This window comes from Pseudomonas caricapapayae, from assembly GCF_001400735.1.
GTDB lineage: Bacteria > Pseudomonadota > Gammaproteobacteria > Pseudomonadales > Pseudomonadaceae > Aquipseudomonas > Aquipseudomonas caricapapayae.
Window position 1 is genome coordinate 1 of the sequence record NZ_LJPW01000069.1, and the last position, 57032, is coordinate 57032.

The 57032-nt window shown below is 57.9% G+C and carries 50 protein-coding genes, 4 tRNA genes and 2 pseudogenes (1 of these 56 running past the window's edge); 29 read left to right on the plus strand and 27 right to left on the minus strand.

Annotated features, from left to right (window positions below; translation table 11 throughout):
- From ALO80_RS10905 to ALO80_RS10930, 6 genes are all read left to right on the plus strand, one after another.
- Positions 1–1213, plus strand: a 1213-nt coding sequence (locus ALO80_RS10905) for an alanine--tRNA ligase-related protein (protein WP_235812470.1), incomplete at its 5' end; no start/stop codon positions are given.
- Between the two features lie 91 nt (positions 1214–1304).
- Positions 1305–2537, plus strand: coding sequence for an aspartate kinase (locus tag ALO80_RS10910; RefSeq protein ID WP_005731386.1), 1233 nt, complete (start codon positions 1305–1307; stop codon positions 2535–2537).
- A 174-nt stretch (positions 2538–2711) separates the two neighbouring features.
- Positions 2712–2900, plus strand: coding sequence for a carbon storage regulator CsrA (gene csrA, locus ALO80_RS10915; protein WP_002554426.1), 189 nt, complete (start codon positions 2712–2714; stop codon positions 2898–2900).
- A 62-nt stretch (positions 2901–2962) separates the two neighbouring features.
- Positions 2963–3053, plus strand: a tRNA-Ser gene (locus ALO80_RS10920).
- Positions 3054–3162: 109 nt separating this feature from the next.
- Positions 3163–3239 (plus strand) — tRNA-Arg (locus ALO80_RS10925).
- Positions 3240–3326: 87 nt separating this feature from the next.
- A tRNA-Arg gene (locus ALO80_RS10930) sits at positions 3327–3403 on the plus strand.
- Between the two features lie 43 nt (positions 3404–3446).
- On the opposite strand, the gene bamE is transcribed toward ALO80_RS10930, so the two are convergent.
- Entirely contained in the window at positions 3447–3935 is a 489-nt protein-coding gene (bamE, locus tag ALO80_RS10935; RefSeq protein ID WP_055009018.1) for an outer membrane protein assembly factor BamE domain-containing protein, read from the minus strand.
- Between the two features lie 323 nt (positions 3936–4258).
- Between bamE and mgtE the strand changes: the two genes are divergently transcribed.
- On the plus strand, positions 4259–5701 hold the full coding sequence (mgtE, locus tag ALO80_RS10940) for a magnesium transporter (RefSeq protein WP_054984333.1): 1443 nt from the start codon (positions 4259–4261) through the stop codon (positions 5699–5701).
- Between the two features lie 176 nt (positions 5702–5877).
- Here mgtE and ALO80_RS10945 read toward each other — a convergent pair whose 3' ends face one another.
- The 3 genes from ALO80_RS10945 to ALO80_RS31400 all read right to left on the minus strand — a co-directional run bounded on the left by ALO80_RS10945 (position 5878) and on the right by ALO80_RS31400 (position 7085).
- Complete coding sequence (locus ALO80_RS10945; protein WP_002554423.1) at positions 5878–6204, minus strand: Arc family DNA-binding protein; 327 nt, start codon at positions 6202–6204, stop codon at positions 5878–5880.
- A 419-nt stretch (positions 6205–6623) separates the two neighbouring features.
- A complete protein-coding gene (locus ALO80_RS10950) occupies positions 6624–6809 on the minus strand; it encodes a PA3371 family protein (protein ID WP_055009019.1) in 186 nt (61 codons plus the stop codon).
- Positions 6810–6845: 36 nt separating this feature from the next.
- Positions 6846–7085: a hypothetical protein gene (locus ALO80_RS31400; RefSeq protein ID WP_055009020.1), complete on the minus strand. Its 240-nt coding sequence runs from the start codon at positions 7083–7085 to the stop codon at positions 6846–6848.
- 316 nt (positions 7086–7401) lie between these two features.
- Here ALO80_RS31400 and ALO80_RS10960 point away from each other — a divergent pair.
- A tRNA-Arg gene (locus ALO80_RS10960) sits at positions 7402–7478 on the plus strand.
- Positions 7479–7486: 8 nt separating this feature from the next.
- Here ALO80_RS10960 and ALO80_RS10965 read toward each other — a convergent pair.
- Positions 7487–9895, minus strand: coding sequence for a DUF3772 domain-containing protein (locus ALO80_RS10965; protein WP_055009021.1), 2409 nt, complete (start codon positions 9893–9895; stop codon positions 7487–7489).
- A gap of 283 nt (positions 9896–10178) precedes the next feature.
- Here ALO80_RS10965 and ALO80_RS10970 point away from each other — a divergent pair, with 283 nt between their 5' ends.
- From ALO80_RS10970 to ALO80_RS10980, 3 genes are all read left to right on the plus strand, one after another.
- Entirely contained in the window at positions 10179–10880 is a 702-nt protein-coding gene (locus ALO80_RS10970; protein ID WP_055009022.1) for a glutathione S-transferase family protein, read from the plus strand.
- A 227-nt stretch (positions 10881–11107) separates the two neighbouring features.
- Complete coding sequence (locus ALO80_RS10975) at positions 11108–11701, plus strand: TetR/AcrR family transcriptional regulator (protein ID WP_055009023.1); 594 nt, start codon at positions 11108–11110, stop codon at positions 11699–11701.
- A 222-nt stretch (positions 11702–11923) separates the two neighbouring features.
- Complete coding sequence (locus ALO80_RS10980) at positions 11924–13942, plus strand: DUF262 domain-containing protein (RefSeq protein WP_055009024.1); 2019 nt, start codon at positions 11924–11926, stop codon at positions 13940–13942.
- Between the two features lie 332 nt (positions 13943–14274).
- On the opposite strand, the gene ALO80_RS10985 is transcribed toward ALO80_RS10980, so the two are convergent.
- From ALO80_RS10985 to ALO80_RS11020, 8 genes and pseudogenes are all read right to left on the minus strand, one after another.
- Positions 14275–15768: a hypothetical protein gene (locus ALO80_RS10985; protein WP_144434215.1), complete on the minus strand. Its 1494-nt coding sequence runs from the start codon at positions 15766–15768 to the stop codon at positions 14275–14277.
- A 330-nt stretch (positions 15769–16098) separates the two neighbouring features.
- Positions 16099–16488 carry an OST-HTH/LOTUS domain-containing protein gene (locus tag ALO80_RS10995; RefSeq protein ID WP_235812471.1) on the minus strand — a complete coding sequence of 130 codons (390 nt, stop codon included), beginning with the start codon at positions 16486–16488 and terminating at the stop codon, positions 16099–16101.
- Positions 16433–16618, minus strand: a complete 186-nt coding sequence (locus ALO80_RS31985) for an NYN domain-containing protein (RefSeq protein ID WP_235812474.1) — start codon at positions 16616–16618, stop codon at positions 16433–16435. Before ALO80_RS31985 ends, ALO80_RS10995 begins: the two co-directional genes overlap by 56 nt.
- A 338-nt stretch (positions 16619–16956) precedes the next feature.
- A pseudogene (locus ALO80_RS11000) lies at positions 16957–17769 on the minus strand (oxidoreductase).
- A 95-nt stretch (positions 17770–17864) separates the two neighbouring features.
- Complete coding sequence (locus ALO80_RS11005; protein WP_055009027.1) at positions 17865–18866, minus strand: NADP-dependent oxidoreductase; 1002 nt, start codon at positions 18864–18866, stop codon at positions 17865–17867.
- Positions 18867–19031: 165 nt separating this feature from the next.
- Positions 19032–19820, minus strand: a complete 789-nt coding sequence (locus ALO80_RS11010) for an SDR family NAD(P)-dependent oxidoreductase (protein ID WP_054987766.1) — start codon at positions 19818–19820, stop codon at positions 19032–19034.
- Between the two features lie 44 nt (positions 19821–19864).
- A complete protein-coding gene (locus ALO80_RS11015) occupies positions 19865–20947 on the minus strand; it encodes an alkene reductase (RefSeq protein WP_055009028.1) in 1083 nt (360 codons plus the stop codon).
- 179 nt (positions 20948–21126) lie between these two features.
- On the minus strand, positions 21127–21726 hold the full coding sequence (locus ALO80_RS11020; RefSeq protein ID WP_055009029.1) for a TetR/AcrR family transcriptional regulator: 600 nt from the start codon (positions 21724–21726) through the stop codon (positions 21127–21129).
- Positions 21727–21844: 118 nt separating this feature from the next.
- Between ALO80_RS11020 and ALO80_RS11025 the strand changes: the two genes are divergently transcribed.
- The 3 genes from ALO80_RS11025 (at position 21845) to ALO80_RS32300 (ending at position 24521) form a co-directional block, all read left to right on the plus strand.
- A complete protein-coding gene (locus tag ALO80_RS11025; RefSeq protein ID WP_055009030.1) occupies positions 21845–22735 on the plus strand; it encodes an alpha/beta hydrolase in 891 nt (296 codons plus the stop codon).
- Between the two features lie 109 nt (positions 22736–22844).
- Positions 22845–23204: a hypothetical protein gene (locus tag ALO80_RS11030; protein ID WP_235812472.1), complete on the plus strand. Its 360-nt coding sequence runs from the start codon at positions 22845–22847 to the stop codon at positions 23202–23204.
- A 285-nt stretch (positions 23205–23489) separates the two neighbouring features.
- On the plus strand, positions 23490–24521 hold the full coding sequence (locus ALO80_RS32300) for a methyl-accepting chemotaxis protein (protein ID WP_055009031.1): 1032 nt from the start codon (positions 23490–23492) through the stop codon (positions 24519–24521).
- A 55-nt stretch (positions 24522–24576) separates the two neighbouring features.
- On the opposite strand, the gene ALO80_RS32520 is transcribed toward ALO80_RS32300, so the two are convergent.
- The 5 genes and pseudogenes from ALO80_RS32520 to ALO80_RS11055 all read right to left on the minus strand — a co-directional run bounded on the left by ALO80_RS32520 (position 24577) and on the right by ALO80_RS11055 (position 30794).
- Complete coding sequence (locus tag ALO80_RS32520; protein WP_408003283.1) at positions 24577–25416, minus strand: methyl-accepting chemotaxis protein; 840 nt, start codon at positions 25414–25416, stop codon at positions 24577–24579.
- Positions 25417–25431: 15 nt separating this feature from the next.
- Positions 25432–26472: pseudogene (locus tag ALO80_RS32525) on the minus strand (HAMP domain-containing protein); the annotation flags it as partial.
- Between the two features lie 137 nt (positions 26473–26609).
- Complete coding sequence (locus tag ALO80_RS11045; RefSeq protein WP_055009059.1) at positions 26610–26933, minus strand: hypothetical protein; 324 nt, start codon at positions 26931–26933, stop codon at positions 26610–26612.
- Between the two features lies 1 nt (position 26934).
- Positions 26935–29010 (minus strand): hybrid sensor histidine kinase/response regulator, encoded by a 2076-nt coding sequence (locus ALO80_RS11050; protein WP_055009033.1) that lies wholly within the window; start codon positions 29008–29010, stop codon positions 26935–26937.
- Positions 29011–29342: 332 nt separating this feature from the next.
- Entirely contained in the window at positions 29343–30794 is a 1452-nt protein-coding gene (locus ALO80_RS11055) for an NCS1 family nucleobase:cation symporter-1 (protein ID WP_055009034.1), read from the minus strand.
- 345 nt (positions 30795–31139) lie between these two features.
- On the opposite strand from ALO80_RS11055, the gene ALO80_RS11065 reads away from it, so the two are divergent.
- Together ALO80_RS11065 and ALO80_RS11070 are read left to right on the plus strand one after the other, a co-directional pair.
- On the plus strand, positions 31140–31859 hold the full coding sequence (locus ALO80_RS11065; protein ID WP_055009036.1) for a GntR family transcriptional regulator: 720 nt from the start codon (positions 31140–31142) through the stop codon (positions 31857–31859).
- A gap of 10 nt (positions 31860–31869) precedes the next feature.
- On the plus strand, positions 31870–32601 hold the full coding sequence (locus tag ALO80_RS11070; protein ID WP_055009037.1) for an aspartate/glutamate racemase family protein: 732 nt from the start codon (positions 31870–31872) through the stop codon (positions 32599–32601).
- A gap of 236 nt (positions 32602–32837) precedes the next feature.
- Here ALO80_RS11070 and ALO80_RS11075 read toward each other — a convergent pair whose 3' ends face one another.
- A complete protein-coding gene (locus ALO80_RS11075) occupies positions 32838–34073 on the minus strand; it encodes a zinc-dependent alcohol dehydrogenase (protein WP_055009038.1) in 1236 nt (411 codons plus the stop codon).
- A 101-nt stretch (positions 34074–34174) separates the two neighbouring features.
- Complete coding sequence (locus tag ALO80_RS11080; RefSeq protein WP_055009039.1) at positions 34175–35080, minus strand: LysR family transcriptional regulator; 906 nt, start codon at positions 35078–35080, stop codon at positions 34175–34177.
- Positions 35081–35253: 173 nt separating this feature from the next.
- On the opposite strand from ALO80_RS11080, the gene ALO80_RS11085 reads away from it, so the two are divergent.
- From ALO80_RS11085 to ALO80_RS11095, 3 genes are read left to right on the plus strand one after another with little or no spacing between them, the layout of a single operon-like run.
- Complete coding sequence (locus ALO80_RS11085) at positions 35254–36144, plus strand: NAD(P)-dependent oxidoreductase (RefSeq protein ID WP_055009040.1); 891 nt, start codon at positions 35254–35256, stop codon at positions 36142–36144.
- 3 nt (positions 36145–36147) lie between these two features.
- Complete coding sequence (locus tag ALO80_RS11090) at positions 36148–37665, plus strand: aldehyde dehydrogenase family protein (RefSeq protein ID WP_055009041.1); 1518 nt, start codon at positions 36148–36150, stop codon at positions 37663–37665.
- A gap of 4 nt (positions 37666–37669) precedes the next feature.
- On the plus strand, positions 37670–38827 hold the full coding sequence (locus tag ALO80_RS11095) for a M20 aminoacylase family protein (protein ID WP_055009042.1): 1158 nt from the start codon (positions 37670–37672) through the stop codon (positions 38825–38827).
- A gap of 185 nt (positions 38828–39012) precedes the next feature.
- Here the strand turns inward: ALO80_RS11095 and ALO80_RS11100 are convergent, their stop codons facing one another.
- Positions 39013–39939 (minus strand): LysR substrate-binding domain-containing protein, encoded by a 927-nt coding sequence (locus tag ALO80_RS11100; protein WP_055009060.1) that lies wholly within the window; start codon positions 39937–39939, stop codon positions 39013–39015.
- Between the two features lie 150 nt (positions 39940–40089).
- Here ALO80_RS11100 and ALO80_RS11105 point away from each other — a divergent pair, with 150 nt between their 5' ends.
- Positions 40090–40872 carry a YqcI/YcgG family protein gene (locus tag ALO80_RS11105; RefSeq protein WP_055009043.1) on the plus strand — a complete coding sequence of 261 codons (783 nt, stop codon included), beginning with the start codon at positions 40090–40092 and terminating at the stop codon, positions 40870–40872.
- Between the two features lie 6 nt (positions 40873–40878).
- Entirely contained in the window at positions 40879–41514 is a 636-nt protein-coding gene (locus ALO80_RS11110; RefSeq protein ID WP_055009044.1) for a LysE family translocator, read from the plus strand.
- 30 nt (positions 41515–41544) lie between these two features.
- On the opposite strand, the gene ALO80_RS11115 is transcribed toward ALO80_RS11110, so the two are convergent.
- Entirely contained in the window at positions 41545–42921 is a 1377-nt protein-coding gene (locus ALO80_RS11115; RefSeq protein ID WP_054987784.1) for an L-serine ammonia-lyase, read from the minus strand.
- Between the two features lie 128 nt (positions 42922–43049).
- On the opposite strand from ALO80_RS11115, the gene ALO80_RS11120 reads away from it, so the two are divergent.
- A complete protein-coding gene (locus ALO80_RS11120) occupies positions 43050–43961 on the plus strand; it encodes a LysR substrate-binding domain-containing protein (RefSeq protein ID WP_054987785.1) in 912 nt (303 codons plus the stop codon).
- Between the two features lie 12 nt (positions 43962–43973).
- Here the strand turns inward: ALO80_RS11120 and ALO80_RS11125 are convergent, their stop codons facing one another.
- The 3 genes from ALO80_RS11125 to ALO80_RS11135 all read right to left on the minus strand — a co-directional run bounded on the left by ALO80_RS11125 (position 43974) and on the right by ALO80_RS11135 (position 48457).
- Positions 43974–45302 carry a DUF3100 domain-containing protein gene (locus ALO80_RS11125; protein ID WP_055009045.1) on the minus strand — a complete coding sequence of 443 codons (1329 nt, stop codon included), beginning with the start codon at positions 45300–45302 and terminating at the stop codon, positions 43974–43976.
- Positions 45303–45797: 495 nt separating this feature from the next.
- Positions 45798–47186 carry a 2-oxoadipate dioxygenase/decarboxylase HglS gene (gene hglS, locus ALO80_RS11130; protein ID WP_055009046.1) on the minus strand — a complete coding sequence of 463 codons (1389 nt, stop codon included), beginning with the start codon at positions 47184–47186 and terminating at the stop codon, positions 45798–45800.
- Between the two features lie 23 nt (positions 47187–47209).
- Positions 47210–48457 carry a 2-aminoadipate transaminase gene (locus tag ALO80_RS11135; protein WP_055009047.1) on the minus strand — a complete coding sequence of 416 codons (1248 nt, stop codon included), beginning with the start codon at positions 48455–48457 and terminating at the stop codon, positions 47210–47212.
- 252 nt (positions 48458–48709) lie between these two features.
- Between ALO80_RS11135 and amaB the strand changes: the two genes are divergently transcribed.
- Positions 48710–50200 carry an L-piperidine-6-carboxylate dehydrogenase gene (gene amaB, locus ALO80_RS11140; RefSeq protein ID WP_054987789.1) on the plus strand — a complete coding sequence of 497 codons (1491 nt, stop codon included), beginning with the start codon at positions 48710–48712 and terminating at the stop codon, positions 50198–50200.
- A 45-nt stretch (positions 50201–50245) separates the two neighbouring features.
- Positions 50246–51532: an L-pipecolate oxidase gene (gene amaA, locus ALO80_RS11145; protein WP_055009048.1), complete on the plus strand. Its 1287-nt coding sequence runs from the start codon at positions 50246–50248 to the stop codon at positions 51530–51532.
- 12 nt (positions 51533–51544) lie between these two features.
- Here the strand turns inward: amaA and ALO80_RS11150 are convergent, their stop codons facing one another.
- Complete coding sequence (locus ALO80_RS11150; RefSeq protein ID WP_055009049.1) at positions 51545–52918, minus strand: sensor histidine kinase; 1374 nt, start codon at positions 52916–52918, stop codon at positions 51545–51547.
- Positions 52915–53577: a response regulator gene (locus ALO80_RS11155; protein WP_055009050.1), complete on the minus strand. Its 663-nt coding sequence runs from the start codon at positions 53575–53577 to the stop codon at positions 52915–52917. Before ALO80_RS11155 ends, ALO80_RS11150 begins: the two co-directional genes overlap by 4 nt.
- A gap of 168 nt (positions 53578–53745) precedes the next feature.
- Between ALO80_RS11155 and ALO80_RS11160 the strand changes: the two genes are divergently transcribed.
- The 5 genes in view from ALO80_RS11160 to ALO80_RS11180 are tightly spaced (at most 37 nt apart) and all read left to right on the plus strand, a layout consistent with a single transcriptional unit that may run on beyond the window.
- Positions 53746–54009: a PepSY domain-containing protein gene (locus ALO80_RS11160; protein ID WP_003381463.1), complete on the plus strand. Its 264-nt coding sequence runs from the start codon at positions 53746–53748 to the stop codon at positions 54007–54009.
- Positions 54009–54554 carry a cytochrome b/b6 domain-containing protein gene (locus tag ALO80_RS11165; protein ID WP_055009051.1) on the plus strand — a complete coding sequence of 182 codons (546 nt, stop codon included), beginning with the start codon at positions 54009–54011 and terminating at the stop codon, positions 54552–54554. The genes ALO80_RS11160 and ALO80_RS11165 overlap by 1 nt, the downstream gene beginning before the upstream one ends.
- Positions 54555–54591: 37 nt before the next feature.
- Positions 54592–55890 (plus strand): sialidase family protein, encoded by a 1299-nt coding sequence (locus ALO80_RS11170; protein ID WP_055009052.1) that lies wholly within the window; start codon positions 54592–54594, stop codon positions 55888–55890.
- Positions 55887–56507, plus strand: coding sequence for a hypothetical protein (locus ALO80_RS11175; protein ID WP_055009053.1), 621 nt, complete (start codon positions 55887–55889; stop codon positions 56505–56507). The genes ALO80_RS11170 and ALO80_RS11175 overlap by 4 nt, the downstream gene beginning before the upstream one ends.
- 10 nt (positions 56508–56517) lie before the next feature.
- Positions 56518–57032: the beginning of an LTA synthase family protein gene (locus tag ALO80_RS11180; RefSeq protein WP_055009054.1), read on the plus strand. Its footprint extends 1519 nt past the window's final position; 515 of the gene's 2034 nt are visible here — the first part of the coding sequence; it begins with the start codon at positions 56518–56520; the stop codon falls past the right edge of the window.

Consider the following 57032-nt stretch of genomic DNA (forward strand, 5'->3'; position numbering starts at 1 on the left):
GTACAAGGAAGGTCAGGCGGTCACCCACCTGAATGAAGGCGAAGAGGGCGTGGTGATTCTCGATATCACCCCGTTCTACGCCGAGTCGGGCGGTCAGATTGGTGACAGTGGTTTCCTGCAGGCCGGTGATGTACGTTTCGATGTCAGTGATACCACCAAGACCGGCGGCGCTTTTCTGCACCACGGTGTGGTGGCTGCCGGCAGCCTGAGCATCGGCGCACAGGTTGAAACACAAGTGTCCGATGAGGTTCGCGATGCAACCGCATTGAACCATTCGGCCACTCACTTGTTGCACGCCGCATTGCGCCAGGTGCTGGGTGAGCACGTACAACAGAAAGGCTCGTTGGTCGACAGCCAGCGTCTGCGCTTCGACTTCAGCCATTTCGAGTCGATCAAGCCCGAGCAACTGCGTGCGCTGGAAGATATAGTCAACGCCGAGATTCGCAGAAACACACCGGTGGTGACGGAAGAAACCGATATCGACACGGCGAAGAAGAAAGGTGCAATGGCGCTGTTCGGCGAGAAGTACGGCGACAGCGTTCGGGTGCTGAGCATGGGGGGCGAGTTCTCCGTCGAGCTGTGCGGTGGCATCCACGCCAAGCGTACCGGTGACATCTCGCTGTTCAAGATCGTCAGTGAAGGCGGTGTCGCTGCTGGCGTGCGCCGTATCGAAGCGGTCACCGGTGCTGCTGCGCTGGCCTGGCTGAATTCGGCCGAGGATCAACTCAAGGAAGTCGCGACGCTGATCAAAGGCAATCGCGACAACCTGCTGGACAAGTTGACGGCTGTGCTTGAGCGCAACCGTCTGCTGGAAAAACAACTGGAACAACTGCAAGCCAAGGCTGCCAGTGCGGCCGGTGACGACCTGTCGTCTGCCGCGCTGGACGTCAAAGGGGTCAAGGTTCTGGCCACGCGCCTGGATGGTCAGGACGGCAAGGCGTTGTTGGCGCTTGTCGACCAGTTGAAGAACAAGCTCGGCCGCGCAGTGATCCTGCTCGGCAGTGTCCATGAAGACAAGGTTGTCTTGGTCGCAGGCGTGACCAAGGACCTGACTGGCCAACTCAAAGCCGGTGATTTGATGAAGCAGGCGGCCGCCGCTGTCGGTGGCAAAGGCGGTGGTCGTCCTGATATGGCTCAAGGCGGCGGTGTCGATGCAGGTGCGCTGGACTCAGCGCTGGCACTGGCCGTTCCTTTTGTAGAGCAGGGTATCTGAGTCAGATCTGCAGGCCTGTCGTTTGCTGGCAGGCCTTGCAAGGATTTGAATGTTAATGGGTGCTCTTAACGGGTTCTGAGGCGGCTTTGAGATGGCTTTAATCGTACAAAAATTTGGCGGCACCTCCGTGGGCTCCGTAGAGCGCATCGAGCAGGTGGCCGACAAGGTCAAGAAATTCCGTGAGGCGGGTGACGACCTGGTGGTCGTACTGTCGGCCATGAGCGGTGAAACCAACCGTCTGATCGAGCTGGCCAGGCAGATCAGTGATCAGCCGGTTCCTCGTGAACTGGACGTCATCGTCTCCACGGGCGAGCAGGTCACCATTGCGCTGTTGGCAATGGCGCTGATGAAGCGCGGCGTGCCTGCGGTGTCCTACACCGGCAATCAGGTGCGTATCCTTACCGACAGCGCGCACAACAAGGCGCGCATCCTGCAGATCGATGACCAGAAGATCCGCTCCGACCTGAAAGCAGGTCGTGTGGTGGTGGTCGCCGGTTTCCAGGGTGTCGATGAGCACGGCAACATCACGACCCTGGGCCGTGGTGGTTCGGACACCACGGGTGTCGCGCTGGCCGCAGCCCTGAAAGCTGACGAGTGCCAGATCTACACCGACGTCGATGGTGTGTACACCACAGACCCGCGTGTCGTGTCGCAAGCTCAGCGCCTCGACAAGATCACCTTCGAGGAGATGCTGGAAATGGCCAGCCTCGGCTCCAAGGTGCTGCAGATCCGTGCGGTCGAGTTCGCCGGCAAATACAATGTCCCGCTGCGCGTTCTGCACAGCTTCAAAGAGGGGCCGGGCACCCTTATTACAATCGATGAAGAGGAATCCATGGAACAGCCGATCATTTCCGGCATCGCCTTCAACCGCGATGAAGCCAAGCTGACCATCCGTGGTGTGCCAGACACCCCCGGCGTAGCGTTCAAGATTCTCGGCCCGATCAGCGCGGCCAATATCGAAGTGGACATGATCGTGCAGAATGTCTCGCACGATAACACCACCGATTTCACCTTCACGATCCATCGCAATGACTATCAGGCGGCCTTGCAGGTGCTTGAGACTACAGCGCGTGAAATCAGCGCTCGTGAAGTGTCCGGCGACACCAAGATCGCCAAGGTGTCCATTGTCGGTGTCGGCATGCGCTCGCACGCAGGCGTGGCCAGCCGCATGTTTGAAGCATTGGCCAAGGAGAGTATCAATATACAGATGATCTCCACGTCGGAAATCAAGGTTTCCGTGGTCATCGAAGAGAAGTATCTGGAGTTGGCTGTGCGCGCGTTGCACACGGCCTTTGAGCTGGATGCTCCGCGGCAGGGTGAGTGACCCTGTCGTCGAAAGGCGCGGCGTGATCGCGCCTTTCGGGTGCTGCGCAGAAAGGCTGTGGTTTTCTTTGCGTTAGTCGATATACAGGTAACGGCTATGGCATTGCGCCATGGTTCTATGCCTGCCGGTTTGCAGACTGTTGTCCCTGAATAAAAAAGGCGTAAGGAGAAAAGTATGCTGATTCTGACTCGTCGGTGCGCGGAAAGCCTGATCATTGGTGACGGTGAGATTACCGTGACCGTGCTCGGAGTGAAGGGTAATCAGGTGCGTATTGGGGTCAATGCGCCCAAGGAAGTCGCTGTCCACCGTGAAGAGATTTACCTTCGCATCAAGAAAGAGAAGGACGAAGAACCAAGCCATTAATTTTTATTGAATTTTTGGTTTGCAAACGGGGAAAAGGGTGGTTATTATACGCCCCGTGTTGCGGAGAGCTGGCCGAGTGGCCGAAGGCGCTCCCCTGCTAAGGGAGTACACCTCAAAAGGGTGTCGGGGGTTCGAATCCCCCGTTCTCCGCCATTATTTATGTAGTGCGTAAGATTGGGCTTGATCGGTAAGTTGTTGAATTTACTAGAAAAAGTGCTTGACTAAACAATTTTACGACCTATAATGCGCGGCACCAACACATGCACTCGTAGCTCAGCTGGATAGAGTACTCGGCTACGAACCGAGCGGTCACAGGTTCGAATCCTGTCGAGTGCACCATTTAAAGTTGTCTGAAGTTTTGTAAGTAATTACAAGGTTTCCGATAACTGGCTTCAACCAGAGGTGATCTGGTCTAAAAACACCAATGCACTCGTAGCTCAGCTGGATAGAGTACTCGGCTACGAACCGAGCGGTCACAGGTTCGAATCCTGTCGAGTGCACCATACAACGAAAAGCCCACATCGAAAGATGTGGGCTTTTTGCTTTCTAGCGTTTTCCTTTAACGCATCCGTTTTCGTCAAATGTCACATTATTGCTGCGACCCTTTTTCTGGTGGTACACGTAATGCAGCTCGCCATTACGGTTGGTGACTTTGTCCGGGCGGCCCAGCAGGCTTTCGACATCACGTTGAGTCATGCCGGGAGGTGTGCGCTGGTTGATAATCGCTGCCCTGCGCTGTTCGGCGCTCAAGCGGTTGCCGCAGCCATCATCGCGTGTGCCAACCACCACCACTTCCTGGCTTGAGAGTTTTTGGCGCGGTGGTGAACTGTTTCCGGGCGGGAGTAAATCAATCCTGGTTCCCGGTGATGCATTGAAGGCTCTCTGTAGGCGCGTGCTGTAGCCTTCGGGGCATCCCAGGGTAGTGAACATGATCTTTCCGGACGCGTCCTCGCAACGGTGAACGCTGCTGGCGGTTGCAGGTTCCGGAAGGCAGAGCAGGGTGCTCCACAGTAATAGATGGGCGGCTACGCGCATGTTCGGGTCCTCCATGACGGGTGTCGTGAAAGCCTAACTGCGGCCTCTGGACAGGGCGAGCGTGTTTTTTTGGCTGAATGTGACGTCGAACCCTGGCTGGCTTACAGAGTTGTGCAGGTTTGCGCTGCAAACGGTTGTTATAAGCTGAATTTCTCGCATGCGCTTCGCTCAAAGCGGTGTATCATTGCGCCCGTCAGCTCCGCCGGGGCTTGTGGAACACCTCCATGGACTTACCCAGTCGTTACTCAATAATGTTTTTCAACAATCATGAATTAACTGATTGATCTCCCGGCGTGCTCCGCTGCTGGGAGTGGAGTTCGCCTATGACCGAAAGAGAAGTAAAAAAAACGCAGGAAAGCTTGCAGGATCGCCTGGCTCAGGTTGTCGATCTGCTGCAGCGCCAGCGTATTGTTGAAGACCTGACCCATCGTCAGGAAGGTCAGCATCAGGACCGTGTAGAAAACCTGGTTCACCGGCAGAACCTCGTCGAGTTGCAACGCAAGCTCGAAGACCTTCACTCTGCCGACGTCGCCTATATCCTCGAAGCGCTGCCTCTGGAAGACCGTCTGACCGTATGGCAGCTGGTCAAGGCCGAGCGCGACGGCGACATTCTTCTTGAAGTATCCGATTCCGTTCGTGAAACCCTGATCGCCGACATGGACGATCACGAGTTGCTCGCGGCGGCACGGGACATGGACGCCGACGAACTGGCCGACCTCGCTCCCGAGTTGCCCCGCGACGTTGTTCACGAACTGATGGAAGCGCTGGATTCACAGCAGCGCGAACGTGTCCGCTCGGCTTTGTCCTATGACGAGGATCAGGTCGGTGCGCTGATGGACTTCGAGATGGTGACGATCCGTGAGGACGTCAGCCTTGAAGTTGTACTGCGCTACTTGCGCAGACTGAAAGAGCTGCCGGGTCACACCGACAAATTGTTCGTGGTCGATTCCGAAGGCGTGCTCAAGGGCGTGCTACCGATCAAGCGTCTGCTGGTCAATGACCCGGAGAAGCAGGTTGGCGAAGTCATGGCCAACGATCCGGTCAGCTTTCACCCGGAAGACGATGCTTACGATGCCGCCCAGGCGTTCGAGCGTTACGACCTTATCTCCACGCCGGTTGTGGACAAGAACGGCAAGCTCATTGGCCGACTGACCATTGATGAAATGGTCGACCTGATTCGTGAGGAGAGCGAGAGCGAAGTCCTCAACATGGCGGGTCTGCGCGAAGAGGAAGATATCTTCGCCTCCGTATGGCGCTCCCTGCGCAACCGTTGGGCCTGGCTGGCCGTCAATCTGGTGACGGCCTTCCTGGCCTCGCGCGTTATCGGCCTGTTCGAAGGCTCCATCGAGAAACTGGTGGCGCTCGCTGCGCTGATGCCAATTGTGGCTGGTATTGGTGGCAACTCCGGCAATCAGACCATCACCATGATTGTGCGGGCGATGGCGCTGGATCAGGTGAATACCGGTAATACGGCTCGATTGCTGCGCAAGGAGCTGGCTGTAGGCCTGATCAACGGTCTGATCTGGGGTGGGGTGATCGGGGTGGTCGCCTACATGCTGTATGGCAGTTGGTCGCTGGGTGTGGTCATGACTGCAGCCATGACGCTCAATCTTTTGCTCGCAGCATTGATGGGCGTCTCCATCCCTATGGCGCTTGCACGTTTGGGGCGAGACCCGGCGATGGGCGCAAGCGTCATGATTACGGCGATGACCGACAGTGGAGGTTTCTTCATCTTCCTCGGGCTGGCGACGATCTTTCTGCTCTAGAACTGCGGTTTCAGCCGCGACCGTGAAACTAAAAAACCGCCATGATCAGGCGGTTTTTTTTAGTGGCGACGCATCTCACGGTGTCACATAACTGCACTAACGCCCACGACTAATAACGAAAATGGCTACAACGAAAAAGGCCAGCTTGCGCTGGCCTTTGTCTGTTACGCCAAATCTCAGGACTCTTCGGAAGCGAGTTCCGTGTCATGAGCAATCAGCGAAACAAGTGCGTTCTGTTGACGATGTGAAAGCTGACGAAAACGTTGCAGCAGCTCGCGTTCGTGCAAGGACAGCTCAGGACTGTCAAGACGCAGGCTTGGTTCATCACCAAGAGCACCTTCCTGAATCAGACTTTGTTCGAGGCGAGCAATGATTTCCGAGTTCATGCTGCGGTGATGATTCTTGGCTACCTCTTGCACGCGATTACGCATGCCGTCTGGTAGGCGAACGACGAACTTGTCAGCCGTGCGGCTGGAATAAGTAGCCTGTTTCATAGGGCTCATATATTTAACCGGTTAGTTCAGGGGAAGCGGTTCTAGCAAGTGGCCGCAAGATTGTCATCGTGAGACAGTCATTTTGGCCAAATGTTCAACCGGGGTTCCAAGGGGCCGACATCATGCCGTAATACGTCGAATCCTTGGCGTCAATTCTGTGACAAATATTGACTCAGGTGGCGGCGTTTGGCCAGCACCAATTATCAGAAATGCGAGCAAATTTGCAAAGTCGCTGCATTTGCCCCTGACTAAACAGGCACATCACCGAGCTTCTTTTTGCCATCATGGCTATTTGACTCTGGGAGCTGGTCGGAATTCAGCGCAAAAGAAATGAGCCGACCAAGGGTTGGCCAGCGTAGATGAGGGGAAGTATCTGGGCGCGAGGCGTGACGCTCGCCGCAAGAACGGGTTGCCGTGAAGCGCAGGTATCAGCGAAGAACCGGGTCGAACTTGAAGCGACGGCCCAAAAACAGCGCGACCACAAAAAGGCTGGCGAACACACCGGCAGCGGCATTCGCAGCGATACTCATGCCTTTCGCGTTAGCAGGAAGCAACAGATCAACGACCACAGCCATGATCGCAAGAACCAAAAATGATAACGCGGATTTTGACATGGCTACTCTCTCTCAGGATGGCGGATTCAAGCGTTCTCAGAAGATCCAGCGCTGTTCAGCACGTGGCATCTGAAGTGACTCATCATCGTCATTGGCCAGCATAGCTGCGCTGGCGACGCGGTCAGTCATGATTGCCAACTGGGGCGCATGGCTGATCTGATGGTGAACAGGGGCAGGTGCAGTAACCTGCGTATCCTTGGCACCGGAATCCTGGAAGTGAAATGCCACCAGAGCCACCAGAGCTGCCGCATTCAACGCTGAGAGAGTCTTGTTCATTTTCCAGTACCTGTGCCCGACCGTTTGGGATGAGATGTGTTCACTGATACTGATAATGCAGTCTGCATGCCAACCGGAAATTGATAAAAAATCCTTAAAAATCAGATGTTTATAAATTTTAAAAAAGTGATGTGCAGTGCATTTTGCAATGATGGCTTTTTGGGGGATTGCAAATTGCATGATCGGTTTATTCAGCCGTATTTCAGCGCGACATCGGCTACAGCGTCGATGGGCAATGACGACATGACAAAAGCGGCACATGCCGCTAAGATGCACGCCGTCCTCGCTGGCACCGATCGGTGTGTCGGCACGCAGTGTCTCAGTAGCTCAATTGGATAGAGCATCCCCCTCCTAAGGGGAAGGTTGCAGGTTCGAACCCCGCCTGGGACACCATATAAGTGTTATTGATTCTCCTCTGGCGCCTCTTTTCCAGCCCCCTCATTGATCAACACCATGCTTTGTGGCGCAGACAGCGCTACACCCAGCTCCCTCAGACGCCCCAGAACGGTAAACAACAGATCACTCCGTGCGCCACCCACCGAGCGCGGGCTGTTCACGTAGCCGCTGGCGCTGATAATCAAGCCGGTATTGGTCAGGTCTTTGAAGGTCACTGAAGGCGCGGGCGCGTCGAGTATTGCTTCATGCTCGGTAAAGGCCTGCAACAGCAGTTCGCGTATCTGCAGAACGTCTGTTTCCAGAGGCAGGGTAAGGGTGATTCCGACCACCCCCAATGCGTTGCCCATGGTGACGTTGCGTACGTTTTGCGTGATGAACTGCGAGTTCGGCACGATCACCGTCGAGCGGTCGCCCATCTGGATTTCGGTCGCGCGCACGTTGATCCGGCGAATATCGCCTTCGACCCCTGCCAGGCTCACCCAGTCGCCGACTTTGACCGGACGCTCGGTCAGCAGAATCAGGCCGGAGATGAAGTTCTGCACGATGGCCTGCAGGCCGAAACCTATCCCCACCGACAGGGCACTGACCACCCAGGTCAGGTTGGTCAGGCTGATCTTGAGCGTGGACATCACCACGGCCACGACCAATACAAAGCCGATGTAACCGATCAAGGTCACCAGCGAGGCCTGCATTCCTGCGTCCATGTTGGTCTCTGGCAGGAGGCGCTCTCCAAACCATTCCTTGAGCACACGCACGCCCAGCAGGCCAACAACCAGGCAAATCAACGCCATCAGAATATCGCTGGGCACGATGTTCAGGTTGCCGAGGGATTTGGACGTGACATCCAGCTGAGTAAAACTTGCGAGCAGATCGCCCGGACTCGAGCCTGAAGGCAGGAAAGCCAGCAGCACTGCGGTCAGCAGCAGCAAGGTGCGGCCTATACCCGCCAGCAGGGTACTTGCCTGGGCCTGATGGCGTGCGGACAAGCCCAACGCCGAACCCAGTGCCATGCCGCCGGGCTGTCTGGGCGACAAGAGGGTTTCGCAGATGTCACCGAAGCAGGCGATCAACAGGTACGCAGTGGACGCTACCACGCTTACCCAAAGCAGTTTTACCGCGAGAAAGTAAGCCAGTGTCAGGTAGCCGCTCAACAATGCCAGCAAACTCAGTCCGACCCACACCGCAACGACAAAAGGAATCAGCCCGGCAAATCCGCCAAGGCGTTCCAGCTGAAAGCGTCGCCGGGTTCGGCGGTAGCGCACCAAGGCATAGAAAAACACCAGGGACACCGCCAGTGCTGTCAGGCCATTGACCGCTACGGTCAGCGCCAGGCTACTGGCTATAACACTGTTGATTCGCTCTTGCGTGCCGATAATCATGAGTGCCAGCGCCAACGCGGGCGGGAAGCGGCCCATCGCCGTGGCGATTTCGTCAGGAATTTGCGGCAGGCGCCACGAGGCGTGCGGCAACATCAGCAGTGCTCGCCCCAGACCGACAATGAAAGCGCAAAAGGTGATCAGCGTCTGCACCTGATCAAGCAGGTTGACCACGTCATTGCTGAGCACCGCATTGCGCACTATTCCCCAGCGCAGCAGTGAAGTGGCAACGGTGATGGTGAGAATGGTCGAAAGCCCTACGGCCAGCGCCAGAGCGCTGCGGCGCAGGCGGCCTTCCGGTAGCCAGCGAATCATCGACCAGATCAGCAAGCGTTCCAGCAAGCGTCGTACCACCACCCATATGAACAACGCGCCCATCACCACGCTGACGAGCTGCACACGATTTTCCGGTGCAATCGCGCTATTGAGCACTTGACGGACATCGACCAGAAGTCTGTTCAAGCGTCCCAGGTCGTCATCGGTAGGGCGAATCAGCGTGGACCAGAACGCCGAGCTAAGCGGACTCGCCGTCCGCGTGCTGATCTGCGAATCGAAGAGGCTGCGACGCAGGTTGAATATCTGCGTAGCCAGATCCCGGGCTGACTGGCTTAGCGCATTGGTCTGGCGCTCGTCATTGACCAATGCGTTTTTTTGAGCGGTCAGCGTCTTGCGCTGGCTGGTCAGACTTTGCGCTTCGTCCGGTTGCATTGGCCCGAGAATGTTGAGCTGGTCATCCAGGTGCTCGATGTCGACAGCTTGCCGGGCAATCAGATTGTCGGCTTGTTTCTGAACCTGTAAAGCCGCCTGTCGCAGGCTTGAAAGCAGGTCATCGTTGGCGTTGCCCGTCACTTTCTGACGGATCTGATCAAGCTGCTCGCTCAGGTCGTCCAGGCTCGGGGCATCGACTACAGGCGGTGCACTGCTGGCGCTATCGGCTTGGGGCGCGGGGATATTCTGGGCAAAGGCTGGCAAGGCCATGCAGAGCAAAAGCAAGGCGAGCAGCCCAATACGAAAACGGTTCAGCGAAGCGTGCTGCATTCTTTTCCCTTCTTGGCACTGTGCGACCTGGCAAGGCCTGTGTATTTCAGGCTTTGGTCTAGTCTGTCTTTGAGCTGCACTCACGAGTCATTTGAGTACAGCGGGTAGAATATCAAGGCCCTAGTGTTTGAGCGCTGGAAATACAGCTCAACGAGAGATGAGGCGTCACGGTGATTTACCTAACGAATGTTAGGTAGGGCATTGACGGGGCGCGGTCATGTGCTATGGTTTAGCTACCTAGCGGTAGTTAGGTAGGTCTCCTCCCCATTTCACAGGCCCTTCCATGACTTCTAAATTGCGGCTTTTCACATCCCCTTCAGCTTTTCCGAATCCTCAGCGCTTGCGCCTGTTTATCCACGAGAAAGGCATTGCCGATCAGTTCGACGAAACTATTTATGACATGACACCTGGCGGAGAGCAGCGTGGCTGGCGTCATCTCAATATGAACCCGTGGGGGGAAACGCCGACCCTCGAACTGGCAGACGGCAGCTTCATTTCCGAAACGGCAGCCATCGCCCGCTATCTGGATCAGTCTTATCCGGGCCGCAAGATCATGGGCGAGGGAGCTTTGGAGCAGGGCCTCGATAACATGTGGGATAACCGGATCTGGGTGCATATCCTCTATCGGATCGTTACAGCTTTTCATGTCCTGCACACCGGGCTCGGCTTCAAACTTGAACTGACCAAAAACGAAGCATGGGGCGAGCACTGCCGTAAGGAGGCGCTGACACACGCAGCATTGGTAAACCGTCATCTTGCCGACGGCCGTGAGTGGCTGTTGGGCGGTGATGCGCCTACTTTCGCGGACATCACGCTTGCAACCGCCATTGCCTTTTCCAAGTTTCCAGTCAACGCCACACCGCTGGATGAGCGTTTCGAGTTTCTGGACTCATACTGGAAACGCTGGCAGAAACGCCCGGGTTTTCAGGCGGCCTATGCTGATCGCAGCAGCGGTATTCCTGAGTTGGACTCGCCAGCCGAGTGATTGACCTGTCGGGCGCGCACCTTATCGTCGGGAACGTTGTGCATAACGTTCCCGACGGCAGTATTTCAAGGTAGGGAGAAATCAATAGTGAACTGCTCAGCCGATCGCTTCATTGGCAGCGGATGCCTTGCGCGCATGCCTCTCCACCGTTCTACCTGACAACCGCCAGGTTTTTGAATTAGCATGTGTCCGTCCCCAGAAACGCGTCTGCAGTACAAGGCACTACGATGACCATCAATGCCCGAGAGGCGATTCTGCTAGCCGCGAGAAACATCGCGCAGTCACAGGGGTACAACGGCCTGAACTTTCGCGATCTGGCAGCCCAGGTCGGAATCAAGCCGGCCAGTATTTACTACCACTTCCCCAGCAAGGCTGATCTGGGCGTCGAGGTTGCCAGACGATACTGGGAGGACGGTGCTGCTGCACTTGAGACCATCTCTGAAGAAACACCTGACCCCATCGAAGCGTTGCACCGTTTCCCGGAAATTTTCCGGCGCTCGCTGGAGGCTGAAAACCGCCTTTGCCTGGGCAGTTTTGTAGGTGCGGAAACCGACAATTTACCGCCCGAAATGATTCAGGAAATCCAGCTTTTTGCCCAGGTCAATATTGCCTGGCTGAGCAAGCTTCTGGTAACGGCTAACGTCTGCACGCCGTCGGACAGCATGGTGCGGGCGCAGGCGATTTTTTCAGCAGTAGCGGGCGCTCAACTCATTGCGAGAAGCCAGTCGGACATTGCCCTTTTTGACACATTGATCGACACCTACCGTCTCTGTGGACCGCTGCCGGCCAAAGAGGCCGGATCAGTGCTGCCAGCGGCCTGACGTTCGACGCCAACCGGTTCTGCGAAGCCGCGGCGTGTCCATTGAATCGCCATGTTCACTCTCGTCATCACAGAGTATCCGGTTCCGCAATTGTCCGGAGCATCCCTCCGTACTTCAGCCGCACTTAGGGCTTGCAAAGTATGTCGTTCAAGATATTGAATTCCCCTCTCGCGGTTCCTGCTTTTTACCGATAACCAAACACCTCATTTCCAAGGACGGCCCATGCCACCCAGCGATGCAATGCTTCGTCATATTGGTGAAGTTCTCGATCACTACAGTTTTTTGATTCCCGACTACCAACGGGGATACTCCTGGAGCGAAAGCCAATGGCAGGCGCTTTGGCGAGACATCCGCAATGTAGCGGGCAGCGGGGTTGAGCAGCACTTTATTGGCATGATGCTGGTGCGTAACTGCCCTCAGAAGAAAGAGAGGCCAAGTGTCGAGGTCGTCGATGGTCAGCAGCGGCTGATGACAGTGATGATCCTCGCCAATGTACTGCGCGCTCGCCTTGGCGAACCATCGCAACGCTACGCTGTAGACTTTCAAGACAATCAGGAACTGCAAAATTATTTTAATTTCTATGTGCTGAACGACCCTATCTTCGAAGCCAGTCTGTCGCGCGAGCCGTCAAGCTATGCCTTGAATCTGAAAGCCGCCTCCGAGTTTTATGCCGACCTGGTACACGCACTGCCTGATGAGGTGGTTCGGCAATCGCTGGACCTGATGCTTGATCGGTTTTGTTTGTTCTTGCTGGCAGTGTCTCCCACGTTGGATATCCACGTCGCGTTTGAAACGTTGAATAATCGCGGGCGGCCTTTATCAAAAATGGAGCTGTTGAAAAACAGGCTCATTTATCTTTCTACTTTCGCTGCGCGACCGGGTGAGGATACAGCGGCTCTGCGTGACCATGTTCACAGCGCATGGAAGGGTATCTACCGGGCGTTGGGGCACAGCGAAAAAACGCAACATCAGGACGATGAGTTTTTGTTGGCGCACGCGACGGCCTACTTCAAGCGCAAGCGCGAGGCGGACTGGCTGGAAAATACGTTGTTCAATCAGGTGTTCGCGGTGGGTGTTGAGCAGACCACGTTCGCGTTCATCCGGGACTATATTCAAAGTCTGGAAGCCGCTGCCGTCTGGTGGTCGCATATCCACTCTCCTGCGCTTATGCCGCCGGGCCACCAAAAACAACTGAACCGTTTAGAGCATGCCGGTTTTGCTTTTTTCAAGCCCCTTATTCTTTCGGCCTATTTGCGCGCCTCAAGCGACATCCGTGGTGCGATGAACACCCCGCGTGAACACGCGCGTGCCTTGGCATGTGTCGAAGCGCTATTGGTCGAGATCGAGCGGTTCATTGTGGTCGTTTTGAGACTCTCAGGAATTAGAGGAACGGCGGGCAGGGCCGATATGGAATCGGCTGCCTATACGTTGTTGAAACCCGGCAGGGACGGCTTCCTCGCTGAAGACCACGGGATCGGAAAGCTCGACAGTAAGGGCGCCGTTCAACTCGTTTCGCGCCTGGTCAGGGCTTATGCAAGCAATACCGAATATGACGATGGACGCTACGACGATAACGATTTTAAGTGGCCCGGGTTGTTCTTCCCGTTCCAGCTGCAAACGCATATCGAACGTCGATTTCAAAATGGCGATGGTTTCTATAAATGGGACTTTACCCGTTTGGCCCTTTACGAGTACGAGGCCAGTTTCCACAAGGATGGCAACAACCCCGTGAAGATTGCATGGTCGGACTTTCATTTCGATGAAACGGTCGAGCATATTTTCCCCCAGAATCCCTCCGGGCATGGCAAAGCCTACTGGGATGAAAAGATTCCGGTGGACGGTCGCTCAAACCGCAACCTACGCATTACCAAAGCACTGCAAAACTCGCTCGGTAATCTGTTGTTCCTGTCTCGCAGCAGCAACGCAGCAGCCTCGAATGATGCCTACAGCATCAAGCAGGGACGAACCGAGACGGGTAAGCGTGCTCGCTACGAAAACGCAAGTTATTCTGCGACTGAAGTCGCTCAGGAATTTCGCGATTGGAGTGCACAGAGCATTGCCGTGCGCGGTGTTGCGTTACTCAAGTTCATCGAGCGGCGCTGGGACATTAAACTGACGAACACGCCCGACGATTTGAAAAGTTATTTGCCGCTGTGCTTTGGCCAGCAAGAGCACGCCATCAAGGAGGGAAAGGCCGGAAAATTTTCTACGCGGGGCCTGAAGCAAGCTCTGAGTAAGTGACGTTTGATTGCAAGGGCGGTTTGGGTGAGCCAGATCAGCGAAAAAGTGTCTGCCTTGATGGGCAGGCACCTTGTGATTGTCAAAGTCGGGTCGCGCGGGTCTGGGGTAGGCAACTGCCACTTCCCAGCTGCACACCTTGGCAACGCTGCGGGCAAGTGAAATCGGCCAACTGCTGCCGAATAAACGGCAGCCGGCTTAGTCTCGCGAGGCATGATGCCCTGACGCTTGGCGCAGTGGACGCGAGCGACAGATTGTTGAACGGTAAGTACTCGAAAGATCCCCATAAACCGTCCTGTAAACCTGCCCCTGGATTTCACTGACCGGTGTATGAATCAATGCAACGCCAGGCAAAGGCATGCAGGAAGATGCCAGGGGCCAGGCGTTTTATAGCTGGCCAGTGCAAACCAACGGTTTCGTCTTTTGCCGACACCACAGTGGCAATCCAATCGAGAGTCAGTCCGGGAGATCTTCCAGCCCAAGGCCAATGCTTCGGTGATCGTGTCATTCGACGGTATTGTAGAGTAGCAGCCATCATGAGTTGAGAAGACCATGTAGCGGTATGTGCCTGCGTCCACGTCGGGTGCCGGGATCGAATGTGGGGTTACTCGACCGCCGTGATGAGGCGCGACTATACCCCCAAGGTTTTGCTTGAATGCTGCGGAAATAGAGGTGTAATCAGCATCCCCACAGAGCAGTACGCGTCTGAAGTAGTAGCTTTGCGGGTTTTCCACCAACATGCCCAAGGCTTCGTTATTGCGAAGGTACTGGGTGTCATGCGCACCGGCAATGGGGTTGCAAGTGAACACGGTACATGCTCCCCATTGAAAGTGCGTTTGAGCGGGAGGCCAAAACTTCAGTGCGCGGCTTCCATCATTCAGCACCTGATTCTGCAACGCGTACATTAAATGCGCATGGCTGGCACCCAGTTTTAGTCTGCCCGAAGGTCGACGCATAACCCATGCACGCTGTAGTGCGCCTGCTCGATAGGTCACCTTCGTTTTCCAGAAGCCACGCGTATCCTTGGTAGGGCGGCCGGATTCGTAAGCGTACCCCCAATGATCCCAATCCAGGTGTGAAAGAAAAACCGGAGCGGGGTGAACGGGGTCGTCACGTTCGAGCGGATCGAAGTTTTGGCAACCCGGCAGTGATCGGCGATAGAAACCAATGGGCCAGCCGAAATCAAAGAACGCTTTGGGTTGGTAATTGTTATCGAGGATGGCACACATATTAGCCTGACCGACATCATAGACTGCGACGTAAACGCCATTGCCCGGTGGGTCACCCTGGTATTCACTCGGTGCACTGTGATGGTGGCGACACTCGATGACCCGTTTTAAGGCGTGCAGGTCTTTTGCATCAGGTACGGAGGGATTGATTCTCACGTAAAGAATCGTAGGAGCAGGCTGCTCCTCGCTTCCAGAAAACTCAAGCGCGGTGGCGCTAAGAAAGCCTTGTTGCATTACAGGGTTTTCTGAAACGGTAATCGAGCACCAGCCACCCACTCTTACCGTCTGTTCGAAAAGAGGGATGGGGATCACTGCTTCCATGAGCAGAAAGCTCAATGCGTTATCTGAATCGTTGATGATGTCCTGGGATTTCGCTCGCCGCAAAAAGGGCAGGATCTTCATAGGTATTGCGTCAAAGGTCACTCTACAGTAACCAGCCTGCGCGAGATCTTCATCGTCGTCGTGGACATCTACAGCACTAAGGTATTCCACATTTTCGAAGTGATCGGGCAACTCATTTTGCTTATTCAGGCTTCTGGGTTTGATCAAGACGAGCAATCCTTTACTTGATAAAAAACGATGAGAAACGAAAAATACCACTGAAGGATCATCACGAAAACTCGAGGCTGGATAATCGTGTTGGCACAACGCGATGTTTCAAGCTAAGTGAATTTATCAGTGGGCTTCGTTTCACACGGGATGACCGGAAAGACTACTGCGGTCGTCAAGGCGGCTATCTGTGGCGAGGCAACGATCAGATTCGGAGCCTCATTCATTGTCTGGGCGAGTGCGTAAGCGTGTTCGACGCCTTTTGTGAGGGAAGCGGTCGCGTATTCAGCGTCGTTTCCCCAGCGTCTACAGCCCTTTGTTTGCTTCGACACGGTCTTGCCGGGAGTGGAAGAAACCTGGCTTTCAAGCAATGCCATAGGATCATGCGTTGCTCAGCCGAACGTGAATATGAGTAATCTCTCCATCCGGTATTTCTTTGATTACGATAGTGTTCTGGGCACGAACCAAAGGCCCCAGTTTTGTGAACCCATAGTTTCTTGCATCGAATGAAGCGTGGTTTTTGGAAATATAGGCACCGACCCCACCCAGTGCTGCCCAGCCGTGGTCACGAGCCTTTTCCTCGATAGCCAAGGTCAGGATTTCTCTCTGGTCCGGTAGGTTAGCGATGGCCACAGGCGCGGTGTTCCGGGTTGGCTTTTTCAATACCTCAAAGAAAATAAATTTGTCGCAGGCTCCAATGAACGTGTCAGGTATTTTACGTTCGCCCAGACCATAAACCCTTTTGCCTGCCTCCCTCAGGCGGGTCGCCAATCAGCTGAATGGCATGTTTATGCAGGTGATTTTTCCAGCCTGTCAGGTGTTGGGTCGTCCAGTCGCCGTATGCGCGCTTTACCGTTGCGTTACCGTATTTAGCAACTTCCTCTAAAAGCTCTTTAGCCACTGAAGAACTGGCGTTGTCAGCGTCAATGAGTACTGCGAGGCGGAGCGTGTCAGGTAAGGCCAAGGCGATATCCTTTTCGAGTGCTGGCGTGTGGCTTTTATTCTAGTCATTGCACAGTAAAGCGCCTGGGGCTCCGCCCCCTGCATGCCCTGCAGCGCTAAAATGCCTGAATCACCAGACAGTCAGATAGGGAACTGATTTTTCTAAGCCTTGAAGTTCGCAGCTAAAAAAACGGAACGCCCTTACCACTCTTGAACAGCGAGCCTGAAACGATTGTCTTTTCATGCCTCTCGATCAATGCATATCAGACGCTCACGCCGCCATCACATACCCTGGATTCAAACCGGCAAACGAAATTGCTTGCGCAGGCTCTTGTCAAATACGCCAGCAGGCGCAAAGCGACGCAGTATGCTGATTTGGCGCGCTGTCTTGCCGGCCGCGTATCGATGCCTGGGACGTGAATCCTCAGCGGCTTTCAGCACGACAGCCGCCACAACGTCGGGCAAATCGGCTTTCGGCATCACGTCGGCCAGCAGTGACCTGACGCCCGCTCTGGCCTGATCGTATTCTTTCAACAGCGAGTCCGGCTCGATGCTGTTTTGATCGAAGACGGTTCGTACAAATGCTGGCTCGATGACCGAGACCCGAATATTGAAGGCTCGTACCTCGTGATCGAGGGACTACGAATAGCCTTCGAGCGCGTGCTTGACCGCCGAATAATGAGAAGAGTAGGGCGCGGGGATCAACCCCAGGATCGATCCGATATTGATAATGCGTCCCTGGCCCTGTTTGCGCATCGACGGTAATACTGCATTGGTCATGCGAATGATGCCGAACAGATTGACATCGAACAGTGCCTGCACCTGGGGGATGGAGAATTCTTCAGCGCCACCCAACAGGCCTATACCCGCGCTGTTGACCAACAGGTCGATTCGCCCGGTCTGTGCGAGCACGTTGGAAACGAGAGCGCTGACAGCGTCATCGCTGGTCACGTCGCACGTGAGCATGGACACCTCGGCCGAACTGTCGCCAATCTTGCGGCTTGTGCCAAATACGGTATAACCCGATTGCGCCAGTGCCTCGGCTGTCGCGCGACCAATTCCGGATGATGCGCCGGTGACAATGGCCGTTTTTTTGGACGATGTACTCATTTAATACCTCCAATGCTTAAAAGGCTGGATGCAGATAGCGTGGCCATGCTGATAGTTGAATGGGTCGGTCACGGACAGAGGAAAGTTCGCTTTATTCACCTGATCTTTACAACGACTTTGCCTTTGGCGCGACCCAGGGCCAGGTATTCAAGTCCGGTGTGTGCTTGTTCAAGCGAAACGACCCGGTCAATGACCGGTTTGATTTGCCCACTTTCAAGTAACTCGGCAATGTTCTCCAGTTGAGCACCGTCCGGGCGCATGAACAAAAACGAGTAGGAGACCTTGTGTTTTCTGGCACGTCGCCTGATCGAGTGGCTCATCAGCCCGAAGATAAACGTGAATAAGGCATTCATCCGGCGGGTTTTGGCGAATGCTTTATCCAGTGGACCAATGAGGGATACGATCCTGCCTCCGGGTTTGAGGATGCCGACAGCTTTTTTAAGGGTGTCTCCTCGGGTGGTGCCCAGTACCAGGTCGTAACCGTGCAGTATGTTTTCGAAGGCCTGCTCTTTGTAGTTCACGACGTTATCTGCGCCCAGGCTGCTGACCAGCGCTACATTCACGTTGCTGGTGGTCGTAGCCACGTTGGCGCCCAAGTGTTTTGCCAGCTGGATGGCGAAAGTACCGATGCCGCCAGACCCCGCAGGGATGAATACCTTTTGTCCGGGTTGAAGATTGGCGCGCTCTTTCAAGGCTTGCCAGGAGGTCAGTCCAACCATCGGAATGGAGGCTGCTTGTACGAAGTCCAGATTCGCCGGTTTAAGTGCGGCAGCGTGCTCCGGGACCGCTGCAAAGTCGGCGATGGCGCCTTTTCCGAGGTCGAAGAGGCTGGCGAAAATGGCATCACCGGCCTTGAAACGAGTTACGGCGCTGCCAACCTCGATGACCACGCCGGACAGGTCACTGCCCATGACGGCGGGCAGTTCGTACTTGAGGACAGATTTGAACACGCCCGTGGTGATCATGTTGTCGATCGGGTTCAACCCGGCAGCGTGAACTTCCACCAACAATTCGTCAGGCCTGATGGTCGGTACAGGAACATGCGCAATCGCAATATCAGGCGTCTTGCCATAGTTTCCGAAGGTGAGTGCTTTCATGACGCGCTGATTCCAGTGGTATCGAACAATGAGGTGGGGCAAGTGAAAAGTGGGGCATGGGCGTGACCCGGACGATATGGACGTCGAACTTCACAGTCCTCGATACGGCGTCCGGGGTACATCACGCGTTGCGCCTGCAGGGGTTATATCGTGACTCGATCCTGTTCAGGCTTCTGCTTGATAGCGCTCTGCGGCCTGCGCCTGTCGAATATCCGACAACAATCCTTGCCGCGCTCCATCCAGAGCGTCCCAGCGATCCGCAACGTGCAGCGGCGGGATGGTGACCAGTTCGCGGCGGTCGAAGCCCACCAGCGCTGCGTCAACCAGTTCTTCGACGTCCATCACCTCTGAAAGAGTGTTGACGTCGATCCCGGCACGCTCCCAGATTTCGGTGCGGGTGGCCGCCGGCAGTACTGCCTGGACGTAAACGCCTTGTGGCGATAATTCCAGGTTCATGCCTTGGGACAGGAACAGCACGTAGGCCTTGGTAGCACCGTATACGGTCATGCCGAACTCTGGCGCAAAGCCCACCACTGACCCAAGGTTGACGATTGAACCGCTGCCCGATTGTGCAAAGCGTGGGGCCACCGCTGCCGCGAGTCGTGTCAGAGCAACCACGTTGAGTGCGATAAGCTTTTCAATGGCCTCGGCGCTTTGCTGAGTGAACCCGCCCGATTGCGCCATGCCAGCGTTATTGATCAAAACGCCGATCCGGGCATCGTCACGCAGGCGAGTTTCGAGTGCGGCGAGGTCGGCGGCCTGGGTAAGGTCGGCCTGAAGCACTTCGACAGCAACGTCGTTTTCTGCACTCAGTTTTGCCGCAAGGGCGTCCAGACGTGGCTTGTCACGTGCGACAAGCACCAGGTTGTGGCCGCGGCGGGCAAATCGCTCGGCGTAAACGGCACCAATACCGCTGGAAGCGCCAGTGATCAGAACAGTGGAGAGCGTAGTCATCGAGAATGTCCTTGCATGAGAGGCGATGAGAGAAGTCGCGGGTTTCAGCCTGCGATGGTGGGGTAGTCGATATAACCTTCAGCGCCGCCGCCGTAGAGCGTGGCCGGGTTGAGCTCTGTCAGCGGTGCACTGGTTTTCAGGCGCTCGATCAGGTCAGGGTTGCTGATGAACGGACGGCCAAAGGCAACGAGGTCCACCTGCCTGGCGTCGAGACGGGCCGTTGCGAGGTCGAGGTCGTAACCGTTGTTGGCCAGGTAGGTGTGCTCGAAGCGCTGACGTAGCGCGCTGTAGTCGAACGGAGCAATATCCCGCGATCCGCCCGTGGCACCTTCTATTACGTGAATGTAGGCAATGCCCAGCGCGTTGAGCTGCTCGGCGATGTACTCGTACTGTGGCTGGGGATCGCTGCTGGAAACCCCGTTGGCAGGAGAAACCGGCGATAGCCGGACGCCAGTGCGTTGTGCACCGATTTCCTTGACCACGGCAGTGACGACTTCCAGCAGCAGGCGCGCGCGATTCTCTACCGAGCCACCGTAGGCATCGGTGCGCAGGTTGGCGTTGTCCTTGATGAATTGATCAAGCAAGTACCCGTTGGCACCATGGATTTCGACACCGTCGAAGCCTGCTGCAATGGCATTTGCCGCTGCCTGACGAAAGTCGTTGACGATACCTGGCAGTTCGCTCAGCTCCAGCGCGCGCGGCTCGGACACGTCTGAAAATTCGTTATTGACGAAGGTTTTGGTCTGCGCCCGGATGGCTGACGGTGCGACAGGCGCTGCGCCGTCCGGTTGCAGGTCAACGTGAGAAACCCGGCCTACGTGCCAGAGCTGCACGAAGATACGCCCGCCTGCCGCGTGCACCGCGTCAGTCACCTTGCGCCATGCAGCGATTTGCTCTGACGTGTAAAGCCCCGGTGTGTTCTGGTAACCCTGAGCCTGGGGAGAAATCTGCGTCGCTTCGGTAATGATCAGTCCGGCAGAGGCCCTTTGTGCGTAGTAGGTCGCTGTCAGCTCTGTAGGGATCAGGCCGGCACCCGCACGGTTGCGGGTCAGTGGTGCCATCACGATACGATTCGCCAGCGTCAGATTGCCTAAGGTGTAGGGTTCGAAAAGCGTTTTCTCGGACATAGCGTTCATCTTCCGGGGTGGTGATGGACGCTATGATTACGATCGAAATCTAAAATGTCAACGTATTGATGTTGATCAACATCAATATTCGAAAATCCACGGCATGCTCGACGCTCAGGTCGTCAAGGTATGGCCATGACAAATCACGTGCGCTCAGGCATCTCCGCTGTTCTGGCGCGCTACGGTGTAAGCAGAAAAGGGGTCATCGGCTTGAATATCGACTCGGCCGAGACGGCAGAAAACTCATCCGGCTTTCTGTCGATCGTCAATGAGGCGTATCCGTGCGCGGTGCTCCAGGCCAGGAAGGTGCGTTGCTCAAGGACTGTCGGGTCGGGTTCGGTACCGTTTTTTTCTATCCATGCCGTGCGTATCGACTGACGAAGCAGCTGTAACGTGGCTTCGCTTGAAGAGAGAAGTCTGGGCAACGTGCGGTTGATGCCTGACATCCCGAACATCAACCGAAAGTGCTGAGGGTAGTGTCTGGCGAAATTTACATAGCCCATCCCGCAGCCCAGGATACAGTCGCCAAGATCCCGTTGTGCGACACGGATAGCGTCGACCATGCGCTCGTAACCATCTGCCACGACTTCTGCCAGCAGGTTTTCCAGAGAGCCGAAGTGGTGTGCAGGCGCCGCGTGAGAGACATTCGCCCGTCTGGCGCATTCGCGTAAAGAGAGTCCGCGTATGCCCGTTTCGCCAACAATATCCCAGGCCGCCTGACGCAAGACAGTTGGCAAGTTGCCGTGGTGGTAGGTACGCGGAGTGTCCGAGACCGGCATGTAAAGCTCCCTGTCATGAAACAAAAGTTATACGCCCGTGGAGTAATTGTATCTTGTCAGTGACAAGATACGCTGCTCTAATTGCGCCAGACCTTGTGGCCGGTGGCGGAGAATACTGATGAGCAAAATCACCAAAAGGCTTCGATTACTGGCGTTGCGTGGCACGTTCATGCTTGCCAGCCGTATTCTACCGGGCACCACTGGAAGACACCTTGCCCGACGTTTCGTTACACCTCAGGTTGCCGGGCGTGCAAAGGCTGCCGCATTACTGAGCACATCGCCGGATGCGCGAATGGATACCCTGGAGCTGAACGGAAACAAGGTAGCCACTTATGTGTGGGGAGATCCGTCCAGCCAGCCTTATGTATTACTCGCTCACGGATGGTCAAGCTACGCGATGCGTTTTATCGAGTGGGTGCCGTTGTTACGATCAATGGGGTATGCAGTGGTGGGTTTTGACCAGCCTGCTCATGGGCTGAGCAGCGGCACTATCAGCCATATGCCGCAATTTGTGGACATACTTCGGCAGGTCGGGCGCCATTTTGGCAGGCCGACGGCCGTAATCGGGCATTCGCTGGGCGCTTCGTCAATCGTCTTCGCTCAGGAAGAACAGTGGTGTCCCGAACGATTTGTGTTGATTGCGCCGTTCCTTGCGCCGGCTGACAGCGTGTTTCAACAGTTTGATGCTGTGGGTGTGGCCCATAAGGTGTTTGTACCTTTTGAAGGGTACTTGTATGCGCTGAGCGGCCGGCGTTTTGCGGACTACGACGCTTCTCTGCGATTGCATGTATTTGATCTTCCTGCGTTGGTTATCCACGACCGGCACGACCGTGAAACCCCGTGGGAGAAGGGTGCCCGGTTCGCAAAGCTATGGCCCGGAGCACAGCTCTTTACGACTGAAGGATTGGGCCATAACCGGCTGATCGATCATCCTTCGGTTATTGCCGAAGTCATGAAATTTCTGCAGCCGGACAATCATCTGCCGACGTCCGAAGCGCTGGAACGATGAACGTGTTCAGCATGCTTTTTAAGCCGGGCCGCGCTGTTTCGTAACCTCAGGCTTGCCAGCAGGATCCTGGCGGGTTGACGGGGAGAGGGTCAGTACCGCTCTGATCGTCATGAACATCATCCTGATACTTCATACAGGAACCCGTGACGCGGCTGGAGGGCTGGTCATGGTTCGGGAGGTCGCTGTGGGCAATGATCATTTTTTCGATGAGTCGGCGGTGCTGGAAATCGTCCACAGCGCTAATCTTGCACGTTGCAGAAAGCTGACGTCTGGCCAGCTTTACCTGGGGCTGGTACGCGTTCTGCCTACGGTTCCGGCAATAGGCGACTTTATGGCGATAATTGATGGCCTGGTGAAAGAGGGGCTTTTGATTTCAGGTGCCGTATTGCCCTATGACCCCTCGTTTCCCTATGTGCAGCATATTATTCTCGGCCTTACCGAGCCAGGCGAGGCAGCTCTGGATCGATAAGGTCTCAGCCCGAAAACTTCTGCTGTTAATGGTGTGCACTCACGCTGCAACCGTCCCGTGCAAACGCCCCCGCAAGCCTGTATTGCAAACCTTGTTTGCGGAGTGCTTGCAGATCGCCGATCTTCAAAACTACATTAGCGGTGTTGAGGGCATATCGGCATCAGTCGATAAAAACAGGAAGCCTGGACTTCCGCGCCCCTGAAACGATGACGTCTTTCCCTCTGTTTTCGCATAACTATTGTGCGATGGCTGCCGCCAACGGTAACTCATTGAAGCAGAAAGAAAATGATCGAACCCGAACGCATTGTGACCTTGTCCCGTGAAGTGGAGTCTCTGGCGACTCGTGGCGTCAGCGATATACAGATGATTACCCGCCAGACCCGATTGCTGGCGATAAACGCGCTGATCGAAGCGGCGCATGCAGGCAAGGCCGGTCGAGGTTTTGCAGTGGTGGCAGAGGAGGTGAAGAATATCTCCGAGCAGATTTCGAAGATTGCCAGTGGGCTCACTCAGGACCTTCAAGCGTCGGTCAATGAACTCACCGAACTGGGCAAGGGCATGTGTTTTGATGTGCGAGGCCAGCGACTGGCAGACCTCGCGTTGAACCTGATAGAAATCATCGACCGTAATCTGTATGAGCGCACGTGCGATGTTCTGTGGTGGGCGACCGATGCGTCGCTGGTCGATGTACTGATGACGCCAACCCCGCAAAATCGTGCTCATTCCAGTGAGCGCCTTGGCGTCATTCTGGACAGCTATACGGTGTACCTGGATATCTGGGTGGCGGACACCACAGGCTGTGTGATTGCCTCCGGCAGGCCCGGCACCTTCGGCAAGGTTATCGGTGCGGATGTCACCGACGCGACCTGGTTCAAGCAGGCGGTGCGGCACTCGTCGGGCGATCAGTACTTTGCTGGCGAAGTGGCGGTAGAGCCCTTGCTCAACGGTTCACAAACCTGCGTGTTCAGTGCCGCTGTGCGCAGCAACGCTGGCAAACACTCACCTGTGATCGGCGTCATCGGGATCTTCTTTGACTGGCAGAATCAATCGGACTCGGTGATACAGGGCGTGCGCCTGAGTGACGAAGAACGTACCCGCACCCGAGTGATGATGGTCGACGCCAGCCACAAGGTAATTGCCAGCTCCGACCCGCAAAGCCCGTTGGGCCACCGTGTCGAGCTGCACGCCAGGGCTGGTCAGGCGACCGGCTACAGCACGCTGCCCAACAACAGTATTCAGGGGTATTCAATGACGCCGGGCTTTGAGACTTACCCTGGCATGGGATGGCTGGGGGTGATTGAACAGCAACTTCCGTAGCCTGTCGGCATATATCGGGCCGCTGCCGAACCTTTTCGGCAGCGGCTCTTGAACGTTATAGACGGAAGCTCCCCACCAGCTGCGTCAACCGGGTGGATTGCTGTTCAAGGTCATTGCATGCACGCAAGGTGGCGTTCAAGTTTTCCACGCCCTGCTGGTTCAGGGTATTGATCTCCGTGATATCCACGTTGATCGCTTCCACTACGGCGGTCTGTTCTTCGGTTGCCGTGGCAACCGAATGATTCATGCCGTCGATTTCGCCGATGCGTTCGGTAACGTGCTCAAGGCTTGCAACGGCCTTGTTGGCAATGCCGACTGTTTCAACGCTTTCGCGCTGACTTTCGTTCATGATCGCCACTGCTTCGCGAGCGCCGGATTGCAGTTGCTCGATCATCTCCTGTACCTGGCTCGCCGATTCCTGCGTACGGTGGGCCAGGCTGCGGACCTCATCGGCCACTACGGCGAAACCTCTGCCGGCTTCACCCGCGCGCGCGGCTTCGATGGCGGCGTTAAGGGCCAACAGGTTTGTCTGTTGCGAGATGCCTGTAATGACTTCCAGGATCTGACCGATGTTGGCTGTCTTTGTATTAAGCGTTTCAATCTGCTCACTGGCGTTACTGATGCGTCTGGACAGACGGCTCATGGCCGCGATGTTCTGCCCGACCACTTCCTGGCCGTCCGAAGCCAGCGTGCGGGCGTCGCTCGAGTGGCCCGAGGCGCGCGCGGCATTCTGGGCAATTTCCTGGGTCGCGGCACCCAGTTCATTAATGGCGGCGGCCACGCTGTTGGTCCGGTTGGACTGTTGATCGGAATTGAGCATTGACGAGTTGGAGGCGTTCACTACCCGCAGAGCAACTTCGTTGAGCTGTACAGTGGAGGAGGCCACTTCACGCATCGAGTCATGGATGCGTTCCACGAACAGGTTGAAGCCGTTGCCCAGATACCCGAACTCGTCTTCGCTCTGAATGGTCAGACGCTTGGTCAGGTCGCCTTCGCCGGCAGCGATATCATGCATGGCGCGGCCCATCAGGTTCAGCGGCCGCATCAGGACGCTCAAGAGCATCCCCAGCAGCAGGATAATCAACACCACGGCAATGACCGTCGCCACAATGGCCGAATTTCTGAACTCGCCCAGTGCTGCGTAGGCGATCTCTTTATCCATCGCCACGCCCACGTACCAATTCACGGAGGGCAGCCCGTCTACGTGAGCAAACGTAACGATCTGAGCCTTTCCGGCATGCTGGCTTTCACTGAGGTCTTGTGACAATGCGGGCGTATTCGCCGGGTAGACTTCGGCCAGCGTCTTCATCACCAGCGAGGTGTCCGGGTGAACCAGAATGCGACCATTCGCGTCGACCAGGAACGCATATCCGTCCCCATGAAGCCGTAGCGAGCTGATCATCTTCACCAGTATCTCCAGACTCAGATCACCACCAATGACACCGGACACGCCTGAAGTACCTTTGACCGGTGTCGCAAGGGTCACGATCAAGCCCTTGGTCACGGCATCCAGGTAAGGCTCCGTGAGGATCGTTTTGCCTGCGCGAATGGCATCGACATACCAGGGCCGGGTTCTGGGGTCGTAGTCGGCCGGCATGTCATCGGGCGGCTGGGTGACGAAGGACCCGTCACGTTTGCCTTCGTAGATGCTCATGAACGTAGCGATAAGCGTGGGTTGGCCGAGGGCGAGATTCTGCGCTTCCGGGGACTGTGACTGTGGCGACGATGCGTTTTCAGCCAGGTTTTCCACCAGAAGAATCCGCCCTGAAAGCCAGCTGCGAATATTGCCCGCAGTGCTTTCGCCAGTCTGATTCAGGTTTTCCTTCAGCTGCACTCGAAGCGCGTTGCGCTGCAGATAGTCGTTGTAAAGCGTGAAGAGGGTGAATGCGGCGATCACGACGAGAGACGCCGCCAAGAGGATTTTATGGCTGAATTTTAGCGATTTTGTCATGCCGGTATGGGCCTTTAGAGGGGTGTTGCGCAGAGGGCACAGGTCGTAGATGAAGCTGGAGGGTTATCGGCGGGGATTCTTTTTTATGAATGTCGCGTGTCATATAAATGACCGGACAGCTCCACGAGCGATCAGCTTCAGTTGGCGGGATTGTTCAAGTCCAGATACCACTGCGCATAAGGCGTATTCGTCACTTTGCGCCGATTGAAATCCTCGGCCCCGTCGGTCCACCAGACTTCGCCGCGTTCACCCAGTGCAACTTTGGCCTGGTCGACCGCAGCCCGCGCCGTTTTCAGCGCCTCGGGGTCGCCGCTAGCCTTGGCAGCCCTGACGGCGCGGCGTGCGGTCATGAGCTGGTCAACCAGCTGCTGCCGAACGTCTTCGCTTAATGACGGGTTGGAGCAGCGCCAGAGTTGTCCCTTGACCACGAAATACCGACCGTCGGGCGTGCCTGGATTCACGTTATGAATAGCCTCGAGCGACAGCATCTGCGCCGATCAGACCGGTCACACGTCCGGCAAGCGTGTCCAGCCCGAAAGGTTTGGTCAGCACTTGCGTACAAGGTCGCAGGTGGCAGTCGTCCAGGACTGAGGTCTTGGCGTAACCCGTGATGAATAATGTAGGCAGCCCCGGCCGGTAATCGCCTGCTGCATCGGCCATTTCCCGGCCATTCATGCCGCCTGACAGGCCGATGTCACTGATCAGCAGGTCAATGCGGGTGTCCGATTGCAGGATCTGCAAGCCGGATTGAGCATCGGCTGCTTCCAGGCAGTGGTAGCCCAGGCCGGTAATCACTTCCGCAACGAGCATCCTGACCGAGGGTTCGTCATCAACGACCAGCACCGTTTCGCCAGTGTGGTGCACCGGCTCTTCAGTGACGTCGGGTTCGCGAATATGTGGAGCGTTTTCAGCGATGTAGCGCGGCAGGTGCATCACCACGCTGGTGCCCTGACCTTCGACCGACTCGACGCGGATCTGGCCACCGGACTGGCGGACAAAACCGTAGACCATCGATAGACCCAGGCCTGTGCCGGCGCCGATGGGTTTGGTGGTGAAGAATGGTTCAAAGGCTTTGGCGACTGTATCGGGGGTCATGCCTATGCCGGTGTCGGTAATGCGGATGCTCAAGTGCTCGCCAGCAGGAACCCCGTGATCCGGGTCGGTGCACTCCTCAATGGAAGCATTGGCGGTTTCGATGATGATGCGTCCGCCATTCGGCATTGCGTCACGGGCGTTCAGGCACAGGTTCAACAAGGAGCTTTCGAGCTGGGCATGGTCGATCAGCGCAGGCCACAGGTCATTCTGGGCGACCACCTTTATATCTATTTCCGGGCCGACGGTGCGTGCGATCATTTCTTCCATGTCATGGATCAGCATATTCACGTCGGTCACTCGCGGGGAAAGATTCTGGCGGCGCGAAAATGCCAGCAACCGGTGGGTCAGCGAAGCCGCACGGCGTACGGCCCCCTGAGCGACTGACACGTACCGGTCTACATCGCCCACACGTCCCTGAGCCAGTCGTTTGGTAATCAGTTCCAGACTGCCCGAAATGCCCGCCAGCAAATTATTGAAGTCATGTGCGATGCCACCTGTGAGCTGGCCGACGGCGTCCATCTTCTGCGAATGGCGCAAAGCATCTTCTATCTGCTCGCGTTCGAAAACGGCTTGTTCGATGCGCTGTTCCAGCGTCTGGTTGAGTTCCCTGACGGCTTCTTCGGCTCTTTTGCGTGCCGTCACATCGATAGAGGAGCCTATAAGACCGATGACTTCGCCGTTGCCGTCGGTCAGTGGCGCTTTGGTCGACAGCCATACCGCTGCAGAGCCATCAGCCAGGTTTACCTGCTCTTCAATCTGTTCGCTGACGTTGCTCTGCATGATCCGGCGGTCGGTTTCCATCAGGATCCGCGCTTGCTCCTTGTCATCCAGAAAGTCCAGATCCGTCTTGCCAATGAAAAACTCGGGCGGCTTGCCGATCAGCTCGGCAGTGCCGCGGTTGGCGACCAGCATTCTGCCCTCCAGATCCTTGGCGTAGACAACGCCTGGAACTGCAGCAGTGAATATTTTGAGCAGTTCGTTCAAGCGATCCCGCTCGGCTTCGGCGGCACGCCGGCTGTCTATGTCAAGCAGCACGCCCGGGCTGCGAACAGGCTTGCCGTGAGCATCGCGTTCAATTTTCCCGCTGGCTTCAACCCAACGATAAACGCCGTCCTGATGAAGAACCCGGTATTCGCATCGGTAGGTATCGCTGCCGAGCAGTGCCTCTTCGATGGCCTTGTCGACCCTGCGTGAGTCGTCAGGATGAATGGACGCTGTCACCAGCTCCAATGGGAGCCCTTTGGCACATAGTTTCGGGCACAGACCGAAGGTCTGGGCAAACTGCTCATCGCCTGTCAGGCGATCATCAATGATGTCCCACACCCAAGTGCCGACGACCGCGCCTGAATCCAGAGCGAGTTGCAGCCGCTCGGCGGTTTCCTGCGCTGAGGGAAGGAGTGGCTGGGGGGCGAATGGCATGCCGCCGGAAACATCATTGCTCATTACTATCGACCCACTTGAACGCCTGGTTCACAAAGACTCAGTCATAGGGCAGCGCAGCGGCCTGAAAGTTGTACAAAATTTATTCTATTTTGTGTCCCGGACACTAAAAGCCGATCAATGACACTCGATCATTCAATGTTCGGGATTGAGGGTGATATTAAATTAATATCATTTGGGGCGGGCATTATTTTCTGCTGATCAGGCAGGGACGGGTTTTCAGGTCATACCGGGCTTGCCGGCGTACCTGCAAGCACTGGATTTTGTAAGGGGACAGGTGTTTGTGCGGCGTTCAGGCGCTGGATTCGGCAAGTGTCCAGCGCCTGTCGGGTTTATCAGTTCTGGCCGACGGGTGCAGGCATGTTGGCAACTTGCTCAGGCGACCAGCGTGTCATCGCGTAAAACACTGCGCCGCCCAGAATGCAGCCGGTAAACCACGCGAAGTTGGCGATGGGCTTGAACCATTCGACGAAGGTGAAGCACAGACCGACCAGCGCCGTCAGCACCAACGCCTTGACCGCTATCCAGTTCACGCCATTGGTGTACCAGTAGCGACCGCTCGGTGTGTCATCGAACAAGGCGTCAACGTCAATCTGCTGTTTCTTGATCAGGTAATAATCCACCAGCAGGATGCCGAACAGCGGGCCGATGCAGGCCGCCAGTACATCCAGGGTGTAATGAATCACTTCAGGATTGTTGAACAGATTCCAGGGTGTGATGAAAATCGACGCCGCCGCAGCGATCATGCCGCCTGCACGCCAACTGATGCGGCTGGGGGCTACGTTGGCGAAGTCGAAGGCCGGGGAAACGAAGTTGGCGACGATATTGATGCCGACAGTGGCGGTCACGAAGGTGAATGCGCCAAGCAGCACGGCAGTGGTGTTATCGATGCGCGCTACGGTAGCGATTGGGTCGTGGATCATTTCACCGAAAATGGGCAGCGTGCCCGAGACAATCACCACCGTCACCAATGAAAACGCCAGAAAATTCACTGGCAAACCCCAGAAGTTGCCGCGCCGCACGTCAGCCATACTGCGGCAATAGCGGCTGAAATCACCGAAGTTCAGGGTGGGGCCGGAGAAATACGAGACCACCAGTGCGATAGCCATGACGACTTGCCCGAACGCTGCCCAGCCGGACAACTCTTTTTCAGCCAGGGTAAAACTGATGTTATCCCAGCCTGCACGCCAGACAATCCAGCCTGCCAGCGCGAACATCACCGCATAAACGGCAGGGCCGGCCCAGTCGATGAAGCGTCTGATCGACTCCATCCCGGTCCAGAACACTGCGGCCTGCACCACCCACAGCGCCAGAAAGCCGAACCAGCCCAGCCACGACAGCCCGAGAAAGGTCACGTTCTGATAGGCGGCGAGTTCCGGAAAGAAACGCAGCACCACGATTACCAGTGCGCTGGATGCCAGATAGGTTTGAATGCCATACCACGCCACTGCGATCAGCCCGCGAATGATTGCAGGAATGTTGGCCCCGAAAACGCCGAAGGCCAGGCGGCAGATGACCGGGTAGGGCACGGCAGCCTGCTGGCTGGGTTTGGCGACCAGATTGGCAATCACCTGAATGATGCAGATACCGACCAGCAATGCGATCAGCACCTGCCAGCTGGCCAGACCCAGAGCAAACAGGCTGGCGGCAAAGACATAGCCGCCGACGCTGTGCACGTCGCTCATCCAGAACGCCAGAATGTTGTACCAGGTCCATTTCTGCGGCAGCGGCCCCAGATCATGGTTGTGCAGGCGCGGGCTGTACCCGACCGGGCGTGGGTCTGTCATGGCGCTACTCCCTTGGTGAGTCGTGACGGGATCGGAGTACGATCAACGGTTTTTTTGTATACGATCGTGTACGCAAAAGATGTGCCATTCGATTTTTTCAAAGACCGGGAATTGATCCATGCTTTGTCGGATGGCGCTTTGCGAAGGTAAGGCGGGCGCGGCGGACATGTTCGCCACGCAGTCCGATGTGCACGTAAAAAGGGCGCTTTTGCTCATTTATAGTGCGAGCTTCATGAGGTTTGCAGGTTTTTGCAGTTGGCAGAGGGTTCAGATAGCGCTACTCATCATCGACTGGATCAGGCACTATTCCTGTATACGATCCGGGTAAAAAAGTGATGTGAAGTGATGAGTCGATCTGCCAGTACTCCGTTGTTCCTGACGCCCGCTGCCGATGAGAAAGGTCGTGACGAACAGATCTACCAGCATGTGCTTGAAGCCATCGTCGAGCATCGCCTTGCGCCGGGCACTCGCTTGCCCGAGGACGCGCTGGCTGAAGTGTTCGACATCAGCCGGACCGGCATTCGCAAGGTGTTGCAGCGTCTGGCGCTGGAGCGACTGGTGACCTTGCGTCCCAAGCGCGGCGCGGAGGTCGCGCAACCGTCGGCGCAGGAGGCGCAGGATGTACTGGGTGCCAGGCAACTCATCGAACCTGCGCTGATGGCGGATATAGCCACGAGGGTCAGCGGTCAGCGCCTGGAGTCATTGCGCGCGCTCTGCGATCAGGAGCATGAGGCGCAACATGCCGGGCGTCACAGCGAAGCGATTCAATTGTCGGCCCGCTTTCACGTGCAACTGAGCGCGTTGGCAGGTAACCAGGTCTTGACCGAGCAAGTTGCGCAGCTCACTACGCGTTCCTCGCTGATAGTGGCGGTGTACGGTTCGCGGCGCAGTGTCGGCTGTGAGTGTGGCCAGCATGTTGACTTGCTGGCCTTGCTCGAAACCGGGCAGGGCGAACAGGCCCGCGAGTGGATGGCCGAGCATTTGCGCCGCATCCGCGCCAGCCTGAATGTCGATGCGCCGGGCGGCGAGGCAGTGGATTTTCATAGCATTTTCAAACGGCGCTGAAGGAGTTCCGGTGCGTATTCAAGTGATCAACCCCAACACCAGCGAAGCCATGACCCATAAGATCGGCCTGGCCGCGCAAGCGGTTGCGCGCCCCGGGACGCAGATCATCGCCTGCAGCCCGGCTGATGGCCCGGTGTCCATCGAAGGCCATTTTGACGAAGCGATAGCGACCCTCGGCGTGCTGGAAGAAGTGCGCAGGGGGCGTGAACAGCAGATTGACGCGCACATCATCGCTTGCTTCGGCGACCCTGGCCTGCTGGCAGCCCGCGAGTACGCCAGCGCACCGGTGATCGGCATCGCCGAAGCGGCGTTTCATATGGCCAGTCTGATTTCGACCCGTTTTGCAGTGGTGACGACGCTGAGCCGTACCCGAATCATTGCCGAGCATTTGCTGCAGCGTTATGGCTTCAGTGAGTTGTGTACTTCGGTGCGCTTTATCGACCTGCCGGTGCTGGCGCTGGAGGAGAGCGGGCCTGAGCTGATCGAATCCATGGCCGAACAGGCCCGTCGCGCCCGTGATGACGAAGGGGCAGGCGCCATTGTGCTGGGCTGCGGCGGCATGGCGGATCTGGGCCGGCAATTGAGCGAAGCGATTGGCCTGCCGGTCATCGACGGCGTGGCTGCGGCGGTGAAACTGGCTGAATCGCTGGTGGATCTGGGGCTGAGCACCAGCAAACACGGCGACCTGGCCGACCCCATTGGCAAACCTTTCAAGGGCCGATTTGCCTACCTGAGCCGATAAAATGTGCGTCCAGAAAGGCACTGACGCACGCTTTGGGTGATGCTCCGCGCCACAGAGATCGGACGCGGAGCGTCCAGAACGGCATTTCCACGCTGGAGCGTAGGGAACGATGAGCTCTACGACTGCTGTCGTGCGACGCAGCGCTTGGCTGTTGCTCCCACGCGCCTCGTGGTAGCGCACTTCTGGAAGCTCTGCGTCCGATCTTGAACGGCGCGAAGCAACGCCGGGCATGCGCCTCACATGGCCGGCACGCCACCCGCGATCAACGCTTCGGTTGTGGTATCCGGCAGCACAATAGTGTTGTTGCCAGGCGTCAGAATCACCTTGCGGCAATCCTCTTCCTTCTTGTCGAACAACTTGTAACCTTTCGCCGCATCTTCCAGCGACATGCGGTGGGTGATGATGGCTTCGGGTTCAAGTCGACCTGCTTCGATGTGTTCCAGCAATTCAGGCATGAAACGATGGACGTGGGTCTGGCCCATTTTGAACGTCAGCCCTTTGTCGAACGCATCGCCGAACATGAAGCCGTGGATAAAGCCGGCGTAAACCCCCGGCACACTGACCACGCCGCCACGTCTGACTGCTGCGATGCACTGACGCAATGCCTTGCCGCTGCTGCCTTCCAGTTTCAGCGTAGCCAGGATGGTCTCGGTCGTACTGCCCTTGGCTTCGAAACCCACGGCATCCACCACACCGTCCACGCCACGCATGCCGGCGGTCTGACGAATGATGGTGTCGGCCGGGTCATCGTCGTCATCGAAATTGATCGGGATCACACCGTAGGTTTTCTGAGCGTAGGCCAGACGATACGGATGATGATCGACCATGAATATCTTCTCGGCACCGAGCATTTTCGCGCACGCGGCACTCATCAGGCCCACCGGGCCAGCCCCATAGATGGCAACGCTTGAACCAGGTCCTATTCCCGCATTGGTCACCGCCTGCCAGGCAGTAGGCAGAATGTCGGAGAGAAACAGGACCTTCTCGTCAGCCAGAGTGCCCGGTACCTTGAATGGGCCGACGTTGGCCTTCGGCACGCGCACGTATTCAGCCTGGCCGCCTGGGACGCCACCATACAGATGGCTGAAGCCGAACAGTGCTGCTCCTGGCGGAATGGACTTCTTGTTGATGATTGCGCCGCGTCCGGTGTTGGTGGTTTCACAGGCGGCGAACTGGTCGAGGTTGCAGAAAAAGCAGCTGCCGCAGGCGATGACAAAAGGGATCACGACGCGATCACCTTTCTGCACGGCGGTCACTGCCGAGCCGGTCTCCTCGACGATGCCCATGAACTCATGACCGAAGATATCGCCGTGTTCCACCGTGGGGATCTTGCCGCGATACAGGTGCAGGTCTGAGCCACAGATCGCGGTCGCGGTGACTTTCAGAATAATGTCGTCGGCTTCTTGTATTTCCGGGTCCGGCACCGTGTCGACCTTCACACTGTTCGCGCCGTGGTAAGTCAAAGCTCTCATGATTAATCCTCAGTAGCAGCAGAAGTTCTGTCCGTACTGAAGATGAACCACGAGGATTTTGTTGGTTCAGCGTGATTGGTCGACGCAGGACTAACGGTAGGTCAATTGCGAAACGCCGTCATGTCCTGCAACAGCATGCCCATCAGACGGTTGGCACCGACGCTCAGCTGACGGCCCAGCCGGCTGATCAAATGAGTCTGCGGGCTGCTGAACACCTCGTGCTGCAACGGCAGGGCGCGCAGTTTCCCGGCTTTTATTTCTTCTTCCACAACAAAGGTCGGCAGCAGTGTGACGCCGCCCTGCATGGCGAAGTGCTTGAGCATGGCGAAGGTGCTGCAGGTCAGTGTCGGCTGCACCGTAATGCCCAGTTGGTGTTCGGCTTGCAGCAGTATCTGGCGGATACCGTAAGACACCGCTGGCAGCGCGATACGGTAGTGTTCAAGGGCACGAAGCTCAATCGGAGCGTGCGCTTGGGTAAGCGGATGATCGGGGGCGGTGATGACGCACACGGGTTTGCGCTGATGAGCGTGAGAGCGGATTTTCGGGTCGGCGGCGGGGTTGAAGACCAGGCCGATATGCGCCTCGTCCTCGACCACCTGACGAATCACCTCATTGCTGCCGCACACGTTCACGATCAGCTCGATGCGCGGGTACAACTCGGAAAACCGCGCCAGCGGCTGGGCGAGACTTTCAAGAAAGCCCTCTCCTGACACCAGAGTTACCGAACCGCTGTGCAGGCCCTTCAGCGCCTGAATCGAATCCAGCAAGACCTCCTGCTGAGTCAGCCGCTGACGGTAATAGGCCAGTACCTTGTCACCTGCTTCAGTGGGTTTGACGCCGCGGCGGTGGCGCTCGAGCAGTGGCGAGCCGAGTTCCTGTTCCAGTTGCGCGATCTGGCGGCTGACAGCCGAGGGTGCCACGTTGAGATAGTCGGCGGCAGCCCTGACGCTGCCCAGCCGCACCGCTTCGAAGAAATACAGGATGCGTCGATCTTGCACCAGGCTCATAGGGTTCCTGCGGAGGTTCAGTGTTGCGTTGAAGGCAACATAAATTCGATTTCAGGATTATTGCTGAGAGGGTAGAGCGCTGTCCATACTCGAATCATCAGCACATTGCCGGTCGATAAGGCCTGCAGCGTCATTCTCGAATTCGTACAAAAACCTTTGACCGGGATGCAGACATGACTTTGAAAGCAGGTGTGATCGGATTGGGCAACATGGGCCGTGGCATGGCTGCCACGCTGGCAAGCAAGGGTTTTGATGTCAGCGGCTTCGACCTGTCACAGATGGCGCTGGACCAGGCCGAAAGCAAAGGCGTCAAGCCGGTTGCCGACCGTAAGCAACTGATTCAGGACGTGGACATTCTGATCCTGTCGCTGCCCAAGGCCGAGCACGTGGAGTCGGTGTGTCTGGGCGCGGGTGGCATCAGCGAGTTCGGTCGCAAGGGTTTGATCGTGGTCGATACCACGACCTCGACGCCGGAAATGAGCCGTAAGGTCGCCGCCGAACTGGCGAAGAACGGCATCGCATTCATCGACGCGCCGGTGTCTGGCGGCCCGAAAGGTGCCGCCACCGGCACCATGTCGATGGTGATCGGTGCCGAGGACGCCGACCTGGCACGCGCCATGCCGGTTCTGGAAGGCATGAGCGGGACCCGCGTGCATGTCGGGCAATGTGGCGCTGGCAACGTGGCCAAGATTGCCAACAACATGCTGGCGGCCTGTCACCTGATCAGCACCGCAGAGGCCGTCGCGATGGCGGCACGCGCAGGTGTCGACCCGGAAAAACTGCTGCAGGGTCTGAACGCGGGTTCCGGACGTAGCGGTGCCACGCAAGTCATGTTCCCGACCTGGGTGCTCAACAAGGCGTACGACTCCGGTTTCACCATGGGCCTGATGCGCAAGGACGTTGGCCTGGCCAGTGATCTGGCGGACAGCCTCGACATGGACTTGCCGCTGTCGCGCGTTGTCGCCCAATTGTGGAAGGCCAGCAGTGAAACCCTGGCAGACACCGAAGACTTCTGCGCCATTGTGCAACGCACCGATGGCAAACTTTACGGTCATGGAGAATAAGCGATGAGCACTGCAAGAATCCTCGAATTGATGCGCCCTTACTGGGGCGATCGGAGTGTCGTCGCCAGCTACGTCGGCGGCCAATTCATCGAAGGTCACGGCGCGCCGGTCGAAGTGCGCAATGCCCATGACGACAGCCTGCTGCTGAGCTTCCCGGACGCTGACGAGTCATTGGTCGAAGTCGCCGACAACGCGGCAAAAGCTGCGCAACATCACTGGTGGGCGCTGACCGCTCAGGCGCGAGGCCGCGCCATGTACCAGGTGGGCAGTCTGATTCGCGAAGAACTGGAAAGCCTTGCGCAGATCGAATCCCTGACCGCCAATAAACCGATCCGTGACGCCCGCGTCGAAGTGCTCAAGGTCGCCGAGATGTTTGAGTATTACGCTGGCTGGGCGGACAAGCTTCACGGCGAGATCATCCCGGTGCCGACCACGCACCTCAATTACGTGACCTACGAACCGCTCGGCACCGTGTTGCAGATCACGCCCTGGAACGCGCCGGTTTTCACGTGTGGCTGGCAGATAGCCCCGGCGATTGCGGCGGGCAACGCAGTCATTCTCAAGCCCTCGGAGCTGACGCCGCTCAGCTCGCTGATCGTCGGTGTGCTGATCGAGCGTGCCGGGGTGCCGAAAGGGCTGGTCAACGTGATCGCCGGTTTCGGTCATTCCATCGGCCAGGCGTTCATTGCCAAGGCCGATATTCGCAAGGTGGTGTTCGTCGGCTCGCCGGCGACCGGTCGGCATATCGCTGTGGCTGCGGCACAGCGCTGCATTCCGGCGGTGCTGGAGCTGGGTGGCAAGTCAGCCAACATCGTATTCGACGATGCCGATCTGGAGGTGGCCTTGCGCGGTGCTCAGGCGGCGATCTTTTCCGGTGCCGGGCAGAGTTGTGTCTCCGGTTCACGGCTGTTGGTGCAAGCGTCGATTTTCGAGAAGTTCACCAATGCCCTGGCAGTGGCAGCGACGCAGTTCAAGGTCGGCGATCCGAGCGACCCGGAAACCCAGATCGGCCCGATCAACAACGCCAGGCAATACAACCACGTGAAAGGCATGGTCGAGGAGGCGCTGAAAGACGGCGCGAGACTGGTTGGCGAGCACGCTGATCCGATCCCGGAAAAACCGGGTTACTACATCAATCCAACCGTGCTGGCAGGTACCAACGAGTTGCATTGCGCGCAGGAAGAAATCTTCGGTCCGGTGGTGGTGGCGATTCCGTTCAAGGACGAAGAAGATGCGATCCGTATCGCCAACGACAGCCGTTTCGGTCTGGCGGGTGGTGTCTGGACCCGTGACGTCGGTCGCGCTCATCGCGTTGCCAGGCAGGTGCGTGCCGGGACGTTCTGGGTCAACGGCTACAAGACTATTCACGTCAGCTCGCCGTTTGGCGGCTATGGTGAGAGTGGCTATGGCCGTTCTTCCGGTCTGGATGCCCTGCGTGAGTACAGTGAAGTGAAAAGCGTCTGGGTCGAAACTGCCGCCAAGCCTGCCGCCAGTTTTGGATACGGCGCGAGTCTGGAGTAAACACATGCCCATTTCAAAGACACTGATCGATGAAGCAACTGTCTGGCGCCGTACGATTCATGCCGCGCCGGAACTGGGGTTCCAGGAGCTGAAAACCTCGGACAAGGTGGCGGATCTGCTGAGCAGCTTCGGTATCGAGGTGCACCGCGGTCTGGGCGGTACTGGCGTGGTCGGCACCCTGCGCAACGGCGACGGCCCGACCATCGGCATTCGTGCCGACATGGATGCCCTGCCGATTCAGGAGCTGGGCGACAGCGTTCACAAGTCGGTACACAAAGGCTGCATGCACGCCTGCGGACACGATGGCCACACGGCGATCCTGCTCGCCACCGCCCGGCATCTGGCGGAGACTCGCCGGTTTCGCGGTACAGTGCATTTCGTTTTCCAGCCTGCCGAAGAGAACCTGGGCGGCGCGCAACGAATGATCGAAGACGGCCTGTTCGAGCGTTTCCCGATGGATGCCATTTACGGCCTGCACAACTGGCCCGGCGTGCCTGCGGGCAAGGTGGTGATCAATCCGGGGCCGATGATGGCGTCACTGGACACTTTCGAGATCACCCTGACCGGCAAAGGCAGCCATGCGGCCATGCCGGACAAAGGCAATGACCCGATCGTGGCGGCGGCCGAACTGGTACTCGGGCTGCAAACCATCGTCTCCCGGCGTCTGTCGCCACTGGATTCGGCGGTGGTCAGCATCACTCAGTTCAATGCCGGTGAAGCCATCAATGTCCTACCGGAAACCGCCACCCTGCGGGGCACCGTGCGCTGCCTGCAAACGCCGGTACGCGAGAAGGTTCAGCGACTGATCGGCGAGTTCGTCGAGCGTTTGCCGGCGGCGTTCGGCGTGCGCGGCGAGCTGGTTTACAACGTCGGTTACCCGGTGACCGAAAACCATGTCGACGCCGCCGCCACGGTCCGGCGTGCTGCAGTCGCAGCGGTGGGGGAGACCAACGTGCAATGGGGCTGTAACCCGTCCATGGCTTCCGAAGACTTCGCTTTCATGCTGCACGCCTGCCCGGGTGCATACATCTGGATGGGTGTCGATGGCGAGCAACCGTCGGCGGCGTTGCACAACCCGTACTACGACTTCAACGATCAGGTGATTGAACCTGGTGTTGCAGTGTGGACAGCGCTGGTGGAGCAGTGTTTGCCGGTGAGTTGAGTGATCACGATGACACTGACGACGCAGAGCGCGACGTCAGTGTCAGGGCGAAGGAATCCGACGAAGCCGGGCCTGAATCTCACTGACTTGCAGAGCTGTGTGACGCAGAGCGTCACGAAATGCATGGCCACACGGCGCATGGGAACGATAGCAAAAGCAGCGTGCGCCTGACGGCTGACGAGGAATCAAGGCGCGGTGAGCAACTCCACGGTGATGCCGGATATGTCCGGCAGGCAGGTCAGCAGATGGTCGCGCAGCTCCATGACCCGCTGGCGCTTGAAACTGTCCTGCAACCACACCAGGTAGTAGGCATCCCCAGTGCCGACAGCCGAGTCGAATGGCAAAAAAACCTGACCTTCGTTGATGTCATCAGCGACCAGGAACAAGTCGCCGATCGACACGCCATGCCCTCTTACCGCAGCAGTGATTCCCTGATCCAGCGTGTCGAATACCTTGCCTTTGCTCAACGTTACCTGACCTGCGAGGTCCATTCGGTTCAGCCAGCGCCGCCAGTCCCGACGGTCGCTGGACGGATGGATGAGTTCAGCAGCCTGCAGCCGCTCCGGCCCCCATGGCTGCTTGCCCAGGGTGTCTGCCGAGCAGATTGGAATCAGCCACTCGTCAAACAGTTTGCAGGTTTCGACCTCTGCACCGAAGTTGCCATTGCCCAGCAGAATCGCGCAGTCGAAAGGCTCCGAATAGAAGTCCACGCTGTCAAAGTCCATCCACACGCTGGAGAGCTGAACCGGCAGAGCAGAGGTGGACTGCTTGAAGGATTCCAGTGCGTGCAGCAACCACCTCATGGTCAGAGTGGACGGTGACTTGAGACGCAGATTCGCGCCCTGACCGCGAAATGGCTGGCAGGCATCTTCGATGATCCGAAAGCCGATCTTGAGCTGACTGGACAGTCGCCGACCCTCATCACTCAACCAGAGCCTCGGTCCCTTGCGCTCGAATAACCGGCAGCCCAGGGTCTCTTCCAGCGTACGAATATGCCGGCTGATGGCGCTCTGAGTCAGTGAAAGCTCTTGGGCAGCACGTGTGAATGAGCATGATCGGGCTGCTACTTCAAAGGCTCGGAGTGCGTAAAGAGGCGGGATTCGCTCGGTCATGCGATAACTAACCATGATTATTTGTCATAGTAGGTTACACCTTTTTCCATTTTTCCGCGCCCGCGTCACCGGTCAGAATCGCCCGCTCGTCACTGTCGTAAAAAACCAATAACAAGGCGGTGTCCTTATCTGCTGCGTGCGTGAGGGAATATGCTGCCCAAGTCCGAAATGCTGTTGCGTCAATCCGTTGTGAGACGTGTGCTGGAAAGTGGTAACGCTCTTGAACCGGACTGGAAAGTTCAGGCTTACAGGCAATTCGAGCAGGTGCTGAGCGACAAAGGGTTTCCCTGTCTGTTTGGACGGCGGGCGAATAAGTCCGGAAGTTGTCTGCTGCTGTTCATACCCGTTGAGCATGACCGGCAAACGCTGTGTGCCGGCCTGCAAGAATATGTGAGGTTCGTGAATGACACGCCACTTGAAGAGCGTCTGTTCAACCCGCTGATCGTCATTTTCGAGAAGAACGATTTCAACAGCCTGGCCGAAGAGCAGGCCTATGCATGGGCCACGTTGCAGCATTTGCACAACGATGACCGCTCACCCTGGCCCGCCGGTGCCAGCACAGACCCGGAGACGTTCGAGTGGACCTACCACTTTGCCGGTCTGCCCCTGTTCATCAATATGAGCTTTGCGCGCCACACCGCGATGAAAAGCCGCTCGCTGGGTGGGCATATTGTGTTTGTGGTCAACCCTCGGGAGAACTTTGACGAGGTGGCAAGCGCCGAGACGGACAGTGGTCGCAAGATCAGGGAGAGGATCCGTCAGCGAATCGCTAGTTACAACAACGGTGTCGTACCGGACACGCTGGGCTTTTTCGGCGATCGGAACAGCCTTGAGTGGAAGCAGTACCAGCTATATGAGGAGGGCGGGCTGGCATTGTCCAAGTGCCCCTTGCATATCAAAGTCGACAAGACTGACCATTTGAATGAGCGTTAAGTACCCATGAATATATCGTTGCTGCTGATCTACATGTTCAGTGTGTTCATGCTGATCATTACCCCTGGTCCGGTGGTGGCGCTGATCGTCAATACCAGCCTGGCGTGCGGGCCGAAGCGCGCGATACTGACGGCGCTGGGCACAAACTGGGCCTCTCTGGTGCTGGTGCTGGTCGCGGCCTTGATCCTGACGGGGACACTGTCGGTGAGCGTGACCCTGCTCAACTGGATCAGCCTGATCGGCTGCTTCTTTATCGCTTATCTGTCGGTGCAGGCGCTGGAGCAGGCGTTGCGTTACGTGCCGTCCCGGTCTGAAACATCGCCGCTGCCAGCGCGCAGCAGGCACAGCGGGCTGATAACCGGCTTTCTGGTTGGGATTTCCAATCCGAAGGACATCATTTTCTTCGTCTCGTTTTTCCCGCAGTTCATTAACGTGACCGAGTCGTTCAAGGGCAGCATCGCATTGCTGTCGGTGCTGTGGATCATCATTGATCTGTCGATTCTGTTCGCTTACATCTTCCTCATGCGCCAGAAACTGGCGTTGAAGTACAAGCGCAAGATCGAAGTTGTTTCCAGCGTAACGTTGCTGCTGATCGCACTGGCCGGGATTTTCTATTCGGGTTCGACGCTGCTGAGCCAGTAATCGTCGAACCGGTGACACAAGCCGGTGCGCTCAGCACTCGATCAGATTGACAGCCAGTCCGCCGCGTGAGGTTTCCTTGTATTTGTCGTGCATGTCCGCGCCGGTATCGCGCATGGTGCGGATGGCGTGGTCCAGGGAGATAAAGTGCTCACCGTCGCCGCGCAGGGCCATTTGTGCGGCGTTGATCGCCTTCACGGCGGCAATCGCATTGCGTTCGATGCAGGGAATCTGCACCAGCCCGCCGACCGGATCGCAGGTCAGCCCCAGGTTATGTTCCAGACCAATCTCGGCAGCATTCTCCACCTGCTCGGGGGTCGCGCCGAGAATTTCCGCCAGGCCAGCGGCAGCCATTGCGCAGGCTGACCCTACTTCACCCTGACAACCGACTTCAGCCCCGGAAATGGACGCGTTTTTCTTGCACAGAATGCCGACTGCTGCGGCGCTCAGGAAAAAGCGCACCACGTCATCGTCATTGGCGGTGGGTTTGAATTTCATGAAGTAATGCAGCACTGCAGGCACGATGCCCGCCGCGCCGTTGGTGGGCGCTGTGACCATGCGCCCGCCGGCCGCGTTTTCCTCGTTGACTGCCAGGGCGAACAGGTTGACCCACTCCATCGCGCTCAGGGTCGAGCCGATCACGTTCGGGTTATCGAGGTTTTGCAGGCTCTGATGCAGGCGATAGGCGCGACGACGTACATTCAACCCACCAGGCAGGATGCCGGTTTCAAGCAGGCCCTTGTCTACACAGGCGCGCATCGCCGCCCAGATAACCATGATTTTCTCGCGTATTTCTTCTTCGCTGCGCCAGACTTTCTCGTTGGCCATCATCAGCTCGGAGATGCTCATGCCATGGGTCTTGCACAGTTTCAGCAATTGCGCACCGCTGAAAAAGTCATAGGGCAGGACGGTGGTATCGCTGTCCAGCACACCGCTGGCCGCCTGTTCGGCGTCGATCACAAAGCCGCCGCCTACCGAATAGTAGGTTTGCTCGTACACTTCGCCGGTCTTGCCGTAGGCACACAGCGTCATGCCGTTGGGGTGGTACGGCAGGCTTTCGTCGAGCAGGCACATGTCTCGTTCCCAGACAAATGTGATGGCCTGTTCGCCAGCGAGCATCAGCTGGTTATCGGCACGCAATGCATCAATGCGCTGGTTGACCAGGCTGGGATCGATCTGGTCCGGCCATTCGCCCATCAGGCCCATCACCGTTGCCCGGTCGCTGCCGTGGCCGATGCCGGTGGCCGAAAGAGAACCGTACAATCGCACCTCGATCCGTTCTACGCTATGCAACCGGTCCTGGTTGCGCAGCTCGGTCACGAACAGTGCCCCGGCGCGCATCGGCCCGACGGTGTGGGAACTGGACGGCCCTATGCCGATTTTGAACATGTCGAAGACGCTGATGGCCATCACGGAGGTCCTTCAAATGAGATGATGCAGGGGAGTTGGAGACTCCCTCTTTCTGGTCTTTATCTTTGGCTTCGCCTGTCGAAACGACAAACGATTGTTGCTATGCAACGCTTTAGCGGAACTCTTCAATGAGCAGAATCTTCAACGCACAGATGCACGCCTGGTTACAGGTGTTCGCCTGCGCGGCCCGACACCTTTCCTTCACCCGCTGTGCGGAAGAGCTGCACGTCACGCCCGGTGCCATCAGCCAGCAGATGCGCCAGCTGGAAGAGCGCCTAGGGTTCGCGCTGTTTCACCGGGTCGGACGCGGGCTGGAACTGACCGCAGAAGGTCAGCGCCTGGCGGTGGTCGCCAACGAAGTGCAGAGCCGCATCAGCGAAGAACTGCGCCTGCTCTACTCCGGGCGTATCGGCGGGGTGTTCAAATTGCGCTGCATCCCTTCGTTTCTCAGCAAGTGGCTGATGCCGCGCCTGCCGCGTCTGCAGGAAGCATTTCCGGACATCCAGTTACGGATCATCGCCGAAGACAGCAGCGGCTCGTTGCGTGACGACGATTTCGATCTGGCCATCGACCTGAATGACGGCAGCTATCCAGGGCTGTCGACCACGCCCTTGCTGGAAGAAGAGTTGTTTCCGGTCTGTTCGCCCAGCCTGCTGGTGGACAAGCCGCCGCTGGACACGCCCAGTCAGCTGGTGCATTTTCCGTTGCTGCACGATATCACCGCCTGGCGCGGCAGCTATGAGTATGCAGAGTGGGAGTTCTACCTGACCGCCATCGGCGCTGACGGCATTGATGTGCGCCGCGGCCACACGTTCAACCGCAACCACCTGACCATCGACGCCGCGCGCATGGGCATGGGCGTGGCGATTGCCCGCAAGGCGCTGATTACGGACGAGCTGGAGCAAGGTTTGCTGATCGTACCCTTCGGGCATCCGATCAAGGCCAGGAAGAAATACGTCCTGGCCTATCGTGAGGGTGCGCTCACTACTCCGGCACGCCGAGCCGTGCATGACTGGCTGGTGAGCGAAGCAGTGATCTAGTCCGCTCCGGAATCAATGAAACATCTCGGCAATCAGCACCGCACCGATGAAGGTGCCGAAGTTGGCAAGGAATGACACCAGCACAATCCGCCAGCCCAGACGACGGAAGGCCGGTAGATCCTTGGCAATCGACAGGCCGGCAAACGTCAGCATCGGGGTAATGACCGCCAGCATATTGATCGAGCTGGTCATTCGGGCGATCTCGGCTGCCCAGGGGCAGGCCGGCGAGGTCATGAACATTGCCACCAGCGAGACCATGCACACGGCCGGGATCTTTCGGCGGATCAGGTTGCACAGTGCTTCACCCACGAAGGCGCAGAAAATCATGATGCCCATTCCGGTGAATGCATCGGCCGACAGCGTCTTGTAACCGACATAGTTGGCAATCAACGCCAATGCACCGGCCGCCAGCCACGCACTGATCTTGCCCGACCAGCCCAGCTCCGGGACCTCCAGCGAGACATCGCTGTGGCGCAGGCCTTCATCGCTCATTGACGCTTTGGTAGTACGGCCTATCAGCGGCTCAAGTACCCGATAACCCCAGACCGCCAGCGGCAGGGAAATGAACAGGGTGAAGTAAGTGCCGATGGTGGTGGTGATCAGGTTTGACGCCGCCGCCAGCGTCATGACTTCCTTGGCAACTTCCGGCGTCTGCTGCGCAGCGATCGCGCCTGCAGCAGCGGCCATCATGCTGCCCGAGCCAATGCCTGAACCCATCGCCAGCGAATTGGGATGGAAGATCCCCAGGCTGGCGATAAAGCCGGCAACGATAGCAATGAACAGCGCACCGAACAGGGTCCCGGTCAGGTACTCGGCCAGTACGCCGCGGCCTTCCGGTGAGTCCATGCCGTAGCGCTCGCCGATGATCGCCAGACTGGGCTCGCGGCCGACCGAGAAGGTCGCGCCGACCGCCTCGTGCTTGATACCCAACAGCAACGCGACCGGCAGGCCGAGCACCACGGTGCCGACAAAATGGCCGAACTCCTGAAATACCAGCGCCCACCCCGAGGCAAATACCACCGGCAGCGAGCCGCCGACGACCAGACCGAGTTTAGCGATGAAAATCAGCAGGGCGGGTTGCAGGATAGAGGCCGACCGCAGTTGCGTACCATGGTCGATGCCAATGGTGCCCGGCATGCGGCGACTGGCAATGCCGATCATCGCGCCCAGCACCAGCGCCCAGACCATCGGCAACAACACCACCTTGCCGGGGCCCAGCGGGATACTGATGGCACCGATCATTTCGGCGATGATGAGGATAACGGCGGCCCAGACATACAGCTTCACTGTCGATGAATCAGCCTGGTTATCGCCCGACACTGCAGCGTGTGAGTTTTGCATGATGATCCCCTTGCCTGCTGAATGGCCTTTTTCAGGCCTTATCAATCGTTATTCTGTTTTTCAGGTCGGCGCGGTGAAGCGCCAGGGCAGCGTTGGAAAGTCCATGAAGTCATGGTGACCGTTGTCCGGCCGAGTATTTTTATGAAGTCCGAAAGTGATCCGGACTCAGGCTGCTTCGAGCCTTTGCAGGGGCATTACAGGGTGCGCTATTTGAAGGGATGAGCCTTTGAATACGGCACTTTGCTGTCCACACGCAATCGCAGTATGCATAGCACGAGGTTGCACACCAATATTGCGAATTTTATTTATCGTTGCGTTAAACAGAACACAGAAGGGGGCTGAAAACGATCTGACCAGACTATCGTGCGACGCTGCCGTTCAGGACGCTGCACGTCCTCATTGCGACGCAGCGCGCCGCGATCTGCATTGCCACGCTGGAGCGTGCGCAACGATAATCTCGGCTATCGTGCTGACGCTCTGCGTGCGCATCCGAGGTCAGGCCAGTGCCGCCTGCCCCAGTGCCTCGGCACACGCTTGCAGGGAACGCCGTTGGGTATCTGCATACAGGTCCAGTTCATCAAGTGTTCGACACCCCAGTGCCCGCTCGAAATCCTGCCGATTCGAATTCGTTGCGTACTGCGCCTGGGCGTTGTCACCCAGGTTGGACTGGAAAATGCCCGCCGCGCTGACCGGCAGAAAGTCTTCGTACACCAACGGCTCGAAGCGCACATGGCCGGCTTCAATCAGTTGCTCCAGATCGCCGGTTTTGCGGGCCGCAATACCTTCAGGTGTCGGAAAGTAGCGAAAATAGGCCAAATCCTGTGCGCGCATTTCACTGTGACTGTCCGCAAACGCCTGAAAAGTCTTTTCCAGCAGCCCGGCATAGCGCACCGCATTGGCTTCGCAGGGAAATTCGCCCAGCTCGTCGCGCGCCTCGTTCAGCAGCCGGTCATACAGCGCGCGGCCTTTGGGCGTCAGTGCTGCGCCGCGTTGTTCGATCTCGCCGAAACGTGCTGTATGACTGCCGGACTGATTGCCAGCCTGACCCATGAACGTGATCGGTTCTTCAAGCGCCTTGAAGCTGGTCTGGCGCAGCAGAATCGGACACTGGCGACGCGGGGGCCCCTCGACCACCGCCTTGGGCGTGATGCCTTTACCGGGCATGCCGCTTTGCACCGCGTCGATATCCAGCGTGCGGGGAGTCAGGTGGTTGATGTGCGGGCCCCGAAACGCCACTACATCGGCAATCAGTCGATGCTGGGCGCTGAGCATCTGATACTCGTCGAGCGAAACGGTCGCGGTGTTGTGCCAGCGGAAGGTTTCCAGCGCCTGTTGAATGAACTCCGCTGCATCTGCTTCGCTCAACCCGCCATCCGTTTCATGCTTTTCGATCAGCGTCAGGGCACCGGGCGTGAAGATACTGCGTCTGGCCAGCACCTGACTGGCAAACTCGCGCAGGCTGTCACTGTCGATCAGCTCGAGGCGCAGCAGCGAGGTAAATACGCGAAACGGACTGACCTGCAAGGCATGCTCATGCACGGCGCGGAAGGCCGTGGAGTGAACGGGCACACCGGCTGCCGTCAGGTCGTAATAACCCACCGGCTGCATGCCCATCACCGCGAAAAGGCGGGCGAGGGTGGCCAGCTCTTGTGCCGTACCGACGCGAATCGCGCCATGACGCTCCATGTCCAGGCGCTGAATTTCACCGGTCTGGCGCAGGCTGTCGAGCACGTCGCTGTTGTGGCTCATGACCTGCTCATTGACTTCGCTCACCAGCGTCATCAGCGTGCCGTAGAGTGGCACCTCGTGCTTGTACATGTGCGACATGGCGCGCGAGAAGCCCGCGCGGATCTGGTCCGGGTCGGCAAAGCGTGCTGTGCTCATCAGGGTGTTTTCTCCGTACGGTGTCAAGCCAGCGCTGCCAGGCAACGCTCGAAAATATCCAGCCCTTCGTGCAGCACTTCGGGCTCGACGGTCAGCGGGATCAGCAGGCGGACAATGTGCCGCGCCTTGCCGCTGGGCATCAATAACAGACCGGCCTCTCTGGCCAGGCCAAGCAGATCGGCAAGCTGGCGTGTGCCGGGTTTGCCCTCGGGCGTGATCAGTTCGATACCGCGCATGCAGCCCACGCCCGTCAGCCTGCCCAGACAGGGATACAGCTTGCTCGCCTGCCAGGCGTCGTAGCGCGCAACGATCGCGTTTTCCTGCTGTTCACCCCACGCGGACAAATTGGCATCAGTCATCTGCGCCAGCGAAGCAAGGCCTGCAGCGCAGCCAATCGGGTTGCCGGAATAGGTGCCGCCCAGCCCGCCCTTGGGCAGGTTGTCCAGTAACGGCTTGCGGCCGACCACGGCACCCAACGGGATACCACCGGCAATGCTTTTGCCCAGCAGGATCAGATCCGGCTCGATGCCCAGACGGGTGAACGCAAAGCGCTGCCCGGTGCGACCGAAACCGGACTGGATTTCGTCGGCGATCAGCACAATGCCATGTTCATCGCAGAACGCTCGCATCGCCTGGGCGAAATCAGGCTCCATGGCCAGAAAGCCGCCTTCGCCCTGGACCGGTTCGAAGATGATGCAGGCTACATCGTGGACATCGATCTCGACGCTCAACAGCCGGTCCAGGGCCTTGAGTGCTTGCTCGGTAGAAACGCCATTGTCCTTGCTGGGGAACGGAATGTGGAATACCGGGCCGGGCAGCACACCGATTTTCTGTTTATAGGGCGCAACCTTGCCATTGAGGTTCAGGGTCGCCAGGGTTCGCCCGTGAAAGCCGCCGTCGAACGCAATGACAGCCGTGCGACCTGTCGCACCGCGCACTATTTTCAAGGCATTTTCCGCGGCTTCCGCACCGCTGTTGGTGAGCATGCCGCTCGCTGGGTAACTCACCGGTACGAACTGCGTCAGCTGCTGCATGAAGCGGATATACGGATCGTGAGGCGTGGCGTTGAAGCAGTAGTGAGTCAGTTTTGTCGCCTGGTCTTGAATGGCTTTGACCACCTGTGGGTTGCAATGCCCCAGATTGAGCACCCCGATGCCGCCGACAAAGTCGATATAGCGCTTGCCGGTGGTGTCCCAGACTTCGGCATTGCGGCCGTGAGACAGCGTCATGCTGTGGACAAACGAAATGGATTCGCTGATGTGTTCGCTCATCGGCCTGGCCCTGACTCCGGGTGATCATGATGGCTTTATCCAAGCAAACATCGGGCAACGCTCGCAAACGAAATAAAATCACCGGGTCATTCCAATAATTCCCGATGTTGTGTCTTTCGCTGCTGTAGACAGCAAGAAGTTCATTCCTAAATGGAATCATGTTTTTCAAAAACGTCGTTTGTGAGTCGGCCCTGACTGGATCAATACTGGGTTCATCAGTGATTTCCACCGTTTCATGACAGGAGAATCAACATGGTTGCCGAGTTATTAGCACGTCTGGGCGTGGCGAACAGTGCCCACACACAAGGGGACTATGCGGTTTACACCCCGATTGATGGCAGCCAGATCGCCTCGGTCACGCTTGAAGGCAGCGCGCAGGTGGCGGCGCGCATCGACGCTGCGCACAGCGCATTTCTGCAATGGCGCACAGTGCCGGCCCCCCGGCGTGGCGAGCTGGTACGGATCTTTGGTGAAGTGTTGCGCGAGCACAAGGCTGATCTGGGCGAACTGGTGTCGGTCGAAGCAGGCAAGATCACTCAGGAGGGCCTGGGCGAAGTTCAGGAAATGATCGATATCTGCGACTTCGCGGTCGGTCTGTCGCGTCAGTTGTACGGCCTGACCATTGCCTCTGAACGTCCCGGCCACCACATGCGTGAAACCTGGCATCCTTTGGGTGTGGTCGGGGTGATCAGCGCGTTCAACTTCCCGGTTGCAGTCTGGGCCTGGAACACCACGCTGGCGCTGGTCTGTGGCAACCCGGTGATCTGGAAACCCTCGGAAAAGACTCCATTGACTGCCCTGGCCTGCCAGGCGCTGTTCGACAAGGCACTGAAGATTTTTGGCGATGCGCCCGCAGCGCTTGCCCAGTTGGTGATTGGTGATCGTGACGCCGGTGAAGCGCTGGTCGATGACCCGCGTGTGCCACTGATCAGCGCCACGGGCAGCACCCGCATGGGCCGCGAAGTGGGTCCGCGTGTTGCTGCACGTTTCGGCCGCAGCATTCTCGAACTGGGTGGCAACAACGCAATGATTCTGGCCCCCAGCGCCGATCTTGATCTTGCTGTGCGGGGCATTCTGTTCAGCGCCGTGGGCACTGCCGGCCAGCGCTGCACCACGTTGCGTCGTCTGATTGTGCATCGCTCGATCAAGGATGAAGTGGTTTCCCGCGTCAAGGCAGCCTACGCCAGGGTGCGCGTCGGTGATCCACGCGAGGGCAATCTGATCGGCCCGCTGATCGACCAGCAAGCGTTTTCGGCCATGCAGAACGCGCTGACCAAAGCCCGTGATGAAGGTGGTCAGGTGTTTGGCGGCGAGCGTCAGTTGCAGGACAAGTACCCGAACGGCTATTACGTCACGCCAGCCATTGCCGAAATGCCGGGCCAGAGCGAGGTGGTGCGGCACGAAACCTTTGCCCCGATCCTTTACGTGCTCGCCTATGACGACTTCGAAGAGGCCTTGCGCTTGAACAACGAAGTACCGCAGGGCCTGTCTTCGTGCATTTTTACCACCGACCTGCGTGAAGCCGAGGCGTTCCAGAGTGCGGCGGGCAGCGATTGTGGTATCGCCAACGTCAATATCGGCACCAGCGGTGCAGAAATCGGCGGTGCGTTTGGCGGCGAGAAGGACACCGGCGGTGGCCGCGAATCCGGCTCCGATTCGTGGCGCGCCTACATGCGGCGGCAGACCAACACCGTCAACTATTCCCGCGAGCTGCCACTGGCCCAGGGCATCGTTTTCGACTGATCTGTACCGAGCCATTATTCGACGGGCATTGCTGGAGTTTTTTCGATGGTGCAGTTTGCCGAAGGCTGTCTGTGGGAACAATTGACTCCGCAACGTCCGGTCAGCCCGGCCCTGAGCGGTGAGCGGAGCGCCGATGTATGCATCATCGGCGCCGGATTCACCGGTCTGTCGGCGGCGCTGCGGTTGCTGGAAGGCGGCAAATCGGTGTGCGTGGTCGAAGCTCATCAGGTGGGCCACGGCGGTTCCGGGCGTAACGTCGGTCTGGTGAATGCCGGGACCTGGGTGGCTCCCGACGAACTGGACAAGGCCTTGGGCAGCGTCGAGGCCAGTCGCCTGAACAGCGCTCTGGGTGCGGCTCCGGCCTTGGTGTTTGCGACCATCGACAAGTACCGCATCGATTGTCAGGACACGCGCACCGGCAACCTGCACATGGCGCATAACGCCAAGGGGCTGGCCGATCTGCACAGTCGTGCAGAACAATGGCAACGGCGCGGTGCCAATGTCGAATTGCTGACCGGCAAGGCCTGCGAAGATGCCTGCGGTACCGACAGGGTCAGCGGCGCATTGCTTGATCATCGTGCTGGCACGGTGAACCCGATGGCTTACGTATCAGGAATGGCGCTTAACGTCGTCGCGCTGGGGGGGCAGTTGTTTGGCGAGTCCGCGGTAACAGGGCTGCAACGCACTGCCGACGGATGGAAGGTTTGCACAAAAAACGGCAGTGTGCGCGCCGAAAAAGTGATCATTGCTTCCAATGCCTACACCGAAGGTGAGTGGACCGACGTCAAGGATCACATCTTTGCGGGGTATTACTATCAGGTCGCTTCACAGCCACTCAGTGGTGCCGAGCAGGCGGGTATTCTGCGGGGCGGGCAAGGTTCGTGGGATACGCGCACGGTACTCAGCAGCATTCGTCGCGATGCTCATGGGCGGCTGCTGCTGGGCAGCCTTGGCAATGCCGGCAATTATCCACTGCGGTTCATCCGTCAGTGGGCTGACCGCATTCAGCAGCACTACTTTCCGCAACTGGGCCGGGTCGAATGGCAGAGCACCTGGACCGGCCGTATCGGGTTCACACCCGACCACTTGTTGCGTCTGTTCGAGCCTGCGCCAGGCTTGCTGGCCGCGACCGGTTTCAATGGCCGCGGTGTGACCACCGGGACATTGGTGGGCAAATGCTTTGCCGATTACCTGCTGAGCAACGATGCCGCTGCACTGCCGGTGAGTTTTTCGCGCAGCAAAAAAGTCTCTGGCAGTTCACTGCGCACGTTGGCCTACGATGCCGGTTTCACGCTGTATCACGCCGGACAATGCCTGCGCGTAGTGCTCTGAGCCGACGACCTTTCAGGCTGTTCGACTGCTGATTCGCAACTCCGCACACAGCCCGCCCTGCGCCGAATTGCGCAGGTGCAGGCTGCTTTCCAGTTTGCGCACGATCATGTCGACGATCGCCAGCCCCAGCCCTGCGCCATTGCTGTGGCCCTGGCTGTAAAAACGCTCAAAAAGGCGTGCTTTCTGTTTCTCGTCGATGCCCGGCCCCGCGTCCTCTACCGACAAATGTGCGCTGCCGTCTTCCTGACGACTGAGCATCACGCGAATCTCGCTGGCTGGCGGGGCGAAGTTGAGCGCGTTGGTCAGCAGGTTTTGCAACGCGATGGTGATGGCTGAGGGGTCGCTGTGAATCACACAGTCATCGCCGGCCTCAAACACCAGGTCTACACGCTTCTCCAGTGCCAGTGGCGTGAGTTCGGCCATTTCCTCGCGCACCAGGGTGTTCAGCTCGAAGGTCTGCAACTGGCTGACGTCAAGACGCGGCTCCAGTCGCGCCATGGTCAGCAACTGGCTGGCCAGACGCGCAGCGCGGTCGACGCCATGCACCAGAAAATCGAGTGCTTCCAGACGTTGTTCCGGGGTTTCGGCCTGCCGTGCGTTCTGTGCGTGGATGCGCAGAATAGTCAGCGGTGTGCGCAGTTCATGGGCCGCGTCGGCGATAAAGCGCCGCTCGCGTTCCAGCACGCTCTCGATCTGGGTCAGCAGGCGGTTGAGCGCGTATTGCATGGGTTCCAGCTCTTTGGGCAGCGGCGTTACGTCAAGCGGCTCAAGGCTTTCGGCATCGCGTTTGCGGATGACCCTTGCCATCGATTGCAATGGACGCAGACCCCAGCCGATGGCCAGCCAGATCGCGACCACCAGCAGTGGCACGCCGATCAGCGTCGGCCATAACGTGTGGCTGACAATGCGCTGAATCAGGTCCTGGCGCACATCGTCGCGCTCTCCGACCCAGATCAGGAAACCCTGCTGCGGGTCGGCCAGCAGGAAGCCGCACCATTCATGTCCATTCTCGATCAGGTCATGAGAGCCCTCTTCGGCGGGAGGCGCACTGAGCAGCGGCGCTTCGGCCGAGCGCACCAACAGCTCACCCGATGTGCGCCATACCTGAAACGTCAGCCGGGTCTCGTACGGATGGGCAACGCCACTGGTGCCGACCCGGCTCATGGCCTGATCGAACGCCTGATACAGCTTGTCCAGGTCCTGTTCGCCCGCCGCGCGCTGACGCAGCACACCTTGCAGCAGGCGTGCGCTCTGGGCCAGTTGTGCGTCGTAGACTTCTTCGATTTCGTGGTGGCTGTCGCGCAGGGCGAGCAGGCTGATCGCCAGGTCGCCGAGCAGCAACAGCACCAGGACCGGGACCAGAATGCGCGCGCGTACCGAGGTCATACCTTGAGCTCCAGCAGGTAACCGACACCGCGCACGGTGCGGATCAGCTCGGTGGACAGTTTCTTGCGCAGGTTGTGGATCAGCACTTCAAGCGTGTTGCTTTCGACCTTGTCCTGCCAGCCGTACAGGGTATTGGACAAGCGCTCGCGGGTAACCACTTTGCCGGGGCGAATCATCAGCTGGTGCAGCAACTGGTATTCCATTGGCGTCATCGGCACTTCAATGCCTTGAAAACTGACCTGCTGCGACGCCGGGTCCAGGCTGATGCCTGCGTGCTCCAGCAGCGGCTGCGCACGTCCCTGACTGCGCCTGAGCAGTGCCCGGACCCTGGCTTTGAGTTCATCGACGTCGAACGGCTTGATCAGATAGTCGTCTGCGCCCGCGTCCAGGCCGGCGATGCGGTCAGCGGTGCCGTCGCGTGCGGTGAGGATCAGTACCGGCAGAGTGAGTTCCTCGGCACGCAGCTGGCGCAGCAGGTCGAACCCATCCATGCGCGGCAGCCCCAGATCAAGCAGCAACAGATCGAATGGTTCGCTGCGCAGGGCGTGCAGCGCGCTAAGCCCGTCCTCCAGCCAGTCAAGGGTGTAGCCCTCGGTATTCAAGGCAACGCGGATACCTTGGCCAATGGCTCGATCATCCTCGACAAGAAGCAGGCGCATAGGTGTGTGACCAATGAATAGGGTGAGAAGGGCGCCATCATGCCGTCAGCCGGCAGTGTCGCGAAGTGCCGTGTGTCCGGGAAGATGTTACGAGCTGTTACGTATTAAGCTTTTCCTAAGACTCGTTTCGCACAGTAGGCGCTCCTTAACTGCCTGCGAGTATCTGTCATGCGTAAAGTCCTGCTGATTTCCCTGTTGTTGGCCAGCCCTCTGGCCCTTGCCGGTCCGCAATGCACCACGGCTGAAAAGTCCCAATGGCAGGATCAGGCCAAATTCCAGGAGCAGCTCAAGGCTCAGGGTTACGAGATCAGCAAATTCAAGGTGACTGATGGCAACTGCTACGAAATCTATGGCTTCGACAAGGACAAGCGCAAGGTCGAGATCTATCACGACCCGGTAACGGGCAAAGCGGTCAAGACCGAGATCAAGTAATGAGCCGTGTTTCCCTGCGCCTGTGGGATCCGCTGGTCAGACTGTTTCACGTCTCGATTGCGGGTGTTTTCGTTGCCAATTATTTCTTCAATGAAGCGGGCGACGACTGGCATGTCTGGCTGGGCTATTACGCGGTTGCCTGGCTGGTGGTGCGAGTGGTGTGGGGATTCATCGGGCCGGTCAGCGCCCGCTGGAGCGATTTCTGGCCAGGTCCGGCGCGCCTGCGTGCGCATGTCCGATCGCTGATCAACCGGCAACCGGTGCATCGGCTCGGTCACTCTCCGCTCGGCGCGCTGGTCATGATACTGATGATGGTGCTGATCTTCGGCATGGGCCTGACCGGTTTCCTGATGGAGGAAGTCGATGCCTTGTGGGGTGCCGACTGGCCTTTGCAGGCTCATGAAATTCTCGCCAATACGCTGTGTGCTCTGGTGGTGCTGCACATGGCCGCGGCCATCTTCGAAAGTTTTCAGGTGCGTGACAACCTGCCCTTGTCGATGCTGACCGGCAAACGACGTCCATTACCTGAAGATCGCCATCGCTGAAACCCCATCCTTTTCCCTCATCACAGTGATGCCTCCGATGCGTGTTATTTCCCGAAACCAGGCTGCATGGAGCGCAGGTCTGATGGTTGTAGCGATTTTTCTCAGTGCATGGTTAAGCCATCCCCAGCACCGCATCTCTGCCTTTGCCGTGAACGCCGCGCCCGCCGGGACTGAAAGCGTCGCGCCCCAAGCGTCGTACATCGCACGTTTCGCGTCTTCTGATCTGGACGATTTCGTGCATTCGTCAGCGGTGACGGCGTTGCCCGGCGGCGACCTCATGTCGGTGTGGTTCGCCGGTTCTCGCGAAGGTGCGGGGGACGTCGAGATACGCACCTCGCGCTTCGATGCGTCCAGCGGTGAGTGGGGCGGCGAGCAGGTGCTGGCAACACGCGAGTCCACCCAGTCGGGCACCGGCAAATACATCCGTAAACTGGGCAACCCGGTCATCGCCCTGGCCCCGGACAACCGTCTGTGGCTGTTTTACGTTTCAGTCTCGGTCGGCGGCTGGGCGGGCAGTACGGTCAATGCGATGGTGTCCAGCGACATGGGGGCCAGCTGGTCGCCGCCGTGGCAGCTGGTGACATCGCCGTTTTTGAACATCAGCACGCTGGTGCGTGGCGCGCCGGTGTTTCATGCCGACGGCTCGATCGGCCTGCCGGTCTATCACGAGTTTCTCGGCAAATTTGCCGAATACCTGTACCTGAGCGCGGATGGCGAAGTCATCGACAAGTTTCGCATCAGCCGCGGCAAGAACTCTCTGCAGCCGACCGTCGTGCCGCTGGACGGCCAGCGCGCCGTAGCCTTGCTGCGTTATGCCGGGGAGACGTTCCACCGGGTTCTGGCCAGTCGTACCGAAGACGGTGGCCAGACCTGGAGCGAGCCGCAACCGCTGACACCCAGCAACCCCAACTCGTCACTGGCCGCCGTTGGCGTGCCGGGCAAAGGCTTGCTGGTGGCGCTGAATGATCTGCGCGAAGGGCGTTTCAAGCTCAGTCTGTATAGCACCGATGAGCAGATGAAGGTCTGGCGGCCGCTGCCGGATCTGGACAAGTCGCCCGATCCGCTGGGCACGCCGTTCGCGCTGGAAGCCTACAAAGCTGCCATCGGTGAAGGCTTTCGTGCCTCCAGCGGCACTCGTCGCCAACCGCTGGAAGCCGAGTTTCTGAACAATCTGGACCAGCGTGTCTGTTCGGCGCAGGGGTGTGATTTCGAATACGAATACCCGTATTTCATCCGCAGTCCGGACGGCCTGTATCACTTGGTCTACTCATGGAATAACACCTTCATCAAACATGTCAGCTTCAACGAGGCCTGGCTGGCGGAGCAACTTTTATGATCGCTTCGGGATTGGCTCACCTGGCGTTTGCCTGGACCCTGTTCGTGCTTTTGGCTCCGCTGATTGGGTCGTTATGGTGGCGCTGCGGCCTGCTGACAGCGACCTCGGTGCTGAGCGTTATCTCGGTCGACGGGTTGTCGATGGCGTCGTACGCTCGCAGCCTGACCGATGATCTGGCAATCACCAGCCTGGTTGCACTGGGTTGGCTGACCCTGCAGCGACTGGGTGTGCTGCGGCCTATTGATGTATCCCGGCCATGGGTCATGTTGCTGGTGTTTGCCGCACTGGCGCTGATGCTGTATCCGGCCACGCTCGGTTTGACGTACTTCGATCCCTACCGCTGGGGTTACAATCCGCGGCCGATGATCATTATCGTTGCCGTTATCGCATTGGGGCTGGTGTTCATGCGGCATGCGCTGGCTGTGGTGATGCTGGCCGCCGCGACGCTGGCCTTCACGTTCCGTATCAAGCCGTCGGAAAATTATTGGGACTACCTGATTGACCCGCTTCTTGCCCTGTATTGCTGCGGGGCCTTGCTGAGCCTGGCCGTCCGTTTTGTTTATCGCCGGGCAACGGAGTCGCGCCGTTCGGCCACTCTGTCTGCCGGCAATGTTTAGAGGAATGACAATGAGTTGGTTGCAATCGCGACGCCTGCACTACTGGCTGGGCGCGATCACGTTGGTGTTCCTGTTGTCGGTGTTATTGAGAGGAGTGTTTTTCTACGGTTTTTCCGGGGTCGAGCCCGGCACCTTGTTCACGCATGGCGAAGTCGCACAGACACTGGGGATCGGTGTGCGCTTCGACCTGCGTCTGGCGCTGCTGATCCTGCTGCCAGTCGCGATGCTGCTCTGGCTGCCGCGCTGGAACCTGATCGGCAGGCCGGTCCTGCGCTGGATCGCACGAGGCTATCTGATTGTAGTGCTCGCTGTTTTGACGATGATTCATATCGTCGACTTTGGTCATTACGCCTATCTCGGGGTCAGGCTCAACGCCAGCGTGATGCGCTATCTGGAAGATGCGCAGATTTCCCGTGACATGCTCTGGCAGACTTATCCGGTGTTGTGGATCACGGCCGGCTGGCTGCTGACCGTCGCAGCGCTCGGCTGGGCATTGCTCAGGCTCGAGCGTATCACTCTGGATCG

What these genes read in the sequence shown, in the direction of transcription:
- amaB (WP_054987789.1), top strand. Translation starts at nt 48,710, where the DNA reads ATGGTTGCCGAGTTATTAGCACGTCTGGGCGTGGCGAACAGTGCCCAC.
- ALO80_RS11120 (WP_054987785.1), top strand. Translation starts at nt 43,050, where the DNA reads ATGAGCAGAATCTTCAACGCACAGATGCACGCCTGGTTACAGGTGTTC.
- ALO80_RS11155 (WP_055009050.1), bottom strand. Translation starts at nt 53,577, where the DNA reads ATGCGCCTGCTTCTTGTCGAGGATGATCGAGCCATTGGCCAAGGTATC.
- amaA (WP_055009048.1), top strand. Translation starts at nt 50,246, where the DNA reads ATGGTGCAGTTTGCCGAAGGCTGTCTGTGGGAACAATTGACTCCGCAA.
- ALO80_RS11115 (WP_054987784.1), bottom strand. Translation starts at nt 42,921, where the DNA reads ATGGCCATCAGCGTCTTCGACATGTTCAAAATCGGCATAGGGCCGTCC.
- ALO80_RS11065 (WP_055009036.1), top strand. Translation starts at nt 31,140, where the DNA reads ATGAGTCGATCTGCCAGTACTCCGTTGTTCCTGACGCCCGCTGCCGAT.
- ALO80_RS10950 (WP_055009019.1), bottom strand. Translation starts at nt 6,809, where the DNA reads ATGTCAAAATCCGCGTTATCATTTTTGGTTCTTGCGATCATGGCTGTG.
- ALO80_RS11135 (WP_055009047.1), bottom strand. Translation starts at nt 48,457, where the DNA reads ATGAGCGAACACATCAGCGAATCCATTTCGTTTGTCCACAGCATGACG.
- ALO80_RS10965 (WP_055009021.1), bottom strand. Translation starts at nt 9,895, where the DNA reads ATGCAGCACGCTTCGCTGAACCGTTTTCGTATTGGGCTGCTCGCCTTG.
- csrA (WP_002554426.1), top strand. Translation starts at nt 2,712, where the DNA reads ATGCTGATTCTGACTCGTCGGTGCGCGGAAAGCCTGATCATTGGTGAC.
- ALO80_RS11150 (WP_055009049.1), bottom strand. Translation starts at nt 52,918, where the DNA reads ATGACCTCGGTACGCGCGCGCATTCTGGTCCCGGTCCTGGTGCTGTTG.
- ALO80_RS11015 (WP_055009028.1), bottom strand. Translation starts at nt 20,947, where the DNA reads ATGTCCGAGAAAACGCTTTTCGAACCCTACACCTTAGGCAATCTGACG.
- ALO80_RS11170 (WP_055009052.1), top strand. Translation starts at nt 54,592, where the DNA reads ATGCGTGTTATTTCCCGAAACCAGGCTGCATGGAGCGCAGGTCTGATG.
- ALO80_RS10970 (WP_055009022.1), top strand. Translation starts at nt 10,179, where the DNA reads ATGACTTCTAAATTGCGGCTTTTCACATCCCCTTCAGCTTTTCCGAAT.
- ALO80_RS10980 (WP_055009024.1), top strand. Translation starts at nt 11,924, where the DNA reads ATGCCACCCAGCGATGCAATGCTTCGTCATATTGGTGAAGTTCTCGAT.
- ALO80_RS11030 (WP_235812472.1), top strand. Translation starts at nt 22,845, where the DNA reads ATGAACATCATCCTGATACTTCATACAGGAACCCGTGACGCGGCTGGA.
- ALO80_RS11005 (WP_055009027.1), bottom strand. Translation starts at nt 18,866, where the DNA reads ATGAAAGCACTCACCTTCGGAAACTATGGCAAGACGCCTGATATTGCG.
- mgtE (WP_054984333.1), top strand. Translation starts at nt 4,259, where the DNA reads ATGACCGAAAGAGAAGTAAAAAAAACGCAGGAAAGCTTGCAGGATCGC.
- hglS (WP_055009046.1), bottom strand. Translation starts at nt 47,186, where the DNA reads ATGAGCACAGCACGCTTTGCCGACCCGGACCAGATCCGCGCGGGCTTC.
- ALO80_RS10975 (WP_055009023.1), top strand. Translation starts at nt 11,108, where the DNA reads ATGACCATCAATGCCCGAGAGGCGATTCTGCTAGCCGCGAGAAACATC.
- ALO80_RS11165 (WP_055009051.1), top strand. Translation starts at nt 54,009, where the DNA reads ATGAGCCGTGTTTCCCTGCGCCTGTGGGATCCGCTGGTCAGACTGTTT.
- ALO80_RS11105 (WP_055009043.1), top strand. Translation starts at nt 40,090, where the DNA reads ATGCTGCCCAAGTCCGAAATGCTGTTGCGTCAATCCGTTGTGAGACGT.
- ALO80_RS11175 (WP_055009053.1), top strand. Translation starts at nt 55,887, where the DNA reads ATGATCGCTTCGGGATTGGCTCACCTGGCGTTTGCCTGGACCCTGTTC.
- ALO80_RS32300 (WP_055009031.1), top strand. Translation starts at nt 23,490, where the DNA reads ATGATCGAACCCGAACGCATTGTGACCTTGTCCCGTGAAGTGGAGTCT.
- ALO80_RS11100 (WP_055009060.1), bottom strand. Translation starts at nt 39,939, where the DNA reads ATGACCGAGCGAATCCCGCCTCTTTACGCACTCCGAGCCTTTGAAGTA.
- ALO80_RS11125 (WP_055009045.1), bottom strand. Translation starts at nt 45,302, where the DNA reads ATGCAAAACTCACACGCTGCAGTGTCGGGCGATAACCAGGCTGATTCA.
- ALO80_RS11085 (WP_055009040.1), top strand. Translation starts at nt 35,254, where the DNA reads ATGACTTTGAAAGCAGGTGTGATCGGATTGGGCAACATGGGCCGTGGC.
- ALO80_RS11025 (WP_055009030.1), top strand. Translation starts at nt 21,845, where the DNA reads ATGAGCAAAATCACCAAAAGGCTTCGATTACTGGCGTTGCGTGGCACG.
- ALO80_RS11080 (WP_055009039.1), bottom strand. Translation starts at nt 35,080, where the DNA reads ATGAGCCTGGTGCAAGATCGACGCATCCTGTATTTCTTCGAAGCGGTG.
- ALO80_RS11075 (WP_055009038.1), bottom strand. Translation starts at nt 34,073, where the DNA reads ATGAGAGCTTTGACTTACCACGGCGCGAACAGTGTGAAGGTCGACACG.
- ALO80_RS10945 (WP_002554423.1), bottom strand. Translation starts at nt 6,204, where the DNA reads ATGAGCCCTATGAAACAGGCTACTTATTCCAGCCGCACGGCTGACAAG.
- ALO80_RS32520 (WP_408003283.1), bottom strand. Translation starts at nt 25,416, where the DNA reads ATGCGTGAAGTGGCCTCCTCCACTGTACAGCTCAACGAAGTTGCTCTG.
- ALO80_RS11090 (WP_055009041.1), top strand. Translation starts at nt 36,148, where the DNA reads ATGAGCACTGCAAGAATCCTCGAATTGATGCGCCCTTACTGGGGCGAT.
- ALO80_RS11050 (WP_055009033.1), bottom strand. Translation starts at nt 29,010, where the DNA reads ATGAGCAATGATGTTTCCGGCGGCATGCCATTCGCCCCCCAGCCACTC.
- ALO80_RS11020 (WP_055009029.1), bottom strand. Translation starts at nt 21,726, where the DNA reads ATGCCGGTCTCGGACACTCCGCGTACCTACCACCACGGCAACTTGCCA.
- ALO80_RS11110 (WP_055009044.1), top strand. Translation starts at nt 40,879, where the DNA reads ATGAATATATCGTTGCTGCTGATCTACATGTTCAGTGTGTTCATGCTG.
- ALO80_RS11160 (WP_003381463.1), top strand. Translation starts at nt 53,746, where the DNA reads ATGCGTAAAGTCCTGCTGATTTCCCTGTTGTTGGCCAGCCCTCTGGCC.
- ALO80_RS31400 (WP_055009020.1), bottom strand. Translation starts at nt 7,085, where the DNA reads ATGAACAAGACTCTCTCAGCGTTGAATGCGGCAGCTCTGGTGGCTCTG.
- ALO80_RS11010 (WP_054987766.1), bottom strand. Translation starts at nt 19,820, where the DNA reads ATGACTACGCTCTCCACTGTTCTGATCACTGGCGCTTCCAGCGGTATT.
- ALO80_RS11095 (WP_055009042.1), top strand. Translation starts at nt 37,670, where the DNA reads ATGCCCATTTCAAAGACACTGATCGATGAAGCAACTGTCTGGCGCCGT.
- bamE (WP_055009018.1), bottom strand. Translation starts at nt 3,935, where the DNA reads ATGCGCGTAGCCGCCCATCTATTACTGTGGAGCACCCTGCTCTGCCTT.
- ALO80_RS10910 (WP_005731386.1), top strand. Translation starts at nt 1,305, where the DNA reads ATGGCTTTAATCGTACAAAAATTTGGCGGCACCTCCGTGGGCTCCGTA.
- ALO80_RS11055 (WP_055009034.1), bottom strand. Translation starts at nt 30,794, where the DNA reads ATGACAGACCCACGCCCGGTCGGGTACAGCCCGCGCCTGCACAACCAT.